The organism is Actinophytocola gossypii, from assembly GCF_025165815.1.
Lineage (GTDB): Bacteria > Actinomycetota > Actinomycetes > Mycobacteriales > Pseudonocardiaceae > Actinophytocola > Actinophytocola gossypii.
The window spans coordinates 576,717-634,387 of sequence record NZ_JAFFZE010000004.1; the positions used below are offsets into that span (position 1 = coordinate 576,717).

43 protein-coding genes and 4 pseudogenes (2 of these 47 cut by a window edge) are annotated in these 57,671 nt (G+C 69.2%); 22 read left to right on the plus strand and 25 right to left on the minus strand.

Annotation, left to right across the window (positions count from 1 at the left end; genetic code table 11):
- From JT362_RS03960 to JT362_RS03980, 5 genes and pseudogenes are all read left to right on the plus strand, one after another.
- Nucleotides 1-825, plus strand: partial view of a beta-ketoacyl synthase N-terminal-like domain-containing protein gene (locus tag JT362_RS03960; RefSeq protein WP_260189621.1) — the end only. Its footprint begins 3,672 nt before the window's first position; only the last 825 of its 4,497 coding nucleotides appear in the window; its start codon lies off the left edge, out of view; its stop codon occupies nt 823-825.
- Nucleotides 822-1,880 carry an acyl carrier protein gene (locus JT362_RS03965; protein WP_260189622.1) on the plus strand — a complete coding sequence of 353 codons (1,059 nt, stop codon included), beginning with the start codon at nt 822-824 and terminating at the stop codon, nt 1,878-1,880. Before JT362_RS03960 ends, JT362_RS03965 begins: the two co-directional genes overlap by 4 nt.
- Nucleotides 1,877-6,400, plus strand: coding sequence for a beta-ketoacyl synthase N-terminal-like domain-containing protein (locus JT362_RS03970; protein WP_260189623.1), 4,524 nt, complete (start codon nt 1,877-1,879; stop codon nt 6,398-6,400). The genes JT362_RS03965 and JT362_RS03970 overlap by 4 nt, the downstream gene beginning before the upstream one ends.
- Complete coding sequence (locus tag JT362_RS03975; protein WP_260189624.1) at nt 6,397-8,046, plus strand: FAD-dependent monooxygenase; 1,650 nt, start codon at nt 6,397-6,399, stop codon at nt 8,044-8,046. Before JT362_RS03970 ends, JT362_RS03975 begins: the two co-directional genes overlap by 4 nt.
- Before the next feature lie 64 nt (nt 8,047-8,110).
- Nucleotides 8,111-8,848 (plus strand): annotated as a pseudogene (locus JT362_RS03980) (ACP S-malonyltransferase); the annotation flags it as partial.
- 28 nt (nt 8,849-8,876) lie between these two features.
- Here JT362_RS03980 and JT362_RS03985 read toward each other — a convergent pair.
- The 6 genes from JT362_RS03985 to JT362_RS04010 form a co-directional block, all read right to left on the minus strand.
- The gene (locus tag JT362_RS03985) at nt 8,877-9,854 is read right to left on the minus strand and encodes a LysR family transcriptional regulator (protein ID WP_260189625.1); all 978 of its coding nucleotides are present in this window, start codon (nt 9,852-9,854) and stop codon (nt 8,877-8,879) included.
- Nucleotides 9,855-10,779: 925 nt separating this feature from the next.
- Entirely contained in the window at nt 10,780-11,079 is a 300-nt protein-coding gene (locus tag JT362_RS03990; protein ID WP_260189626.1) for a hypothetical protein, read from the minus strand.
- A 1,157-nt stretch (nt 11,080-12,236) separates the two neighbouring features.
- Nucleotides 12,237-13,460 (minus strand): ABC transporter permease, encoded by a 1,224-nt coding sequence (locus tag JT362_RS03995; protein ID WP_260189627.1) that lies wholly within the window; start codon nt 13,458-13,460, stop codon nt 12,237-12,239.
- Nucleotides 13,460-14,155, minus strand: a complete 696-nt coding sequence (locus JT362_RS04000; RefSeq protein ID WP_260189628.1) for an ABC transporter ATP-binding protein — start codon at nt 14,153-14,155, stop codon at nt 13,460-13,462. Before JT362_RS04000 ends, JT362_RS03995 begins: the two co-directional genes overlap by 1 nt.
- On the minus strand, nt 14,152-15,246 hold the full coding sequence (locus JT362_RS04005) for an efflux RND transporter periplasmic adaptor subunit (RefSeq protein WP_260189629.1): 1,095 nt from the start codon (nt 15,244-15,246) through the stop codon (nt 14,152-14,154). Before JT362_RS04005 ends, JT362_RS04000 begins: the two co-directional genes overlap by 4 nt.
- Nucleotides 15,243-15,791: a hypothetical protein gene (locus tag JT362_RS04010; protein WP_260189630.1), complete on the minus strand. Its 549-nt coding sequence runs from the start codon at nt 15,789-15,791 to the stop codon at nt 15,243-15,245. Before JT362_RS04010 ends, JT362_RS04005 begins: the two co-directional genes overlap by 4 nt.
- Before the next feature lie 145 nt (nt 15,792-15,936).
- Between JT362_RS04010 and JT362_RS04015 the strand changes: the two genes are divergently transcribed.
- Complete coding sequence (locus JT362_RS04015; protein ID WP_260189631.1) at nt 15,937-16,590, plus strand: response regulator transcription factor; 654 nt, start codon at nt 15,937-15,939, stop codon at nt 16,588-16,590.
- 8 nt (nt 16,591-16,598) lie between these two features.
- Entirely contained in the window at nt 16,599-17,747 is a 1,149-nt protein-coding gene (locus JT362_RS04020) for a sensor histidine kinase (RefSeq protein WP_260189632.1), read from the plus strand.
- Nucleotides 17,748-18,476: 729 nt separating this feature from the next.
- Here JT362_RS04020 and JT362_RS04025 read toward each other — a convergent pair.
- Complete coding sequence (locus tag JT362_RS04025; protein ID WP_260189633.1) at nt 18,477-18,890, minus strand: VOC family protein; 414 nt, start codon at nt 18,888-18,890, stop codon at nt 18,477-18,479.
- 124 nt (nt 18,891-19,014) lie between these two features.
- On the opposite strand from JT362_RS04025, the gene JT362_RS04030 reads away from it, so the two are divergent.
- The 5 genes and pseudogenes from JT362_RS04030 (at nt 19,015) to JT362_RS04050 (ending at nt 23,896) form a co-directional block, all read left to right on the plus strand.
- The gene (locus JT362_RS04030; RefSeq protein WP_260189634.1) at nt 19,015-19,878 is read left to right on the plus strand and encodes a sigma-70 family RNA polymerase sigma factor; all 864 of its coding nucleotides are present in this window, start codon (nt 19,015-19,017) and stop codon (nt 19,876-19,878) included.
- The gene (locus JT362_RS04035) at nt 19,875-20,381 is read left to right on the plus strand and encodes a VOC family protein (RefSeq protein ID WP_260189635.1); all 507 of its coding nucleotides are present in this window, start codon (nt 19,875-19,877) and stop codon (nt 20,379-20,381) included. The genes JT362_RS04030 and JT362_RS04035 overlap by 4 nt, the downstream gene beginning before the upstream one ends.
- 112 nt (nt 20,382-20,493) lie before the next feature.
- Nucleotides 20,494-21,372 carry an alpha/beta fold hydrolase gene (locus tag JT362_RS04040; RefSeq protein WP_260189636.1) on the plus strand — a complete coding sequence of 293 codons (879 nt, stop codon included), beginning with the start codon at nt 20,494-20,496 and terminating at the stop codon, nt 21,370-21,372.
- A 373-nt stretch (nt 21,373-21,745) separates the two neighbouring features.
- Nucleotides 21,746-22,164: pseudogene (locus JT362_RS04045) on the plus strand (helix-turn-helix domain-containing protein); the annotation flags it as partial.
- Nucleotides 22,165-22,396: 232 nt separating this feature from the next.
- The gene (locus tag JT362_RS04050; protein ID WP_260189637.1) at nt 22,397-23,896 is read left to right on the plus strand and encodes an alkaline phosphatase family protein; all 1,500 of its coding nucleotides are present in this window, start codon (nt 22,397-22,399) and stop codon (nt 23,894-23,896) included.
- A 396-nt stretch (nt 23,897-24,292) separates the two neighbouring features.
- On the opposite strand, the gene JT362_RS04055 is transcribed toward JT362_RS04050, so the two are convergent.
- The 12 genes from JT362_RS04055 to JT362_RS04110 form a co-directional block, all read right to left on the minus strand.
- Entirely contained in the window at nt 24,293-25,240 is a 948-nt protein-coding gene (locus JT362_RS04055) for a phosphotriesterase family protein (RefSeq protein WP_260189638.1), read from the minus strand.
- Nucleotides 25,218-26,690, minus strand: a complete 1,473-nt coding sequence (locus JT362_RS04060; RefSeq protein ID WP_260189639.1) for a xylulokinase — start codon at nt 26,688-26,690, stop codon at nt 25,218-25,220. The genes JT362_RS04055 and JT362_RS04060 overlap by 23 nt, the downstream gene beginning before the upstream one ends.
- Nucleotides 26,687-27,493: a GntR family transcriptional regulator gene (locus JT362_RS04065; RefSeq protein ID WP_260189640.1), complete on the minus strand. Its 807-nt coding sequence runs from the start codon at nt 27,491-27,493 to the stop codon at nt 26,687-26,689. The genes JT362_RS04060 and JT362_RS04065 overlap by 4 nt, the downstream gene beginning before the upstream one ends.
- A complete protein-coding gene (locus JT362_RS04070) occupies nt 27,490-28,218 on the minus strand; it encodes a creatininase family protein (protein WP_260189641.1) in 729 nt (242 codons plus the stop codon). The genes JT362_RS04065 and JT362_RS04070 overlap by 4 nt, the downstream gene beginning before the upstream one ends.
- The gene (locus JT362_RS04075; protein WP_260189642.1) at nt 28,215-29,201 is read right to left on the minus strand and encodes an ABC transporter permease; all 987 of its coding nucleotides are present in this window, start codon (nt 29,199-29,201) and stop codon (nt 28,215-28,217) included. The genes JT362_RS04070 and JT362_RS04075 overlap by 4 nt, the downstream gene beginning before the upstream one ends.
- 2 nt (nt 29,202-29,203) lie before the next feature.
- Nucleotides 29,204-30,154, minus strand: coding sequence for an ABC transporter permease (locus JT362_RS04080; RefSeq protein WP_260189643.1), 951 nt, complete (start codon nt 30,152-30,154; stop codon nt 29,204-29,206).
- Nucleotides 30,151-31,671: a sugar ABC transporter ATP-binding protein gene (locus JT362_RS04085; RefSeq protein WP_260189644.1), complete on the minus strand. Its 1,521-nt coding sequence runs from the start codon at nt 31,669-31,671 to the stop codon at nt 30,151-30,153. The genes JT362_RS04080 and JT362_RS04085 overlap by 4 nt, the downstream gene beginning before the upstream one ends.
- Nucleotides 31,664-32,725 carry an ABC transporter substrate-binding protein gene (locus JT362_RS04090; RefSeq protein WP_260189645.1) on the minus strand — a complete coding sequence of 354 codons (1,062 nt, stop codon included), beginning with the start codon at nt 32,723-32,725 and terminating at the stop codon, nt 31,664-31,666. The genes JT362_RS04085 and JT362_RS04090 overlap by 8 nt, the downstream gene beginning before the upstream one ends.
- Nucleotides 32,726-33,295: 570 nt before the next feature.
- Entirely contained in the window at nt 33,296-34,780 is a 1,485-nt protein-coding gene (gene arfA, locus JT362_RS04095) for an arabinosylfuranosidase ArfA (protein WP_260189646.1), read from the minus strand.
- Nucleotides 34,781-34,787: 7 nt separating this feature from the next.
- Nucleotides 34,788-35,642 (minus strand): carbohydrate ABC transporter permease, encoded by an 855-nt coding sequence (locus JT362_RS04100; protein WP_260189647.1) that lies wholly within the window; start codon nt 35,640-35,642, stop codon nt 34,788-34,790.
- Nucleotides 35,639-36,505 (minus strand): carbohydrate ABC transporter permease, encoded by an 867-nt coding sequence (locus JT362_RS04105; RefSeq protein WP_260189648.1) that lies wholly within the window; start codon nt 36,503-36,505, stop codon nt 35,639-35,641. The genes JT362_RS04100 and JT362_RS04105 overlap by 4 nt, the downstream gene beginning before the upstream one ends.
- 24 nt (nt 36,506-36,529) lie before the next feature.
- A complete protein-coding gene (locus JT362_RS04110; RefSeq protein WP_260189649.1) occupies nt 36,530-37,807 on the minus strand; it encodes an ABC transporter substrate-binding protein in 1,278 nt (425 codons plus the stop codon).
- A gap of 331 nt (nt 37,808-38,138) precedes the next feature.
- Here JT362_RS04110 and JT362_RS04115 point away from each other — a divergent pair, with 331 nt between their 5' ends.
- The 3 genes from JT362_RS04115 (at nt 38,139) to JT362_RS04125 (ending at nt 42,029) form a co-directional block, all read left to right on the plus strand.
- Entirely contained in the window at nt 38,139-39,170 is a 1,032-nt protein-coding gene (locus JT362_RS04115; protein ID WP_260189650.1) for a LacI family DNA-binding transcriptional regulator, read from the plus strand.
- Between the two features lie 394 nt (nt 39,171-39,564).
- On the plus strand, nt 39,565-40,512 hold the full coding sequence (locus JT362_RS04120) for an arabinan endo-1,5-alpha-L-arabinosidase (RefSeq protein WP_260189651.1): 948 nt from the start codon (nt 39,565-39,567) through the stop codon (nt 40,510-40,512).
- Between the two features lie 20 nt (nt 40,513-40,532).
- Nucleotides 40,533-42,029, plus strand: a complete 1,497-nt coding sequence (locus JT362_RS04125) for a family 43 glycosylhydrolase (RefSeq protein ID WP_260189652.1) — start codon at nt 40,533-40,535, stop codon at nt 42,027-42,029.
- Nucleotides 42,030-42,231: 202 nt separating this feature from the next.
- Here the strand turns inward: JT362_RS04125 and JT362_RS04130 are convergent, their stop codons facing one another.
- The 5 genes from JT362_RS04130 to JT362_RS04150 all read right to left on the minus strand — a co-directional run bounded on the left by JT362_RS04130 (nt 42,232) and on the right by JT362_RS04150 (nt 48,936).
- Nucleotides 42,232-42,672 carry a DUF6653 family protein gene (locus tag JT362_RS04130; protein WP_260189653.1) on the minus strand — a complete coding sequence of 147 codons (441 nt, stop codon included), beginning with the start codon at nt 42,670-42,672 and terminating at the stop codon, nt 42,232-42,234.
- Between the two features lie 133 nt (nt 42,673-42,805).
- Nucleotides 42,806-43,792 carry a LacI family DNA-binding transcriptional regulator gene (locus JT362_RS04135; protein ID WP_375546439.1) on the minus strand — a complete coding sequence of 329 codons (987 nt, stop codon included), beginning with the start codon at nt 43,790-43,792 and terminating at the stop codon, nt 42,806-42,808.
- A 96-nt stretch (nt 43,793-43,888) separates the two neighbouring features.
- Complete coding sequence (locus JT362_RS04140) at nt 43,889-45,367, minus strand: family 43 glycosylhydrolase (RefSeq protein ID WP_260189655.1); 1,479 nt, start codon at nt 45,365-45,367, stop codon at nt 43,889-43,891.
- Nucleotides 45,364-47,853: an alpha-L-arabinofuranosidase family protein gene (locus tag JT362_RS04145; protein WP_260189656.1), complete on the minus strand. Its 2,490-nt coding sequence runs from the start codon at nt 47,851-47,853 to the stop codon at nt 45,364-45,366. The genes JT362_RS04140 and JT362_RS04145 overlap by 4 nt, the downstream gene beginning before the upstream one ends.
- Before the next feature lie 24 nt (nt 47,854-47,877).
- Nucleotides 47,878-48,936, minus strand: a complete 1,059-nt coding sequence (locus JT362_RS04150) for a glycoside hydrolase family 43 protein (RefSeq protein ID WP_260189657.1) — start codon at nt 48,934-48,936, stop codon at nt 47,878-47,880.
- A 175-nt stretch (nt 48,937-49,111) separates the two neighbouring features.
- Between JT362_RS04150 and JT362_RS04155 the strand changes: the two genes are divergently transcribed.
- Genes JT362_RS04155 through yjfF form a run of 4 tightly spaced genes read left to right on the plus strand, consistent with a single transcriptional unit; the run spans nt 49,112 to nt 53,637 of the window.
- A complete protein-coding gene (locus tag JT362_RS04155; protein WP_260189658.1) occupies nt 49,112-50,080 on the plus strand; it encodes an ABC transporter substrate-binding protein in 969 nt (322 codons plus the stop codon).
- Between the two features lie 4 nt (nt 50,081-50,084).
- Nucleotides 50,085-51,644, plus strand: coding sequence for a sugar ABC transporter ATP-binding protein (locus tag JT362_RS04160; protein ID WP_260189659.1), 1,560 nt, complete (start codon nt 50,085-50,087; stop codon nt 51,642-51,644).
- Nucleotides 51,641-52,648: an ABC transporter permease gene (locus JT362_RS04165; RefSeq protein ID WP_260189660.1), complete on the plus strand. Its 1,008-nt coding sequence runs from the start codon at nt 51,641-51,643 to the stop codon at nt 52,646-52,648. The genes JT362_RS04160 and JT362_RS04165 overlap by 4 nt, the downstream gene beginning before the upstream one ends.
- Complete coding sequence (gene yjfF, locus JT362_RS04170; RefSeq protein ID WP_260189661.1) at nt 52,645-53,637, plus strand: galactofuranose ABC transporter, permease protein YjfF; 993 nt, start codon at nt 52,645-52,647, stop codon at nt 53,635-53,637. Before JT362_RS04165 ends, yjfF begins: the two co-directional genes overlap by 4 nt.
- Before the next feature lie 31 nt (nt 53,638-53,668).
- Here the strand turns inward: yjfF and JT362_RS04175 are convergent.
- Nucleotides 53,669-53,980 (minus strand): annotated as a pseudogene (locus tag JT362_RS04175) (transposase family protein); the annotation flags it as partial.
- Between the two features lie 395 nt (nt 53,981-54,375).
- Between JT362_RS04175 and JT362_RS04180 the strand changes: the two are divergent.
- The 3 genes and pseudogenes from JT362_RS04180 to JT362_RS04190 form a co-directional block, all read left to right on the plus strand.
- Nucleotides 54,376-55,054 (plus strand): annotated as a pseudogene (locus JT362_RS04180) (transposase); the annotation flags it as partial.
- A 365-nt stretch (nt 55,055-55,419) separates the two neighbouring features.
- Nucleotides 55,420-55,986 (plus strand): AidA/PixA family protein, encoded by a 567-nt coding sequence (locus JT362_RS04185; protein ID WP_260189662.1) that lies wholly within the window; start codon nt 55,420-55,422, stop codon nt 55,984-55,986.
- A 698-nt stretch (nt 55,987-56,684) separates the two neighbouring features.
- On the plus strand, nt 56,685-57,671 hold the 5' portion of the coding sequence (locus JT362_RS04190; RefSeq protein WP_260189663.1) for a hypothetical protein. It continues 336 nt past the right edge of the window; only the first 987 of its 1,323 coding nucleotides appear in the window; the start codon lies at nt 56,685-56,687; the stop codon falls past the right edge of the window.

Consider the following 57,671-nt stretch of genomic DNA (forward strand, 5'->3'; position numbering starts at 1 on the left):
TACGATCTGCGTGGCCCCAGCCTCACCCTGGACACCGCGTGTTCGTCATCGCTGTCCGCCATTCACCTGGCCTGCGAGAGTCTGCGCCGAGGTGAGTCCGCGATGGCGCTCGCGGGCGGGGTGAACCTGTCGCTGCATCCGTCGAAGTACCAGATGATGGCGAGGTATCAGTTCCTGTCATCCGACGGGCGGTGCCGGGCCTTCGGTGACGGTGGCGACGGCTATGTGCCCGCCGAGACGGTCGGTAGCTTTCTGCTCAAACCCCTGGCCACCGCCGAACGCGACGGTGATCGAATCTATGGCGTCATCCGGGGCAGCGCACACACCCACGGCGGCCGGGCCAACGGGTTCACCGTCCCCAATCCGGCCGCCCAGGCTCTGACGATCGAGCGGGCGCTGCACCGGGCGGCCGTCGATCCGGTCACGATCAGCTACATCGAAGCGCACGGGACCGGGACCAAACTGGGCGATCCGACCGAGATCGCCGGCATCACAAAGGCACTCGGCACGACGCACAAGCAGTACTGCGCCGTCGGCTCGGTGAAGTCGAACATCGGCCACGGCGAGGCGGCGGCCGGTGTGGCGCAGGTTGCCAAGGTGATTCTGCAGATGCAGCACCGCACACTGGTTCCGTCGCTGCTGCACGCCGACCGGACGAATCCGTCGATCGACTTCGCGAACTCACCGGTGTACGTGCAACAAAGTCTCGAGGACTGGAACCCCGACCGCAGTGGGCTCGGCGACATCCCCTTGCGCGCCGGCATCACCTCGATCGGCGCGGGCGGCACCAACGTCCATCTCGTCATGGAGGAGTACGGCAGATGAGCACCGGTCATCCATCGAGTCCTGCCGCTCGCTTCGTCCTGACCATCTCGGCGGGCAGCGCTGAATCCCTCACTGCCTACGTGCGGGGGCTGTCCACCTTCCTCTCCGGCGATCCGCGGCCCGGGCGACACCCGTTCCCCCACACGGTGACCCTGCCAGGTGTGGCCGCGACGCTGTTGAACTTCCGGCGGTGCGCGCCGCACCGGCTGGCACTGAGCGCGGCCACCCTGGCTGAGGCGGCCGACAAGCTCATCTCCTTCACCGAGCACACGTCGAATCCGCACTCGACCGCACCACACGGCCTGTACGCGAACGTCATCCACCGGAGCACTTTCGACGAGGACGCCGTCGCGAGCCAGGACCGGGACTACCTGCTGGCGCTTGCCGCGAGCGGACGCCATGAGCAGCTCGCGAAGCTGTGGTCCGTCGGGTTCCCGGTCGACTGGCGGCACGTCTATCCCGAACTGGTCGCCGAACGTCCGGTCTATCTACCACCGGTGCCGTTGGACCGACGTCGATACTGGCCGCACGCACCCGAGGCCGCATCCGCGACAACCACGAGAGCGGCCGCGCCGCCAGATGCCGACGATCGACGTCGCCCAGGGAACAAGTCCTCGCAACTCGTGGCCGAGCTGACGAACCTGCCGACCGCTCTTCGCGAGCGCCGGCTCTGCGACTATCTGCAGGATCGCATCGCCGTGCTGCTCGACTATCCGGACGGAGAGCGTCCGCACACCGACCGCGGGTTCTTCGACCTCGGCATGTCGTCCATCCACCTGGGGCAGGTGCGGCAGTCCATCATCGCCGACACCGCGTTCGAACCAAGCGACACGTCGGCGTTCGAGCATCCGACCATCGCCGAGTTCGCCGCCTATCTGGCGCGCGAGCTGGCGGCCCACAGCGAATCCGAGATCGCACCATCGGATTCCGTGGTGCACGGGCCCGACGCGACGGAGCCTGCTCAGGCTCTCCTGCCGCACACCCTCGGCGAGGACGACATCGACCGGCTTTCCGCCCACGACCTGGAACGCGCACTCATCGAGGTGGTTTCGTGACGGGATACCTCGACACGGACCACGAGATTCGGACGCTCAAAGCGCTACTTCGCAAGTCGCTCAACACGATTCGCGAACTCAACCAGAGTGCCACGAATGCCGGACCTGCCGAGCCGATCGCGGTCATCGGCATGGCTTGCGAGCTTCCCGGCGGGGCCACCACGCCAGAAAAGTACTGGTCCCTGCTCCGGTCCGGTCGCGAATGTACGCGCAACGCGCCGGCCAGCGAATGGGTGGCGGATGTCTACGATCGCTACTTCAGCCAGAACCCACGAGCGGTCCGCAACACTCGCGCGAACTATCTCGACAGTGACGTCATGCTCTTCGACCCGCGCGCCTTCAACATCTCCCCGAAGGAAGCGCGGGACATGGACCCGACGCAGCGACTCGCGCTGAAGCTCACAGCTCAGGCACTGGAGCGCGCCGGGTATCAGCCGCGGCGCATCCACGGTCGCGTCGGAGTGTACTTCGGCCTCGTCGGCGGCGAATACGGTGCGCTCGCGCGACAGTCGGCCGAGCCGGGCACGTATGTCGCCACCGGCTCGCTCAACAGCGTGGTGGCCGGCCGGATCAGCCACACCTTCGATTTCGGTGGGCCCGCGGTGGCCGTCGACACGGCGTGCTCATCGTCGTTGGTCGCGCTGCACCTGGCCACCGAGAGCATCCGCGCAGGAGACTGCGACGTCGCCGTGGTCGGCGGGGTGAACCTGCTGCTGGACCCGTCGATCTTCACCGTGCTGTCGGGCTTCGGCGCGCTCTCCGCTGACGGTCGTTGTCGCCCGTTCGCCGCGGACGGTGCGGGGTACGGCCGTGGCGAGGGCGGCGGGGTGGTCGTGCTGAAGCGTTGGAGTGACGCGGTGCGTGACCGCGACAACGTGCTGGCCTTGGTGCACGCCACGTCGGTCAACCACGACGGAACCTGCAGCGGACTGACCGTGCCGAACGGACGGGCGCAGCGTGCCCTGATCGAGCGGACTCTACAGCGGTCAGGTCTGCGAGCCACCGACGTCGACTACCTCGAGGCACACGGTACCGGTACTCGGCTGGGGGATCCCATCGAGTTGTCGGCGGCGAGTGCGGTCTACTGCCAGAACCGTTCCTCGGATCGACCGCTCATCGTCGGCTCGGCGAAGGCGCAGATCGGGCACCTCGAGGCGGCGTCCGGCATCGCCTCGCTCATCAAGCTCGTTCTGGTGCTGCAGAACCGTTGCGTGCCGGCACAAGTCGTCGCGGGTGAACCCAACCGCGACATCGACTTCGAGCGCATGTGCCTGCGACCGACCGCGGCCGAGGCACCGCTGACCTCCTCCCGGCCGGTCGGTGCGGTCAGCTCCTTCGGCTTCAGCGGCACGAACGGGCACGCGATCCTGTCAGCGGCTCCGCCGGCCGAGACAGTGCGGGCCGGGCGCAGGCTGAAAGCTCAGCCGGTGCTGCTGTCGGCTCGCTCGGCCACCGCGCTGACGGACCAGTTGCGCCGTCTGGCCGATCATCTGACCGAGGTCGAATCCGACCTTGAGGACGTCGGATTCACGCTGGCGGTCGGCCGGGACCACGGACCGTTTCGCACCAGCCTGTTGGCCGAAACCCGCGAACAAGCAGTGCGAACCCTTGAGGCCAGGCTCGCCACACCACACCTCGTCACCTCATCGCGCCTGTTCCGCGCCGGTGCGGCCAAACTCGGGTTCGTTCTCGGGGCGGCGGATCGCGGATGGCAGGCCCGGCGGTGGTACGGGCTGTTCTCCGCATTCCGTGACGGGTTCGACCGAGTCGACGCGGCCTGGTCCGAACTGGGTGGATCGCCGTTGACCCGCTGGATCGAATCGGACACCCATCCGTCCAGCGCGGTGGAGTCCGCCGCCCTGCAACTCGGACTGCTGTGCGGCACGGTGCGGCTGTGGCGGGCGTTCGCCATCCAGCCGGCGATCTGGATGGCCGAAGGCATCGGATGCTTCGCGGTCGCCGTCGAGACCACCGCTCGCACCGCACATGACGCCCTCGCTGAGCTGAGCCAACTGGTCCAGGGTGAACAGGTACGTCCTGACGGCAGCATCGACCTCTCCGGACTACCGGCTCCCACGATCGGTCGCGCCTCCACCCACGGCCGTCACCTCGATGCCGCCGTGATCTGCCCACGTGACGGAGACTTCGTCGGTCCTCACCACCTGGCTGACCCCGCCTACTGGGCCGCGGCCGCCACCGTGCGCGCCGACATCGCGGCGGCCGGCCGTCTGTGCGTGGAACACGACGTGCGCATCGGCGTGTTGGTCGGTGAAGGCGGCACGACCGCTCGTGTCCGGCAGGTTCTCGAACCGGTTCTCACTCTTGTCGACACCGACGAGGATGTGGACGATCCGCGGCAGGCCCTCATCCAGTGCCTGTTGCGCCTGTACGAGTTGGGCTTCGACATCGACTGGCGCCCGCTCTACGAGAACACGGCGGCGCGACGGACCACCGTGCCCACGAGTTCCCTGGACGAAGCGGTATACGCCTTCGTGTCCGCTGCCGAGCGGCCGGTCGACGTTTCCACCGCCGACCGCTCCGACGCACTGCAACCGGCGCCGCACCTCTCGCCCGGCGACAAACTCGAGGTGGATTTCGAGCTGGACCCTGCCGAGCTGGCCCTCTCGGACACGCACCATGTCGTTCACATCGGTTACTTCGTCGAAATGCTGTTGCGCGGGGTGACCACAGTCGCACCGGGCCACGAGTTCGAGGTGGCCGACATGCGTTTCAGCGCGGCCCTGGTCCTGCGCGACGCACCCGGCATCGTCCGGTTGGTGTTCGACGGGTTGGGTAGCTCCGGCGCGAGCTTCGCCTTCCACTCCCTGGCCGATGCCGCGACCAACCAATGGCAGCAGCACGTGCACGGAACACTGCGCGAGCGGCCACCAGTCGCGGAGTCGGTCCGTGCTCGCCCGCCGGGCGCGGAACACCTGTGCTCCGGAGACGAGTTCTATGCGCGCTTGGGAGAGCGTGGAATGCACCTCGGACCAAGCGTACGTGCTGTCGGAGACGTGTTCCGGACCAGTTCCGGTGTCCGGGCCACCGTCGCCGCGGAACACCGCGCTGCCCCGGCGCGGGCCTCCGCTCGGGTCGCCCCCGGACTGCTGGACGCCTGCGCGCAGCTCTTCCACGCCGCGCTACCTCCTGGCGAGCCGTCGACGGCGGCGTTCATGGTGGAACGACTGCAGGGTCTGATCGTTCATTCCGGGGCGCCCGCAGCGGTCGCCGAGCTACAGGTCGAGAATGTGCGGGTCGAACCCGACGGTGCGCTCGCGCACGGTCGGGTCTCCGTCCACGACGTGGATGGCCGGACGGTGCTGCGGTGCGCCACCGCCACCGTTCGTGTCCTCGATCGAGGGATCGAACAGGTGCTGGCTGCCGCAGGCCCGGTCGGTGACGCTTTGCGCCTCACCTCCGACGACCTGGCCGCCGCCGGCGCGGGAGATCGGACCGCTGTCGAAGGCATCGTGCGCCGCATGGTGGCAAGGTTGACCGACGCGCCGGAGGACGGCATCGGGCCAGGTGATTCGACGGCCGCGCTCGGCATCGACTCCCTGCAGGCCACTGCTCTGCACCGGGCACTGCGACCGATCGACCCGGACGGACTGGTGCCGCTGGCCGACATCGTTGCCGGAAGCTCCATCTCCGATCTGGCCGCCCGGTTGCTCGGCAGGCGCAATGGTGTCGCGGTACGTGATGTTCCGGCGACGGCCACTTCCGTCGAACGCGCTGGCGGCTACCTGAAGCGGCGAGTGGCGGCCGCGCGGGTCCGTCTGTTGTGCGTTCCCTACGGTGGCGGCAGCACGCTGGTGTTCCAGCGTTGGCAGACGTTGCTCGGTCCGGACGTGGACGTGTGCCCGGTGGCGCTCCCAGGTCGCGGCGAGCGTCTCGGCGAACCGCTGGTACCCGACGTGTACGACGTCGTGGACTCCCTCGAACCGGAAGCCGCCGAGGCATGTGACGAACCCGTTGTCATCTACGGCCACAGCGCGGGCGCGCTGATCGGTTACCTGCTGGCGCTGCGTCTCCGGCGCCGCGGCATCACCACCATCCGGCATCTCGTCGTCGGGGCCTTCAGCAGCCCAGGAGTCACGGAGAACCCCTTCTACCGCAAGAGTTTGCGTGCTCTCGCTGCCGTCGGGTATCCGGGCCTGCCGAGCACCGCCCAGATCCGGGCGCTCGACACGGACGCGCTACGCGAGCTGGCACGGTTGTTGTCGCTCCCGGCCCCGCCGGATGTGGACGCCGAGTTCCTGCGCCTCACGCTGCCGATTCTGGTCAACGACCTTCGCCTGGTAGGCAGCTACCGGCCCGCCGAGGCGGATGTGCTCGACATACCCGTCACCGCGGTGCACGGCGCACAGGACGACCGAGTGGCCGGTGACGAGATGCGCGACTGGCGTCACCGCACCTCCGCGGGCTTCGACTTCCACACCGTGGCGGGCGACCACCTGTTCCTCCACGGGGACCAGCGGGAACATGAACTGCTCGACATCATTCGTGAGGTGCTGAAGTGACGACCACGGACACGGACGAAGTCGAAGTACTGGTGGTCGGCGCCGGCCCGGTCGGCCTCACCCTCGCTTGCGCGCTCGCCGACAACGACGTGCGGGTGCGGATCGTCGACAAACTCGAGCACTGGTCACCGCTGAGCAAGGCCATGACGCTCACGCCGCGCACGCTGGAGTGCTTCCACATGCTCGGAGTGGCCGCCGAATGTCTACGAACCGGCATCATGTCCCGGCGGATCAACCACTACACCCAGCGCGGACGTGTCATCGGCGTGGCGGACCTCGCCGAGCTGGATGGCGAATATCCGGGGCTGCTGCAGCTCAGCCAGGGCGATACCACCGGCATCCTCGACCGCGCGGCGGCTGACCGAGGCCTCACCGTTGAACGCGGCCGTGCCCTCACCGACATCGACGTCGAGGGTGACAGCCATCGCTGTCACCTGCGGGACACCGATGGCCGGGCCCGCACGGTCACCGCGCGTTTCGTGGTCGGCGCGGACGGGGGCCGCAGCCGGGTTCGGGAGATCGTCGGAGCGGCCTTCGACGGCGCGGAACAGGATGAGACCTTCATCATGGCCGACGTCGAGATGCGCGGATTTCCCTATCACGCGCACGAGCGACATCAGTTCTGGCTCGACGAAGGCACTTTTCTCGCGGTCCTGCCCATCAACGGCCGCATGTTCCGGCTCGTCTCCACCTGCCGGGTCGCCACCGCGGAGGTGGACGCGGAATTCGTGTTGCGCCGCTTCAGGGAAGTGCTGAGGGCAGTCGGTCTTGACGCGGTGACACTGGGCGATCCGTACTGGGTCAGTCGGTTCAACCCCCGGCAGTTCATCGCCGAGAGCTTCCGGAGTGGGGGAATCTTCCTGGTCGGCGACGCCGCACACGTTCAGAGCCCCATCGGCGCACAGGGACTGAACACCGGCATCCAGGACTCGATCGACCTGGCCTGGAAGCTGGCGGTCGTGCTGCGCGCCAAGGCTGGCGACGCCCTGCTCGACAGCTACCACGGCGAACGGTTTCCCGTGGCACAAGCCCTGTTCGACTACAACAACATGCTGAGTGAACGCGTGTTCGGGAGGAACCGGTGGAGGCGAAGTCGGCTGCGTAGTCAGAACAAGCGCCTGAACCGACGCGCATATCACGCCGCGGAGATAGCGAAGCTCAGTCAGTTCGCTGTCGCCTATCCCGCACCGACGGGATCTGTTCCACGTTCCCGGGTGGTCCCCGGCCGTCGCATGCCGACCTGTGCGCTGACGTCGGCTTCCGGCCCGTTCGACCTGCTGCGCGAACTGGGCGCGAGGCGGCACGTCATCCTGGCGTTCGCAGGTGCGCACGATACCGTCGAGTCGCTCGTCGGCCCGGCACTGGAAAGGTACAGGGAGCGTCTTGGCGACCACGCGTTCCGCGCCTACACCGTGCACGAAAGGGTTTCCGCGGGTCAACTCTTCGACATGCCCGCCGGCCCCCACGCTCTGATCGACATCGCCGGGCGCTGCCGGGCCAACCTCGATCTCCAGCTACGCGACGTCGTGGTGATCCGTCCCGACGGCTACGTCGGCGCCGTGGCGGACGCCGAATCGCTGTCCGCACTTGACGACTTCCTCGACCGCTTGTTCGTCGGACAGCCCAACTCGGTCTCGCGGCGGTGACCGGATCGAAGGGGACACCGTGCCAGTGATCATGTTCGCCGGTCAGGGCTCGCAGTACGCGGGAATGGGGCGCGACCTGTTGGACGAGTTCCCCGAGCACCTGGCGCAGGCGGACGAGGTGCTCGGCTACTCCGTCCGCGATCTGTGCCTCGACGACAAGGACGGCTGGTTGACGTCCACGAGGTTCGCCCAGCCCGCGTTGTACGTCGTGAACGTGTTGACGTACTTGCGTGTCCGGCGGCTGTGCGAGATCGAACCCACCGCACTGCTCGGGCACAGCCTCGGTGAGTACTGCGCCCTGCACATCGCGGACGTGTTCGACTTCCCCACCGGACTCGCACTGGTGGCACGCCGCGGCGAACTGATGACCGATGCCGGCGACGGCGCCATGGCCGCGGTCATCGGACTCGACGCCGGCGCGGTGCACGACGCTCTCGCGACCTGGAGCGGAGACGGGCTCTGGGTGGCCGGCTACAACACGCCGGATCAGACCGTCCTCTCAGGCTTTCCCGACCAGGTGCGTGCGGCCAAAAATCACTTCCTTGATGCCGGCGCACGAACCTATGTCCCACTGAACGTGAGCGGCGCGTTCCATTCCCCGTTGATGGCGCCGGCCCGGTCGGAGTTTCAGCGCGTACTGGCCAGAACCGACCTGCGCGCTCCGCGAATACCGGTGGTGAGCAACACCACCGGCGCGATTCACACCGTCAACCGGATCGAACACGATCTGGGCGAACAGATTTCGGGCCCGGTCCGGTGGGTGGACAGTGTTCAGTTGCTGGCGGGCCGCGGCGAAACCTCCTGGATCGAGATCGGTCCCAAGACGATGCTCACGCCGATGGTCGAATCGATCCTGGCGTCCCCTGAGCCTTCGTCCGGCGACCGAGCGGAGCGGTGGACGATGAGTCCAGCAGCGACTCGCCGTCCTGGCACATGGTCTGGGAGACCACGTCGATGAAGATCCGCGTCTCTCGGTTGAGTTTTCTGCCCTGCCGCCAAACGATCTGGGCGAAGACCTCGAAGGAGGGCTGCCAGTCGAGCACGCTCAGCCGCGCTTCCTTGACCGCACTCGCCACGGCGGTCGCGGGCAGAACACTGATGCCGATCCCGGTCGCGATCCCCTGCTTGACCGACTCGATGTTACCGAACTCGATGAGGGAGACCGGGGTGTCGGCGCCCTTGTTGAAGTCCGACTCCATGAGCGCCCGGTAGGAACAATTCGTCCCAGGCGCAAGTACGGGAAACATTCGCAGATCGGACGTCGACACCTGCGCGGTGCGGTCCAGCGGATGCCCGGGCGCGACCACGGCCACCAGCCGCTCGGCCCCGAGTACTTTGGTCTCCAGTCCATGATGCCGATTCTCGGGTTCGATCAGGAAGCCCACGTCCAGCATTCCCCTGCGCAAGGACTCGTGCGCCTCGCGGCACGTGGTCGACTGGAGAATCAACTGCATTTGGGGGTAGCGGTGATAAAAGAACTCGAGGACGGCGGGCATGCGGTATGAGATCAGACTCTCGACCGCCCCGATCGTCAGAGTTCCCGACGGTTCGGTCTCGTCAGCCAAGGAGCTTCGTGCCTCGTCGACAAGTGCGAGGATACGTTCCACGTAGGGGACGAGCCGTTCACCGACCGGCGTGAGCCGGATCTTCCCTCCGAATCGTTCGAAGAGCTCCATGCCCAAAGCAGCCTCAAGGCTTTTGATCTGCGCGGTCACGCTGGACTGCGCGTACCGGAGTTCGGTCGCGGCTTTGGTGAAACTCATGTGGGTCATGACACGGTGGAACGTGCTCAGTTGTTTCAGATCCATACCAATTCCCCCAATGCCCGCAGATGCTGGTGAGTCTCAGTGGCGTTGCGGAGCCGACACTGGCGGTCAGGCGAAACCCAATCCTGCCAGGTGGAATTTCGACCGCCCCGGGGTCGGCCCTGAGATTTGCCTACCACTCGCCCCGCGCGGCCACGGTCGCCAGCACCTCCGGGCTGTACACCTGTACTCGCGAATCAGCGATCACTGTGGTTCCTCCCACGATGCCCCTTCACCGATGCCAAGTGCTCCGACAAACACTCTGACATGTTCGGGTGCGTCCGCGCCGGTCGTCGTGTCAAGCTCAAGTGGGGCGAGATCAGGTCTTGAACCGTTGTACTGAGGACGACCGAGGAGTGATCCGGAGGTAGGGCCGGTCACGTCGTCGATGGGACCGGGCGTGCCCGATGGGATCGTGGCTGGCGCTCTGGTCGCGCGGTCGCATGAGTCCTTCGCGGGCTGGGGCCGGGTGATGCTGGCTGCGCGACGGCACGCATCGGCGGGTGCCATTGATCAAGGAGACTCGTCCGATCGCGGCCCAGCTGATCGAGAAGGCGAGAAGGACAACACGCACGCCCGGTCGTTCACCGTGCCACGCTGAGGACGGAATCGCCACGCCGTCCTGTGCGATGCCACGCACTGGGGACGAGGTGGGTGCGCAGCCCGGCTACGAGCACCTTTCACCGACGCGGGCGAGCGGGTCGACCTTCAGGTCGGTCTCCGGGTTGAACGGCGGGTCGAACAGCCCGGTCCGGAACCGGCTCAGGTACGGGTCGACCAGGAGGGTCCGGTCGCCGACGTCGATCCGCCAGCCGGCGGTGCCCAGCCAGCGGAACGTGGCGGTGGGGCCGCCGCGCCCCTGGCGGCGGGGGGCGGCGGCCGCGGCGGCGGTGCTCCGGTGGAGTGCATGCCACTCCCACCGGTGCTGTCACACGGGGCCTCGGTCGCACAGTAACCACCCGGGTCGAAACCAGTTGTACTCGTGGTCGAACGTTCCGTCGGGCAGGGTGCCCCGGTAGGAGCCCACCAGCGCCGGATGGTCGTACTGGGCGCCGCGGCCGAGCTCGGCCACCACCACGCCCTCGCCGCGTACCCCCATGTCCCACACGTCCGGGGTGTTGATCCGGTCGATGTTCCACTCGACCGTGCCCGCCGCCGCTTGCGACCGGGCGGCAGCCGGCTCCGGCTCCGGCAGCGCGATCTCCGTGTCGGCCTCGATCGCGGCCACCTCCGGCCGCGCCGCCAGCTCGTCGACCAGCGCCAGGTCCCGGTGACGATGAGGCTGTTGTCGATCCAGAACGAGCTGAACTCGGCGCCGCGCTCGGTCAGCAGCGCGCGCAGCCCGGCCTGTGTCCGCTCGGCGTGCATGGTCTTGGCCTCGTACACGAACTCGGCACGCGACCCGTCGTCCTGGCTCCGGTCCGCCGCGCCGGACAGGTCCACCTGCGCGGCCAGCATCACCCAGAACGTCGTGTTCGGTCCGTCGTCGGCGTCGTCGAGCACCGCCGCGTCAACCACCGTGAGCGGCGCCGTGGCGAGCGCGGGCGCCGAGCCGGTGGCCGCGGTCGCGGCGAGCAGGCCGCACGCGAGCAGGGCGGGTAACCAGCGCCGGTTGCGGTGCCGTCGGATCATCGGACCCTCCCATAGATCTGCCAGATGGCAACCGCAGTCTCCGGGATGGCACAGCGACGCCAGAACACCTTTCGAGTGCGGGTATGCGGCCGTGCACATTCCCGCCAATACCAGATCCGACGGGCCAACGCAGTTTCGAATCAACGGACACCGTCGTTGTCGGGACGCGCGCCGAGGGTGTCGCCCACCCGAGCGGGACGTGGGCGCGTTGGCACACCACGACGAGCACGACCCCACATCCTCGGCGAACGCCACAGCCGAAGGCGGACTGGCGAACGCCCGCGGCGACAACGCGGCGGCGGAAGGTGCTTGACAAAGATCCATGCGCTCGACGGCGTCAGCGGACAGTGGGACGCTCAGAGGCCGAGAGGGTGGGCGGAGAGCCAGTCGGTGTGGCGGCGTTTCAGGGCGTCGCGTTCGCTGGACGTGGGCAGCCCCGGGGCCCCGGAACCTCCCGGTCCCGCTGCTGGACCGGCGCGCCGTCGGAACGAACCGCGCACCTGCTCGGCCGCGGCGACCGCCGAGGTACCGCCCACCAAGAACAACGCTGACACGACAATCGAGGTAGCTGTTCTGCCACGTCGAGATCGCATGAGTCTCCAACACCTCCTCACAACGCACCAAAGCCGTGGCATACCGAGATGAAATCCGCAAGCCAACAGAATGGCCCCACGTTGATGTGGGCGCCAACCACGCACACGACTCCGCGCTACCACCCAAACAATCGACCGCATCCGGAATTTCATGAGAAGCTCAGGGAGCGGCGAGTGCTTCGGTGGGCGCGAGGCGTGACGCGCGGACGGCCGGGTAGAGACCGGCGATACCGCCGATCACCAGTGTGGCCGCGACCCCTCCGAACATGGCCCAGACCGGCACCACGATCGGCCACGACTGGGTTGCCGCATAGCCACCGGTGACGACGAGTCCGAGCACCAGCCCACCGACGCCGCCCAGTGCGGACAACAACAGTGACTCGGCGAGGAACTGGCTGCGGATCTGGCCCTTGGTTGCGCCGAGTGAACGGCGCAGGCCGATCTCCGCCCGGCGCTCCAGCACCGAGATCACCATCGTGTTCGCCACACCGACACCGCCGACCAGGAGCGCCACGGCGCCCAGCCCGAGCAGTAGCGCGGTGAACGTGGCGTTCGTGGCCTGCCGCGCCGCCAGCGCGTCGGAAGGACGTGACACCGATACTTCGTTGGGAGCCTCGGGATTCGCGGTCTGGGCGAGCACATCCCGGACCGATTCGACGGCGGTGTCGGCGGTTCGGGTGTGCACTGTGGTCGGATGCCCGTCGAATCCCAGCTCGGCCTCGGCCGCCGGCCAGCCGACGAGCGCCGCACTGTCCAGCTCGGGCACCAGTGTCACCGGCTCCAGGATGCCGATCACGGTGAACCAGACGCCGCCGACGACGATCTGGACGTCCGTACCGGCGGCACCGATGCCGAGCCGTTCAGCCGCGCTCGCGCCGAGCACGACAGCGGGGTAACGCTCCGTCGCGGCGTTGAGCCATGTGCCGTTGTCGAGCTTGGCACCCACCAGATCCAGCAGGCTGGTGGTCGCCGCGTTGACCCCGATGCCGCCGCTTTCCGCCTCGGGAATCCGGTCATTGCGATACACCTGGGCGTCGCCGACCGAGCCCACGGCCGCGGTTTGCGTGACGGGTCCGATCCGGCCGACCATCGCCACCGACTCCGGCGGCAGCTTCGCCTCCTCCCCGAAAATCGTGTCGCCGGGCGTCACGGTCAGCAGGTTGGTGCCCAGTGCGGCGAGTGTCCGATCCAGCCCGGCCCGGGAGGAGGACGAGATGCCGACCACGGAGACCATCGCCGCGATGCCGATCGCGATCCCGAGCGCGGACAGGACCGCGCGCAGTGGCCTGGTGCGCAGGCCGGCTCCGCCGACGCGGACGACGTCGCGGGGGCTCAGCCTCGCTGGCACCGGTCGCGGGCGCTCCGCTGCCGTGGTGTCCGTCATCACCGTACCTCCCGGGCAGCGGCGAAAGCGGAGTCGCCGACCTTCTGCCCGTCGCGCATCCGTACCTGCCGGGGCAGGCTCGCCGCGAGCTGCGCGTCGTGCGTGATCACGAGCACCGTGGTGCCCCCGGCATGCAGTTCCCGCAACAGCTCCAGCACGCCTGCCCCCGACACGGTATCCAGGTTTCCGGTCGGCTCGTCGGCGAGCAACAGTGCGGGCTCGCCGACCACCGCGCGAGCGATCGCCACCCGCTGACGTTCACCACCGGAGAGCTGATGCGGCCGGTGATCGAGCCGATGGCTCAGTCCCACCCGCTCCAGCGTCGCCGCGGCCCGGCGCCGCCGTTCTCGCAGCGGGACGCCGGCGTAGAGCAGCCCGTCCGCCACGTTGTCCACCACGGCGGTGCCCACCGCGAGGTGGAACTGCTGGAACACGAACCCGATGCGGGAGGCGCGTAGCGCCGACAGCTCCCGGTCCGGCAACTCGGCCACCGCACACCCATCGACCCGTACCGTCCCGGTGCCCGGCCGGTCCAGCGTGCCGATCATGTTCAGCATGGTGGACTTGCCCGAGCCGGACGGCCCGACGATGGCCACCAGCTCCCCGTACCCGATGGTGAGGTCGACCTCGCGCAGCGCGGCCACCCCGCCGGGGTAGGACTTCGACACCTCGTGAAGCTCGACGACGCCGGTCATGACGGGACACCCACCTTCGTACCGGCGGAGATAGTGTCCCCGGACACCTCGACCCGGCCGCCGGAGAACAGCCCGACCTCGACCGCCACGATGCGGGTTGAGGAACCACGGACCACCTCGACTCCGTAGCCGCCCTCGGCCAGTGCGAGCAGTGCAGACACGGGAACGGTCAGCACGTTCTCGCGCTCGGCGGCGGTGAAACCGACCGACACCGAAGCCTGGTCGAAACGGCTGACCGTTTTCTGGTCGGCCACCGAGACCGTGACCTCGATCGTCGTGCTGGACTCCTCGTCCTCGCTCTGCGCCGGCTCGAACACCGTGAGCACCTCGGACACCGTGCCCTCCACCTCCTTGCCGTCGGGCAGGGTCACGGGCACCTTCGTACCCTCCTTCGCGAGCCGCTGCTCGTCGACGTCGAGGGTGACCGTGATGAGGCGGGTGGTGCCGGTGTAGGTCAGCAAAGCTTGTCCCGGCTGGGCCGCGTCGCCGATGGTCGCGTTGAGTGCGGACACCCGGATCTCGCCCGTCGCGAACGCCACGCGGCCAAGTTCCACGGTTCCGGTCTCCGTCAGGCCGTTGTCCTCCTGCCAGCTCTCCACCGCCGTCGCCGTGGCGTCGGTGAACGTGTCATCCACGGTGAAGCCGGTGTAGCCCAGCGCCGCCAGATTCTCCTCCAGCTGGGCGACGTCCGACCCTTCGGCACCGCTCGACAGGTCGCGGTACGCGGGCACCTTTCCGTACATGAGCACTACCGGAAGCTCGTCCACCCGGTAGAGCACGTCGCCGCGCCGGACGACGGTGCCCACCCCTGGAAGCCAGGTGGTGGTGCCGCTCGGCTTGGGAGACAGGGAAAGCTCCGAGCCGTAGCCGAGCGTGCCGTCCTTCACCTCTTGGTCGACGAGGGTCTGCTTGGTCACCTCTGCGGTGGCGGGCGGCAGGTCACTCGCGGGCTGCGCGGCGTCCGAATCGCCGCCGAACCGGACCGCGGTCGCCGCACCGGCACCCACGACGAGCAGCACGCCGGTCATCAGCGCCACCCGCTTGGCGCGGCCGTGGCGGGGCCTGTCGTCCTGGTCGTCCGCAGGGCTCACCGGCCACCGCCGGGCCGGGTCTGGAACTGCACACACTTCTGCTCGGCTGCCTTGAACTCCTCGGAGGCGGGATCAATGCCGCTGTTGGTCTTCATCCCGATCTGACCATCCGCCCTGGGGTCCGGGAAGTCCGGCAGGCCGTTCTCGCGCATGCACTTGGCGAACTTGCGCAGCTGCTCGATCTCCTTTTCACTCGGGCCGGAACCACCCGACCCGGCCGGAGAGTACTCGCGGCATTTCTCCGTCGCCTTCTTCATCGCCTCGGCCTTCCCGGCGTCGTCCCTGCTTCGCTCGCCCTCGATCTTCATCCCCCCGCCGGGACCGGGATCCTCGAAGTCGGGCACGCCGTTGTTACGCATGCACTTCGCGAACGCGAGAGCCTTCTCCTCTTCGCTCATGTTCGCGGTGTGCTGCTCGCTCCGCGCAGTGGTCTCAGTGGACGTTCCGTCCGCGCTCGCCACGTCGTCGGCACCGTCTCCGGTACTGGCGCAGCCCCCCGTCGCCACGGCCGCCAGCAGGCACAGTCCGGCGAGAATGCGTTTCATCGATCTCACTCCTTCAACTCGGTACCGAACGGATCGGGACCAGGTCTACGCATTCGGTGGTTTCGGGATGGTTTCCTGGTCCCACGTACGAAACCCCGCCGAAACCCGGGGATGAGGCATGCTGGTGACCGGAGAGGAGTGATCGATGCGAGTGCTCCTGATCGAGGACGACAGGGAGATGGCGCACGCGGTCGCGACCGGGTTGCGGCGCGCGCGCATGGCGGTCGACGTGGTACTCAACGGCGCGGCCGGGCTCGAGCGCGCGCTGGGCAACGACTACGACGTGATCGTGCTCGACCGGGACCTGCCCGGCATGCATGGCGATGACGTGTGCGCCGAGCTGGTCGCCGCCCGGCCGCGTGCCCGGGTACTGATGCTCACCGCGGCCGCCACCAGCGCGGACCTCGTGGACGGACTTGGCCTCGGTGCCGACGACTACCTGCCGAAGCCGTTCGAGTTCCCCGTGCTCGTCGCCCGGATCTGCGCGCTCGCCCGGCGAGCCCAGCCGGCCATCCCACCGGTTCTGCGGCAAGGGGACCTCGAGGTCGATACCGCGCAACGCCGTGCCCGCAGGGGTGACAGGCAGCTCGACCTCGCGCCGAAGGAGTTCGGCGTTCTGGAGCTGCTGCTGGCCTCGCAGGGCCGCACCGTCTCGGCGGAGGAGATGCTCGAACGCGTCTGGGACGAGGCGACCGACCCGTTCACGAGCGCCGTCAAGATCACCATCAGCAGGCTCAGGGCCAAGCTCGGGGAACCGCCGGTGATCGAGACGGTGGCCAGGTCCGGCTACCGGATCTGAGGATGCGGATGCGTGTGTTCCCGTCGCCCCGACGCAGCGTCCGGCTGCGCCTTTCCCTGCTCTACGGCGTGTTGTTCCTGGTCTCGGGTACCGCGTTGCTCGCGGTGACCTACCTGCTGCTGTTCCACACCGGTGGTTCCGTCTACATGCCGGGGCCCGAAGGGGCCGACGCGCTGCCGGTCGCCCCGGCTTCTCCGCCGGCGGAGAAGGCCCACCTCGAAGATGCGCTCCGTGATCAGCGCGATGCCGACCAGCGCGACTTCCTGCTTCAGGGCGGGATCGCGCTGGCACTCATGACGGTGGTCTCCGTCGTGCTCGGCTGGCTGGTTGCCGGGCGGCTGTTGCGTCCGCTGCGGACGGTCACCAGCACCGCGCGGGACATCTCGGCCACCAACCTGCACCAGCGGCTCGCGCTGAGCGGTCCCGACGACGAGCTGAAACAGCTCGGTGACACGTTCGACGGACTGCTGGAACGCCTGGAGCGATCCTTCCGGTCACAGCGCCAGTTCGTCGCCAACGCCTCCCACGAGCTGCGCACGCCGCTGGCCCGGCAACGGACCCTGGGGCAGGTCGCCCTGTCCGATCCCGGCGCCACCGTGGAGTCGCTGCGAGAGGCGCACGAGCGGATCATCCTCGCGGGCAGGCAGCAGGAGCGGCTGATCGAGGCGATGCTCACCCTCGCCCGCGGCGAGGGTGGCCTGGACCGGCGTGAGCCGCTCGATCTCGCCACGGTGGCGGACGAGGTCCTGCTCGCGCAGCGTGCGGACGCCGCGCGGCGGGGTCTGCGGCTGAGCTCGGCACTCGGCCCCACGTCCGTCACCGGTGACCCGCGGCTGCTCGAACGCGTGATCGCCAACCTCGTCGACAACGCACTGCGGTACAACGTCTCCGGTGGCCACGTGGAGGTCGCGACGGGCACCTCGGAAGGGCACAGCGTGCTCACGGTGAGCAACACCGGGCCGGTCGTACGGGAGCAGGACGTCGAAAGAATCTTCCGTCCCTTTCAGCGGGCCGCCGCCGACCGCACGGGCAACGACGGCGGAATCGGCCTCGGACTGTCCATCGTGGACGCCGTCGTCACCGCGCACGGCGCCACGATCACCGCGCGCCCCAACCCGGGTGGCGGCCTTACGGTGACCATCACGTTCGCCCACTGAGCAGGTGAGGGGGTCCTGTACCGCAAGAGGGCCGCTGGGTATGGTCGTCGCCGATGACAGCGGGCCGGGTGGGCCGGAAGGTGTGGTCGCGGGCGATCGAGCCCGCGGACCAGCGCTGCCTCGTGGGGTTCGACCGGGCCGCGGCTCGCGGACATCGGCCAGGGTGTGTCGACCCGTGCGCGGATCGTTCCGTGGACCGAGTTGGGTCCTTGTTTCCACTCTGGATGTTACTGTCCTCGCGTAGTTTGCGGTAGGGCATGATCACATCCGGATTGGTCTGTCGTGCGGGCTTGGCCGCGGGGCATGTGGGCGGCGTCGGCGTTCCCTTGGCGCGGTTACGGTGACGTCCATCGGGTTCGACCGCTGGTAAGCGGATTGTCATTTCGTTGGATGTGGTGTTCGGGCCGCCGTCGGGGTGGGAGCCTGCACGAGACCTCGCGCCAGCCGGCGGGGCCAGTTGGCCGGCGCGAGGTCTCGGGCTTCTTCTCGCTCTACACGGGCTCGACGGCGACGCGCGGCTCGGTGTCGAGCTCCAGCTCCACGTCGGCCTCTTCGCCGATCGCGACACCTGCGGCCGCCGGTCGGCGTCGCTGAGGCCGAACAGGCGACGGCCGCGCGCCCCGCCGAACGCCTCCACCACCTCGGGCGGACTTCCAGCCCCGCATGGGCTCGGGCGGCTCGACGAGGGCGCGAAGCTTCACGGCCCTCCTTGCTGGCTGTCCTCGGTGGCTACTTCGCGGAGGGCTGATCGTTGCCCTGAGCGGTGTAGCCGACGCGCCAGATGTATCCGTCCAGGTCGGCGAAGGTGCCGCCGTAACCGCCCCACGGCAAGGCGTCGGCGGGCTTGAGGATGGTGGCGCCGGCCTTCTCGGCCTGCGCCATCATCTCGTCCACTCGCGCCTCACTACCGAGCTCGTAGGTGAGGACCAGTCCGCTGAAGCCGTTGCCGTCCGGGTTCGTGCCCACCAGGTCTGCCAGGCCTTCGCGGCCGTAGAGGCCGACAGGCGAGGCGCCGTCGGACTCGAAGAACACCGAGATGCCGTAGTCGTTCTTGATCTTCCAGCCGAGGCCGTCGGTGTAGAACCGCTTGGCGTCCTCCATGTTCCGGACGCCGAGCAGGGTCGGGATCACGTGCGCTGTCATGTTGCATCTCCTTCTGTTCGAGGTGTGTACGGTGCCTGAACCAGCAGGTGAACCGCCGGATGTCACATCGGCGCGGGTTCGCCGGTCAATCGGTATGACAGGCCGAGACAAAGGAATGTGACAGATGGTCGAGCAGGATTGGCTGAGCGAGCGGTTCGCCGAGCACCAGAGTCGCTTGCACGCGGTGGCCTACCGGATGCTCGGCTCACCCGGTGAGGCCGAGGACGCGGTGCAGGAGGCGTGGCTGCGGGTCAGCCGCGCCGGCACCGGCCAAGTGGAGAATCTGGCCGGGTGGCTGACCACGATCACGGCCCGGGTCTGCCTGAACATGCTCGAAGCACGGCGGGCCCGACGTGAGGAATCGGCCGGGGCGCTGCCGCCAGAGCCGGCCGCGCCACACTCCGACATCCGCTCGGCCGACCCCGAGGACGAGGCGCTGCTCGCCGATTCGGTCGGTGTCGCACTGATGGTGGTGCTGGACACCCTGACTCCCGCTGAACGGCTCGCGTTCGTCCTGCACGACATCTTCGCTGTGTCGTTCGGCGAGATCGGCGCCGTCATCGACCGCTCCCCGGCCGCGGCCCGGCAGTTGGCCAGCCGGGCCCGGCGCCGGGTGCAGGGCGCGGCGGAGGCGTCCGATGCAGCCCGATCGGCGAAGCGGGACATCATCGAGGCCTTCCTCGCCGCCTCCCGAAGCGGGGACTTCGCCGCCCTGCTCGAACTGCTCGACCCGAACGCCGCGGCCCTGGACGTCCGCGGCGCCCCTGCGGTGGCGTCATTCTTCGCCGGCCGAGCGCAGGCCGCCCGGCTCGCGTTGGTCGACGGCGTTCCGGCGGCCGTCTGGCTGCACCGCGGCCGGCCGAAGGCCGTCTTCACATTCACCATCGGCAGCGGGAAGATCACCAACATCACCATCGACACCGACCTGGGCCGCCTCGACAGCCTGGCGATTGTCCTGCTTCACACCGACGACAAGGAACGGCGATGACCCGGCCTTCCCGGCAGGTCCGTGCCACCGGCATGAACCTCAAGCTCTCGTCGTGGGCCCTGGCCGTCCACGACCTGAACGAGGCACTCGGCTTCTACCGTGACGTGCTCGGCTTCGAGGTACACGCCGACGCCGAATCCGAGGCGACACGGCGAGTGAGCGTCGGCCCGCGGTCGCAGCCGGACATGCAGATCTTCCTCCAATCACCGGGAACGGATCCACGTGTCTCGCCAGCCGACCGGCAGATGATCGAGGACCTGATGGCCAACGGCCTGCTCGGCCAGCGTCTCGTCTTCCTGACCGACAACTGCGACACCACCTTCGAGCACATCGAGGCCGCAGGCGCTGAAGTGATGCAAGAACCGATCAACCAGCCCGACGGTGCCCGCGACTGCGCCTTCCTCGACCCTTCCGGCAACATGCTGCGTTTCACCCAGACGCGTCAGATGAACCGTGCACTCGCATACCGACGGACAAGCCGCGAAGGCCCCCAGGCACCCTGAACGCGGCCGCCAGGGAAACACTGGTGGACCACCGCGCCGATCGCGAAAGCCATCGCCCGTCGCTCGGCTTGTCGCGTTGGTTTGACGAAACGGTAGGGCAAGATCTGTTGTCATGACCAACGGCGAACCAACCTTCGTGCTAGTTACTGGTTCTGGGGCCACCTCGTTTCTGTGGAACCCAGTGGTCAGAGAGCTCGTGCTGCGTGGGCATCGTGCCTTGCCCGTCGAGTTGCCCGGCCACGGGTTCGACACGGTGTTCCCCGCGGGCTACGGGAGCCCGCAGGACCTCGAGCTTTTCACCGGCGCACGCTCACCGGTGGCCGGGCTTACGCTCGACGACTACGCCGAGCACACCCTCGGTCTCGTGCGCCGGGCCGCTCAGCACGGCCCCGTTGTTCTGGTGGGCCACAGCCTGGGCGGCAGCACCGTCACTCGGGTAGCCAACACCGCCTCCGACCTGCTGGCCCACGTGGTCTACCTCAGCGCCTACTGCTGTGTGGACTCACCCACTGTGGTCGGCTACGCGCCCACCGCTCCGACACCGGACAGCCCGCTCGCGCGGGCGCGGCAAATGGCGTTCCTCGGTGATCCCCGCCGTACCGGCGTGACACGGACCAACCCCATGACTGCCGACCCCGACGTGCTGGCCGTCCAGCACGCCCTACTCGTGGCCGACCTCGACCCCGCACACGTGCCCGCAGTACTCGCCTACGCCACCCAGCCCGACGAGCCGCTGCAGGTCGTCCTCGCCGACGCCCAGGTCGACCCCGGGACATGGGGGCGACTGCCGCGCACCTACGTCCGGACCAGCCAGGACGAGGTTGTCCCCATCGAGGTGCAGGACCGCATGATCGCCGAAGCCGACCATCTCACCCCCACGAACCCCTTTACCGTGCACACCATCGCCGGAAGCCACTTCGTACCGATCACCCGCGCCACCGAGGTGGCCGACATCCTCATCACCACATCGGATAGCAGGTTGGTTACGTAGAGGGCGCAGCCTCACCTTGGCTTGAGCTTCAACCTGTTCGGCGGGGTCGTGGGGTGCTGGACTTGGTTGCCTTGCCGCTGCGTGGTTTTCGTTGGTTTACGCTGGTGACGACGTGGACGTCGTGGCGTGGGGCTGGTCGTGGGCTGGGGTGGCCGGTGGGGCGTCCGGGGCCAGGCCGGGTGGGTTTGGCGCATCGGCCGGAGAGCCGATCGGCGGCGCAGATCGGTGGTTTGGTCTCTGGCGAGGCGGAGTTGCGCGTAGGCGGCGAGGACGAGCCAGGTCCAGCGGTCGCCCTGTTCGGGTGTGCGCAGCTTCGGGCATGTCCAGCCCAACGTCTGAGTATCGATCTCGACCCCCCGATGGTCGACCTGCTCTGGCGGCCCAGCGGGGTGGCGAGGAGATCGCGGACGGGCGTGCGGGTCGGCAGTGGGCGTTGCCGCTGGCTGATCGGTACTGCTGGTCGCGGTGTACTGGCGGACGAACCTGACGATGCGCCAGATCGGGCCGCTGTTCGGGGTGTCCCACTCCGCAGCGCGCCGGGTGATCGACAAGGTCGGCCCCTGTTGGCGCTGGCGCCAGTGCGCAAACGGCGGATCGACTCGGTCGCGATCGTGGACGGCACACTAGCGCCGAGCCGCGACCACCGGCTCGCGGCGCCGTCAAAGAACTACCGCTACTCCACGAACGTGCAGATCGCGATCGACGCCGATACTCGCTTGGTGATCGCCACCGGCGACCCCGCAACCAGGTGACCGCAACGACACCACCGTCTACCGCGACTCCGCGTTACGCCACCTCCGACGGCCGTCGGCTCGGAGCCGGTGACTCCGGGTCCCCGCTGGTGGCCTCCGACGACGAGACCGTGGTCGGGGTGCCGCCCGGCACACCGAAGGGGGCCGGCGCCCCGAACGTTGTGTCCCATGAGGTCGTCGCGTAACGCCGTGTTCAGAAGTGCGGCATACGCTGCTCGCCGAGAGATCGCTGACAGCCGCGTTCTCGGAACGGGCAGGGAGAACCGATACCGATGACGGATGATTCGCAGCAGGACTCGACGTTCACTCGGCGCCGGCTCCTTGGTACCGCGACCGCGGGAGGCGCCGCGGCGGCGGCCTCGTTGTTGCCATCCAGTGTCCAGAAGGCACTGGCCACTCCATCGACGAGCAAGCGACCGTCCCTACGCGACGTCGAGCACGTCGTGCTCCTGATGCAGGAGAACCGGAGCTTCGACCATTACTTCGGCACGATGTCGGGTGTCGCCGGATTCTCCGACCCGGACGCGATCCGGCTCCCGACCGGCCGCAACGTCTTCTACCAGCCAACGGACCAGAATGCCGACGGCTACGTGCTTCCGTTCCACCTGGACAGTCGGACCACGTCGGCGCAGGGGATGCCGACGGCGGGCGACTACGCCTGGGACCCCGCGCACATGGCGTGGAACGAGGGCAAGATGGACATGTGGCTGCCGGCCAGCTACCGGTACTTCCAGGGGAACAAGGAGCACATCCCGCGGCTCATGGGGTACTTCGAGGAACAGGACATCCCGTTCCACCGCGCCCTCGCTGACGCGTTCACGATCTGCGACCACTACCACTGCTCGATCCTCGGCTCCACCACACCGAACCGAGTCATGTGGGAGACCGGCGGGGTGGACCCCGACGGCAAGGCCGGCGGTCCCATTCTCATCAACGCGATGAACGAGAACCGCTGGCGGACGTACGCGGAGAACCTCACCGACGCCGGGGTGAGCTGGCGCTTCTACCAGGAAGAAGGGGGCATGCGGAGCCAGACGGGCTGGTTCAAGGCCTTCCGGGAGGCGCCCAGCACGTCCCCGCTGTACACGAACAGCCGAACCGTCTCCACCGGCCAGTTCGAGTACGACGCGATCAACGACCGGTTGCCGTCGGTGAGCTGGCTGTTCCCGCCCACCGACCAGAACGAGCACCCCAACCAGTCCATGCCGGCGGCCGGTGCGCAGTACATCGCGTCGAAGATCGACGCGATCGCGGCCAACCCCGACGTGTGGGCCAAGACCGTGCTGATCCTGGTCTGGGACGAAAACGGCGGCATGTTCGACCACGTCCCGCCGCCCACGCCGCCGCCGGGCACGCCCGAGGAGTTCGTGACACTGACCTCCCCAGGTGGCGTCAACGGCGGCGGACGTCCCCTCGGCGCCGGGTTCCGCGTTCCCTGCATCATCATCTCCCCGTGGACGGCCGGCGGCTGGGTGTGCAGTGAGCCGTTCGACCACACCTCCAACCTGCGGTTCCTGGAGAGGGTGACCGGGGTGGCGGCCTCGAACATCAGTGGCTGGCGGCGGGACACGTTCGGCGATCTCACCTCGGCGTTCCGCTTCCGGGGCAGGGCGGCCGAGCCGCCCACCGTGCCGAGCACGTCGGGGCACCTGGCGCTGGCCAAGTACGAGGTGGCGAACCTGCCGGAGCCCGCCTTCCCCGAGGATCACCAGACTCCCCCGGTCCAGGAGCGCGGCCGTCGCCCCAGCACTCGGCCTCCCGGCCCACGCTGACCCGAGTGCACGAGCGACAGGTCGGGGCCGTTCGCTGGGTGACGAACGGCCCTGCCTCCGGTCGGTCAGGCGGCCTGGGCAGCGCGGGTTTGTGCTCACCGGAGCCCGGAATGCAGGAACGCGTCGGTGCTCCGGCGCGCGGCAACCAGGTACACGGCCACGACGGGCAGCGTCGCGACCTACCGCCCTGCCGTCCATCGGCGAGCCGATGCGTGTTCTGGGCCGCCCGGCCCGCCGAGGGACACGGGATGCCGTCGTCGAGGTCAGCCGTGGCGACGCGGCCCCATGACCTCGCGGACCGCCACCGGACCATCCCACCGACCATCGCCGACAGCGATTCCAGCCCTGCGCTGATCGGTTCCTCCTCGGCCGCCCTCGGAGACCGGATGGGCTCGGTCAGTACGGCTCGACCATGTCGAAGTAGGCAGCCGGGTTGGTCACGAACAACTGCCGTACCAACTCCTCGATCCGGTCGCCGGAATAGCCGCGGTCTGCCAGGTCCTCCCGCAGTCGCGGTAGCCATCTGCCCGCGATGTAGCGCAGCCCAGGACCTCCCGTATAGGACTCCAGGTCGGTGCGCCGGGCCAGGTCGCCGCCGATCAGCAGGCGGTCGGCGTGCCCTGCCTCCACCACCGCGAGCAGGCAGTCGATCCGGGTGCTCTCCGGGAGGTACTTGATTTTCGAGAACCCGTCGTAGCACAGGTACGCGCCCTGGGCGGCGATCTGGCGGTGCAGGAACGGATCGGGGTTGCGGGTCAGGTGCACGAACCCGACGCGACGCAGGTCGACGCCTTCCTCGCGGAGGATGTCGATCTGCTCGAGGGCCATCGTGCCGGTCTCGGTGTGGCCGTGCAGGGTTGCGCCGGTCGAGCGGTGCGCCCGTGCCGCCGCCCGGATGACCCGTTCCTCGACCGGCGAGATGTGGTTGTAGCCGGTGCCGAACTTGATCACGCCGCCGCGTACGTCGGTGCCGTTCATTCCCTCGGTGACGTCGGCGACGATCTGCTCGGTCAGCCGCTCGACCGGCCAGTCGGCGATCAGATCGTCGAACCACTCGCCCTTGTTGAACCCGGCGCAGGCGATGATCCGCACCCCGGTCCGCTCACTGATCCGGCGCAACGCCGCCGGATCGCGTCCGTAGTCCCAGGCGGACGCCTCGTACATCGACCGGACGCCCACTTCACGCGCGATCAGTGTCTCGGCGAGTGCCTTGTCCTCGTCCAGGATCTCCAGGTCCGGATCCTGCTCGACCTTCCACCGCGGTGGGGAGCCGATGAGATGCTCGTGCGAGTAGGTGAAACCGAGCTCCCCTGCCGAGATGTCACCGGTGACCGTGCGAATCAAGTGACCCTTCCTTCTGCTCGTCGGCCGATTCCTTCAGATAGTGGGCGAAGGCGGCCTCGCGCGCCCGCGCGTACCTCGCACTCCTGGCCCGCCACGCGGCGCGGAACTCCGGCCGCGGCCGCAGCTCGCGGTATCCGGTGGGCGCCGGGCACCGCACCCCGAGGGCCCGCCAGGCCAGCCGGGCCGCCCCGGTGGCCGAGACCTCGGGCTCGTCGACCACCCGGGCGGGCAGGTCGAGCACGTCGGTGATCACCCGAACCCAGACCGGCAGGTGCGTGCCCCCGCCGCTGAGCAGGACGCGCCGCCCACCGGCCAGCCGGACGGCCATCGCCAGTTCGAAGGCGGTGCCCTCGAACAGCGCCCGGGCAAGCTCGGGCCCACTGGTGCCCGGTTCGATCCCGAACACACTGCCGCGAGCCGCCGGCAGGAACTCGGGGGTGCCCGCACCGGCCAGGTGCGGCAGGAAGACCAGGGGGCTGTCCGGGTCTGGCTCGTCCGGCGCCTCGCGCAGCACCTGCTCCCCCGCGAGCGAGCGCAGCCAGTTGATCGCCAGTCCGCCGGTGATCAGCGAAGCCAGGGCGAACGCGCCGCCGGGCAGGGGGTGGTAGGTGAGCCGGCCGCGCCAGGCCGGGTCGAACTCCTGGTCGGGCAGGCGCACCAGGGCCGTGATCGACGTACCGAGTGAGACCAGGACACTGCCGTCCTGCTCGGTGTCCCCGGCACCGAGCATGGCGGCGGCCATGTCCCCTAGCCCGGCCTGCACCGGGACGCCCTCGGGCAGCCCCGTGTCGGCGGCCGCGCTCACCGACACGCCGCCGACCAGGGCGTCCGACTCGGACAATGCCGGGAACGGCGCCGAATCGAGCCCGCATTCCCGGATCAGCTCGGTGTGCCAGGTCATCCCGCCGCGGTCCAGCAACAGCGTGTTGTACGCATCGGTCGGCTCGCTGCCGAGCACGCCGGTCAGCCTCGCCCGGACGAAGTCCTTCGCCGCGCCGAATGTCGCGGCCGCCGTCAGCGTCGCCGGTTCGTTGCGCGCCAGCCACAGCAGCTTGGCCAGCGTGAACACGGTGCCCGGCACGTTGTGGCCGCTGTCCTCGATGCGCGCGCGTACCGCCGGGGGCAGCGCCGCGATCTCAGCCTCGCCCCTCGTGTCGGCCAGCAGGATCGCGGGCCGCACCGCACGGCCGTCCTCGTCCATGACCACCAGCGAGCTCATGTTGCCGGACACGCCCACCACGGCCGTCCGTGACCGCTGATCGGGATCCAGTTTCCCGATCGCCGTTCTGGTGGACCGCCACCACTGCTCGGGATCGGCCTCGACCACGCCCGGCCCCTTCCGCAGGCCGTGGCGGGCGGACGCGGACGCGACGACCACGCCGTCGCGATCCACCAGGACCGCCTTGGTACTGGTGGTGCCGACGTCGACACCGAGCGCGAGCTCGCTCACGCCGACCCCACCTGCAGCACCGGCGCCACCCCGTCCACCCACGACGAGGGTGAGATCCGCACCGCGATGGCAAAGCGCCCGCCGGCCAGCGCCGAGACCGAGTGCTCGGCCGGCCGCCCGTCGGCGAGCACCGCCGTGCGGCGGCAGGACATGACGGGTGCCGGCACCGGCAACCCGAGCAACCGCGCGACGTGCTCGTCCGCGGCGACCGCGGTCCACTCCTCCTCCGCGCTGTGCGGGCGTCCCGCGCCCGGTCCGCTCTCCAGGTGCTCGTACAGGGAGCTCTTGCTGATGGCGACCGGATCGAGCGAGGGGTACAGCTCTACCGGCAACCAGGACAGCACGTGCACGACCGGAGCGTCGTCGCAGCGGATCACCCGCTCCACCCGCCACGCGATCGTGTCCAGGTCCACCCCCAGTCGCGCGGCGGGCTCGGCGGGCAGCGGAGCCCGCTCGAACCCCACCATCTCCTCGGCGGTGGTGTGGCCGCCCCGGCGCAGGTCCTCGCTGAACGACGGCAGGCGGCCGGGGGCCAGCGACCGCACGGCGCGATGCCGCTCCGCGGTGAACGTACCGCGGCCCTGGCGCCGCACCGCCAGGCCCCGGCGCTGCAACTCGTGCAGGGCCTGGATCGCGGTGTTGCGGCTGACCCCCAGGTGCCGGCTGATCGCCGGCTCGGACGGCAACCGGACGCCGGGGGGCAGATCCTCGATCAGCCGGGTCAGCTGGTCGGCGATCTGGCGGTACTTGGGAACTCCGGAGCCTTCGTCCACTCCGGACAGCATCGTCACCGGAAGGGTCATGCCAACCGCCCCCGCCACGCTTCGATGACCCGGGTGGCCTCGCCCACCACGTGCTCGAGGACGGCTTCACCCGTCTCGGCGGACGCACGGGTGGGGTCGCCGAACACTCCGGTCGTGCTTACCTCATCCCACCGGACCGGGGCCGCATCGAAATCCGCTGGATAGTACGGGTATTCCGGCCTCGCCCGGTCCAGGTGCACCCGCTCCGGCCGCAACGCCAGCAGGATCGAGGTCTCGATCTCGTCCGCGTGCATGATGCCGGGCCGTGACTCCGGGGTGGTACGCACCCGTGCGGAGATCTCGGCCAGCCCGGGATAGGTCAGGTGCAGCGCGGGCAGGCCGGCCTTCTCGGCAAGCACCCTGGTCGCCCTGCGCAGAGCGGCGGCGTTACCCAGGTGCGCCGACATCAGCACCAGGCCCCGCACCCCGTTGCGGGCCAGCCCGTCCGCGAGATCGGTGACCAGGTTGACCAGGGTCTCGTCGCGCACCGAGAGGCTGCCGGGAAACCGCTCCAGGGACCACACCTGGCCGTAGGGCACCGTCGGCAGCAGCAACAGGTTCGCGGCTTCGGCCAGCCGCTCGGCGATCCCGTCCGCCGCGTCGTTGTCCGCGCCCAGGGTGAGATGCGGCCCGTGCTCCTCGACCGCACCGAACGGCAGCAACGCCACCGGCCGTGCCGCCACCGCGTCCCCGATCTCCTCCCAGGTCAGCTCGGCCCACTTCATCGATCGCTCCGTCCCCTGCGCACGAACCTGAGGGTCACCAGCATCATCACGATCAGCACCGCTCCCTGCGTCGCCTGTTGCACCGGGGCGGGCACGTCCCAGGTGGTCAGGATGGTCTGCAGGAACACCAGTACCAGCACCCCGGCGAACGTGCCGGTCGGGCTGCCGATCCCGCCGGTGAGCGCGACCCCGCCGATCACCGCGGCGGCGACCGAAGCCAGCGTATAGCTCGCGCCCGCGGTCAGCGACGCCGAGCCGGCGAACGCGGTCAGGTAGACCCCGCCGATCGCGGCGGTCAGCCCGGAGGCCACATAGGCCGCGACGGTGTGCCGGCGCACCCCGACCCCGGCCAGGAAGGCCAGCCGCGGATTGGCCCCGACCACTATGAACCGGCGGCCCGGAACGGTCCGGTAGAGCAGCACCGCGGCGAGCAGCCAGACCGCCAGCCACACCAGGAACCCCCACCGCAGCGTGCCACCGAACGCTCCCCCGTCGGCGAATTCGCGGAACCCCGGTGCGATCGCGCCCTTCGGCTGGCCCTTGGTCAGCACGTAGTACCCGCCCTGCACCGCCGTGCCCACGGCCAACGTGGCCAGCAGGGGCGGCAGGCGCAGCCACACCACGATCAATCCGTTGACCAGGCCGACCAGCGCACCCGCGGCGAGGGCGAGGCCCAGCGCGGCCGGCGTGTTCGCGTCCTGCCCGGCCATCGTCGCCGAGAGCACCACGGCGGCCAGGTTCATGGTGAAGCCGACCGACATGTCCAGTCCTCGGCACAGCAGTACCAGCGTCTGTCCTATCGCGACGATGCCGAGCGCCGCGTTCGAACCGAGGATGCCGAGCAGCCGGTCGGGGGCGAAGCCATCCGGTGTGCTCACCCCCAACACGAGGAAACAGACCACGGCTAGCGCGTAACCGAACAGCAGGCTCCTGTCCAGCTTCGGTCGCGCCAACGGCGGGCCCACGGTGGAGAGCTCGGTCATCCTCATCCTCCCCTGGCCAGGAAAGCCGGCCGCTTCCCGCTCGCCTCGTAGAGGGCCACCGCGATGACCAGCACGACGGCCTCCACGATGTACTGGTAGTAACTGTCCAGACCGGACAGAACGATGAGGTTCTGCAACAGTCCGAGCACGGCCGCCGCGGGCAGCACGGTGAGCACCGAGCCCTGCCCTCCGGTCAGCGCGATCCCGGCGATGAGCACCACCGTGATCGAGTCCAGGATCAACGAGCCGCCGGACAGCGAGTCGCCGGAGTAGGTGCGAGCTACCACCGCGAGCCCGGCCATCCCGGAGAACAGCCCGGACAGCGCGTAGGCACGCAGTGTCGCCGACCGCCACGGCAGCCCGGTGCGCCGGGCGGCCACCGGGTCGTGGCCGGTGGCCAGCACCACGCGTCCCCAGCGGGTCCACGACACCGCCGTCCAGGCCACCGCCAGCGCGGCCACCGCGACGACGAAGGCCAGCGGCACCGGATACGCCTGCAAGGTCAGCACCGCCAACAGCCCGCGGCTCACCTGGCCGCCCGGCTCGGCGAGCACGAGAAGCCCGATCCCACCGAGCACCCCGGACATGCCCAGCGTCATCACCAGCGCGGGTACACCTGCGAGCACGCCGAGGCCGTTGACCAGTCCCGCCGCGACGCCCACCGCCAGCGCCAGCACCGCCGCGACCCAGCCGGGCACCGCGGGCGTCGCGACGAGCACGGTGCCCAGCCCGACGATTCCGCCCACGGACAGGTCGATGCCGCCGAGCAGCACCACCACCGCCTGCCCCGCGGACACCAGCAGCAACGGCGCCAGCGACGCCATCAGGGAGTTCGCGTTGTTGGCGGACCGGAACGGCTCGGAGAGGACAGGCAACACGATCAGCGCGATGAACACGAGCAGCCACAACGGAATGCCGGCGCGCAGGGCGGTGCGGGTGGTCGTGCCGATCACGCGGGGACCTCCTGTCCCATCGCCAGGGCCAGGACCCGCTCCTCCGTGGCGTCGCCCCCGGGTACCGTGCCGGTGATCCGCCCCTCGTAGATCACCACGATGTCGTCGGCCATCCCGAGCAACTCCTGGATGTCGGTTGACACCAGCACGACGGCGACGCCACGCGCGGTGAGCTCGCGCAGCAGTCCGAAGATCTCCTCACGGGCGCCGACGTCCACGCCCCTCGTCGGGTCGTCGAGTACCAGCACCCGCAGGTCGGCACGCAACAACCACCGACCGAAGAGGACCTTCTGCTGGTTGCCGCCGGACAGTTCGCCCACCGCCTGGCCTGTGGACGAGCTACGCAACGCCAGCCGGGCCGCGACCTCGCGGACCGCTGCGGCCTGCCGCCGCGGGCGGAACCAGAACCGGCCGCGTATCCCGGCGCCGCCGACCAGCGCCATGTTCTCCGCCACCGACAGCGCCAGGGCCAGGCCCGCCGTGCGCCGGTCCGACGGCACGTATCCCACCCCGGCCGCGATGGCCTTGGCAGGGCTGTTCAACCGGGTCGGCGCGCCGGCCACGAGGACCTGACCCGACGTCGGTGCCCGCACACCGGCCAGTACCTCGGCGATGGCGGACTGGCCGTGTCCCTCCAGCCCGGCGATCCCGGTGACCCGCCCCGGAACCACGTCGAGGGTGATGTCGTGCAGCCCGTGCCCGCTGACCTCGCGCAGGGCGAGCACCGGATCGGTCCGGCCGGCCGCGTCCGTCCGTGCCGGGTACAGGTCGGAGACATCACGGCCGACCATCGCCGAGATCAACCGGTCGTGGGAGTAGTCCGCCAGGTCCCCTTCCTCGGCCAGTTCGCCGCCGCGCAGCACCGCAACCTTGGTGCAGAAGCGGAACAGCTCGTTCATCCGGTGTGACACGAAGACGATGCCGGTGCCGCGCCGGGCCAGCCGGACGACCAGCGCGTGCAGCACGTCGACCTGAGTGCTCTCCAGTGAGGAGGTGGGCTCGTCCAGGATCAGCACCTTCGGCTGCGTGGCGACCGCCTTGGCGATCTCCACCAGCTGGCGCTGCCCCGGCGAGAGCCGGGCGACGCCGGCGTCGGGGTCGAGATGGATGCCGAGGTCGTCCAGGATCTTCGCGGCCGTCTCGCGCAGCGCCCGCTCTCCGATCAGTGGTCCGGTCACCGGCTCCGCCCCCAGCAGGACGTTCTCGGCCACGGTGAGGTTGCCGAACAGGCTCAGCTCCTGGTGCACCATGGCGATACCGGCGCCGCGGGCGGCCTGCGGTCCGTGTGACAGGCGCGTGCCGTCGACCAGGACCTGCCCGGAGTCCGGGCGCACCGCGCCGGCGATGACGTTCATCAGGGTGGACTTGCCTGCCCCGTTCTCCCCGACCAGCGCGAGGACCTCGCCCGCGGCCAGCGACAGCGACACGTCCCGCACCGCGACCGTGCCGCCGAACGTCTTGCTGATCGATTCGCAGACCAACCGGCACGGTCCGGGCACCGCAGTGCGATCAGCCATTGAACATGCTCCTGATCTGCGCGGGGTCGAGCCGGGTGTCCACCCAGAAGTCGTCCGGAAGGTCGGGCTGGACCAGGGACGGCAGGTTGTCCGCGGTGACGGCCGGCGGCTCCTTGCGGTCGTTCTTCTGGTATGGCTGACCGGTCAGCACGCGCAGCGTCACCTTCAGGGCATCGTCGGCCAGCCACGTCGGCTTGGACACGCCGATGGCGTCGAACCCGCTCTCCGGACCAAGCTGCTGCCACACCTTGAGCAACCCGTTGTTGCCCTCGCCGGTCATGGGTACCAGCGGATGGCCATCGGCCCGGAACGCTTCGATCGCACCGAGCGTCATGGCCCCGCCCTGGGACCACACGCCATCGACCTGCGGGTGGGCGGCGAGCATGCTCGTCACCGCGCGCTTGGCCTCGGCCTGGTCCCAGTTCGCGGCGGCGGAGGCGACGACCCGGATCCCGGGGTAGCGGGCGAACACCTCCCGCGCCCCGGCCCGGCGCTGCTCGTTCACCGGGTTGCCGGCGACCCCGTCCAGCACGTAGATGCGGCCCTTGCCACCGAGCCGGTCGACCAGCCACTGTGCGCCGACCCGGCCGATGGCGGTGTCGTCCACTGTGACCAGTGAGGTGTAGGTGTCGGTGTTGGCGTCGGCCCCCAGCAGGATCACCGGGATGCGCGCCGCGTTGGCCTTCTTGATGATGGGCACCGCGGCCTGCGGGGAGACCGGGGTCATGATGATCGCGTCGACCTTGCGGGAGATCATCGAGTCGACGTTGGAGATCTGCTTCTGCGCATCGTTGTCGGACTGGGTGTAGACGACCCGTTCGATCTGTGCCCCGTGTCGGCTGACCGAGGCGCGGAACTCGGCCGCGAGCTGGACCGACCAGCTGTTGCCCAGCCAGTAGGTGTCGTAACCGATGACGAAGGTGCTCTTGGTTTCGCCCGCCGGTGGTCCGGCCACACCCGTTTCTTCGGACTGACTCGTGCACGCCGCCAGCAGCAACACCGCGGCGAGTGCCAGCAGTTCGAGCACGAGCCTGCGCCGCCTGCCACCGACCATGACCGCTGACCCTCCACCGTTGGACCGTCCGTCGAGGCAAGGATGGTCTTGATGGGTCAACCTGTCAACCCGTCGTCCTGCCCCCGATTGTCCGTCATCCGAACAGATGCCCAAGGGCCAGCCAGCGCGTCGCCGCGAAACACCTCGGTACGACGAGCTGAACACGCCCGGACCCCGCGCACGAGCCGAGGCCGGTCTCGACGCGGTCACCACAAGCTCATCCAGATGTGGAAGCTTCGCGTGTACGCCCGACAGGGGGCGCTCCCGTGAGCGCGCGAGCGACCCATCACAGGACGGTCCGGCACAGGTCTGCTCGGCGCGGATCAGGTTCTGGCGGCCGGTGAAAGGGAAGTCGGCGCACCACGCCCAGGTTGCCCACCATGGTGTCCGCAGAGGGGGCGGCGAGCCCACGTACAGGCCGGTCGCGTCACCGACGCGCGCCTTGTCGAGCGCTCGGCGAACGCCGCCCAGCGAGATCCGCGGAGGACCTGCGGACCGGGCGGCCGGGGGACGATCCCGTCGTGGGTGACCACGTGCCCCCGGCTGGGGCGGCTGTTGCGGGAGCCCTGGTCAGCCGAGCCGGATCGCGGTCCACGACACCGGTGCCAGAACGGTGCGGAGGGTGTCGTCGGACAACTCGGCGGACTGGTGACGCGGCACGACGCGGTCGGGGTTCGCGCGGGTGTTGGTCGCCGACGTGTCGGGGTCGTGCACTGTCCAGGCCTCGCTGACCGATGTGGCGCCGGGCACGGTGGCGCGGAGTTCCACCGGCTCGATCCGGTGCCGGTTCACGGCGAACACGACCACCTCGCCGGTCGCCGGTTCGTGGGTGGCGACCGCGTCGACCACCGGGACGTTGCCGTAGCGTGCCGTCGGATACACCGGGGACGTGACCTCTGTGCGCAGCACCTGTCCACGCGCGAGCCGGGACGTCAGCGCGAAGGGGTGGAACGTCGTCTGCCGCCACGCCGGGCCACCAGGCTCAGTACGGATGGGCGCGATCACGTTGACCAGCTGCGCCTGGCACGCGGCCGCCACCCGGTCGCTGTGCCGCAGCAGCGAGATCAGCAGGTTCCCGACGACGACGGCGTCCAGGACGTCGTAGACGTCCTCGATCAGCCGCGGCGCGGTACGCCATTCGGTGGGCGGATCGGCCTGGAACCTGCTCTGATACCAGACGTTCCACTCGTCGAATGACAGGCCGATCCGCTTGTCGCTGCGCAGCCGGGCACCGACGGCGTCGGCCGTGGCGACGACGCTGTCGATGAAGTGGTCCATGTCGACCGCCGAGGCGAGGAAACTGTCCACATCGCCGTCGAGCGGCTCGTAGTAGGCGTGGCAGGAGATGTGGTCCACCAGGTCGTAGGTCAGCTCGAGGACCGTTGCCTCCCACGCGCCGAACGTCGGCATGCCCGAGTGCGAGCTGCCACACGCGACCAGTTCGAGCCCCGGCTCCGCCTGCCGCAGCGCCCTGGCCGTCTCGGCGGCCAGCCTGCCGTACTCGTGCGCGGTCTTGTGCCCGGTCTGCCACGGGCCGTCCAGCTCGTTGCCGAGGCACCACAGCCGGACGCCGTGGGGGTCGGCTGTCCCGTTCGCCCGCCGCAGGTCCGACAGCAGGGTACCGCCGGGGTGGTTCATGTACTCGTGCACGTCGAGTGCCTCGGCGACGCCGCGGGTGCCGAGGTTCACCGCGTACATCACCTCCGCGTCTGCCTTGCGGGCCCAGCGGGCGAACTCGTCGATGCCGACCGCGTTGGTCTCGATGCCGCGCCACGCGAGGTCGCGCCGCACCGGGCGGTCCGGTCCGACGCCGTCCTCCCATCGGTAGCCGGACACGAAGTTGCCGCCCGGGTAACGGACCAGCGAGACGCCGAGCTCGCGGGTCAGCGCGAGCACGTCACCGCGGAAGCCGTCCTCGTCGGCGGTCGGGTGCCCGGGCTCGTGGATGCCGGAGTACACACACCGACCCATGTGTTCGACGAACGAACCGAAGAGCCTGCGCCGCACCGGTGCGACGACGAAGTCCGGGCTGAGGACGATGTCGGCCTTGAGCACAGGTCTCCTATCGCAGTGCGCCGGCGGCGGCGCCACTGCGCCAGAACCGTTGCAGGAGGACGAAAGCGATGACGAGCGGGACGATCGCCAGCAGTGCGCCGGTGACGACCAGGTCGAACAGCACCCGCGTGCCGGCCTCCTGCTGGGCGGTGTTGAACCACGTGGTCAACCCCACGGTCAGCGGGAACAGGTCGGCGTCGCTCAGCATCACCAGCGGCAGGAAGTAGTTGTTCCACGTCGCCACGAGCGTGAACAGGAACACCGTGACGAACACGGGCCGGATGTTCGGCACCACTACCTGCCAGAAGATCCGCAGCTCGCTCGCCTGGTCGAGACGGGCGGCGTCGAGCAGTTCCACCGGGATGCTCTCGGCCACGTACACCCGGACGAGGTAGGTGCCGAACGGGCTGAGCAGCGACGGCAGGATCACCGCCCACATCGTGTTGACGATGCCGACGTTGGACAGGATCAGGTAGGTCGGCAGCACCAGCGCGGTCGCGGGCACCATGATCATGCCGAGCAGCGCGGTCTCGAAGAACCGCTTGCCCCAGAAGGAGAAGCGCGCGAGACCGTACCCCGCGAGCGAGGCGAGCACCGTCGCTCCGACCGCGCTGCCCCCCGAGTACACGGCGGTGTTGAGCAGCCAGTCGCCGTACACGCCGCCGTCCTCGCGGAACAGCCGCACCAGGTTGTCGAACAGGCTGAACTCGTCGCCGAACCACATCGCGGGGCTGGACAACAGGTCGGCCTGGTTCTTGGTGGCCGCGATGACGATCCACAGCAGTGGGACGAGGAAGTACAGCATGCCCGCCGCCATGAGCAGGTGCGGCACCCGCGTCCGCACCGTCGCGGGCCGGGTCATGACGACCTCCGCTTCCTGGTCGACAACACGAACGCGTACGCGGCGACGAAGACCACGAACCCGAGCGCGAAGGAGATCGCCGCGGAGTAGTGGAAGTCCGAGTAGGCGAACGCCTGGTTGTACGCGTAGAGGTTCGGGGTGTACCCGGCGGAGATCTGGGGTGCGAACCGGGACATGACGTAGGGCTCGACGAAGAACTGCATCGTCCCGATGACGGAGAAGATCGCGGCGAGCGCGATCGCCTGCCGGATCGCGGGCACCTTGACCCGTACCGCGATCTGCACCTGCGACGCGCCGTCGATCAGCGCCGCCTCGTACATCTCCCTCGGCACCCCCTGCAGCGCCGAGTACAGCACGATCATGTTGTAGCCGGTCCACGCCCACGTCACGATGTTGCCCAGCGACACGAGCAGCAGGTCGGCGCTGAAGAAGTCGGCCGGCGCGCCGCCGAATGCCGTCGGCAGGTCGGCGAACGGGCCGAACGTCCTGCTGTACAGGAAACCCCACATGAGCGCGCCGAGGACGGCCGGGACGGCGTAGGGCATGAACGCGATGAGCCGGAACGCGATCGCGAACCTCGTCGTGACCGCGTCGAGCGTGAGCGCGCCGACGAGCGCGATCCCCAGCATGAGCGGGACCTGCACCGCGCCGAACACGAGCACGCGCAGGAAACCGTCCAGCAGCACGGGATCGGTGAACGCCCGCGTGTAGTTGCCGAACCCGGTGAACTGTTCGCCCAGCGCGAGGCTCTTGCTGGACAGGCTGAGCCAGAACGCGTACCCGAGCGGCACGACGAGGAACGCCACGACCACGAGGAAGAACGGAAGTACGAACAACGCTCCGGCGACCGGGTGATCGGTCATGCGTCTGCGCCGCAACGGGATCTCCTATTCCACCGTGAAGCCCTGTTTCCTCGCGTAGTCCACGACGTTCTTCTGCGTCGCGTCGAGCACCGTGTCCCATTCCCGCTGCCCGGAGGTGGCTTCCGCGCACCGGTCGAGCAGGTCGCCGAACACGAAGTCCTGGAACGGGGTGTAGTCGAAGTCGCCCAGCTTCTCCGACACCGGCACGAAGATCTCGTTCACCTTCTGGCCGTTGAAGAACTCGTACGCCTTGCCGGTGAACGCCGGGTCGGCCGCGACGTCCTTGACGAGCGGGTACAGGAACGCCTTGTTCAGGCCGATGTCCCAGGCCTCCTCGGATTTCCCGAACAGCTCGCGGGCCACCACGGTGGCCGCCTCCGGGTTGTCGGCCTGCTTGGTGACGGTGAACGTCGAGCCACCCCAGTCGCCGTGCTCGTCGGCGCCCTTCTCCCACTGCGGCATCGGAGCGACGGCCCACTTGCCCGCGGTGTTCTTCAGGGAACCCGCGACGTATCCGGGTGTCCAGCCCGCCGCGGCCCACGTCCAGTACTTGCCGGAGTCCAGCGCGGCGGCGGCGTCGGCGGTGAAGAACGGGTCGGTGGCCATGAGGTCCCGTTCGACGAGGTCACCGTAGAACTCGATGACCTTCTCGCAGTCCGGGTGGGTCAGGTCGATCTTCACCTTGTCCCTGGCCTCGGTGATCGAGTAGCCGTACGGCCGGCAGCCCGCCTGCCACATCAGGCCGTTGAGCCAGCCGCCGTCGCTGCCGAAGCTCGCGATGTAGGCGTCCGGGTCGACCGCCTTCATCTTCTCCGCGGCGGTCGCGTACTCGTCCCAGGTCGTCGGCACCGGGATCCGGTGCTGGTCGAAGAGGTCCTTGCGGTACATCAGTGCCATCGGACCGCCGTCGACGGGGATGGCGAAGACCTTGTCGCCGTCGGTGGCCTGCTGCCAGGCCCATTCCGCGTACAGGTCCTCGTCCGCGCCGGCGCCGTACTGTCCCATGTCCACGAGCGCGTCGAGGATGAGGAACGTGGGGATCTGCTGGAACTCCACCATCGCGACGTCCGGGGCCCCGGTGCCCGCGGTGAACGCGGTCTTCAGCTTGGCGTACTGGTCCGGGCCGGTGCCGACGTTGGTCCAGTCGACCTGGATGTCGTCGTGGGAGGCGTTGAACGCATCCACCACGCCCTTGAACTCGGGATACCACGCCCACACGGACACGCGGACGGGGCCGCCGTCCGAGCCGCCACTGTCGCCGCCGCACGCGGTGGCGGCCAGGAGCCCTGCCACGGTGAGCACGGAGACGAGTGTTCGCGACCGGTTGATGCCGAGCATGAGACAGCGCCTTTCCGCGGGCGGCGACCACCGGCGGGGAACGGGCACATCCGGGGGCACGCCGAGCAGGAGCGAGGGCAGGGACCGGGGGGTGCTGCGCGCCACGACCGGACAGGTCCGCAGGGCCTGACCATGGCTATCGCCGTGACACCTGGTTTTGCTGCGCTGCAAAACAGTATGAACGCCGGTTTGCCGCGCTGCAAGCCTTTGTTTTCGCGGCGGCATCGGGTTGTCGTGGTAGGAGAGGCCATGCACACTTCTCCCAGCGGCCCTGCCTGCACCGAAGGAGAACGTCATGCGCGATGCCACCTTGCGTGACGTCGCACAGCTGGCCGGGGTGTCCGCCCGGACGGTGTCCAACGTCGTGAACGGCTACGCGCCGGTCACCGCACGCACGCGTGAGAAGGTCGAGCGGGCGCTGCGCGAGCTCAACTACCGGCCGAACGTGCTGGCCCGCAACCTCGCACGCGGCCGGTCCGGACAGATCGCGGTCGTCGTGCCCTACCTCGACACGCCCTACTTCGCCGAGCTGCTGCAGGCGATCATCCCGCGGGCGCGGGAACACGGGTACAACGTCCTGATCGACCAGACCGACGGCGACGCGGCACACGAACGGGAGCTGATCAGCCGCGGCGCCCGCGCGTTCCTCTTCGACGGGATGATCTTCAGCCCGCTCGGGCTGGCCCAGGAGGACCTCGTCGAGATCGACCCGGACCTGCCGCTGGTCGTCCTCGGTGAACGCGTGTCCAACGGCGTTTTCGACCACGTCGGCATCGACGACGTGGCAGCCGCACGGGCCGCCACCGCCCACCTGATCGGCCTCGGCAGGCGGCGCATCGCGGCGATCGGCGACCAGCCCTACCCCACGGGTGAGGCCGCACAGCTGCGCACCCGCGGCTACCGCCAGGCACACGAGGACGCCGGCCTGCCCGTCGACGAGTCCCTCGTCATCCCGACGCCGCGGTTCAACCGCGCCGACGGTTCCGGCGCGATGCGTGCGCTGCTGGCGCGCGACGACCCCCCGGACGCCGTCTTCTGCTACAGCGACCTCGTCGCGCTCGGCGCGCTGCACACCGCGCTGGAACTGGGCTGCCGCGTGCCGGAGGACATCGCGCTGATCGGCTACGACGACATCGAGGAAGGCCGCTACTCGAACCCGGCCATCAGCACGATCTCTCCGGACAAGGCCGCCATCGCCGCGACCGCGGTCGAACGGCTGCTCATGCGCATCGGCAGCACGGGGCCGGTGCCCGGCATCGAAGTACGTGCCGGGCACCGGCTCATCGCCCGGGAAAGCACGATGGGGAAACGCCACCGAGACCCGTGAGTTCGTCGACGTGGCGGCGACGTTTCGCGAGACGACCTCCACTCCGGTGCGAGAGCGACCGTCCCCGGAGCGCGGGACACAACTCTTGTGAGCGTTAACATTTTTGCCTTGCTCCGTCGTGGCCGCAAACGGATTTGATCTCCGAACCGGGAGTTCAGACGGTTTTGGTCCGGTAATGCTGGCGTCGGCACTCCTGCACATTGGCTGTTAGCGATAACAGGAATGTGTTGTCGGCACTGTCCGGTGCCGTTATCGTGCTGTGTGTGCTCCCGTCGCGCTGACCCGGTGCACGCCGGTGGCAGGTGGTGTCCTGCTCACGAGGAGGCGGTGGCCGGGCGCGGTGGCACGTCCCCTGCTGTCATTCGTTGGAATCGAGGACATCGTGGTCTCGTCGATGAAACGCATCCTGATATTGGCGGCGGCCCTGACCGTCACCGTGGTGGCGGCACCGGAAGCGGCTGCCTACCCGGCACCGGGCCGGGTGACCGGTGACATCGGCGTGCACGACCCGAGCGTGGTCAAACGCCCTGACGGCAGCTACCTGGTCGCGCACACCGGCAACGACATCGCGCTGAAGACGTCCACCGATCGCACCGCGTTCCGCAACGCGGGTGCGGTGTTCCCCGGCGGTGCGCCGTGGACGAGCACCTACACCGGCGGCAGCCGGAACCTGTGGGCACCGGACATCTCCTACCACAACGGCCAGTACTGGCTGTACTACTCGGCTTCCACGTTCGGGTCGAACCGGTCGGCGATCTTCCTGGCGACGAGCACCAGCGGCAATTCGGGCACGTGGACCAACCGCGGCCTGGTGATCGAGTCGCGCACGTCGGACAACTTCAACGCCATCGACCCCGATCTGGTGGTGGACGACCAGGGCCGCTGGTGGCTGTCCTTCGGCTCGTTCTGGTCCGGCATCAAGATGATCGCGCTCAACCCGTCCACCGGCCTGCGATCGGACAGCACGATCCGCTCGATCGCCGGGCGGGGCGGCGGCGCGATCGAGGCGCCGAACATCGTCAAGCGCGGAAGCCATTACTACCTGTTCGTCTCGTTCGACCGGTGCTGCCAGGGTGCGTCGAGCACCTATCGGGTGATGGTGGGCCGCTCCACCAGCGTCACCGGCCCGTACGTCGACCGCAACGGTGTCGCGATGACCTCCGGCGGCGGCACCGAGATCCTCGCCGGGCATGGCGACGTTCACGGCCCCGGGCACCAGGACGTCCTGGCCGACAGCGACGGCGACGTCCTGATCTACCACTACTACGCGAACAACGGCGCGTCGCTGCTGGGCATCAACCTGCTCACCCGCGACTCGGCGGGCTGGCCCTACGTCTACTGACCTCACCCAGGGAGAAGACCGTGACAACGACCACTTGCGGTCCGCGGCGACGACGGTGGACCACCCTTGTCCTGGCGGTCACGACCGCCGTGCTCGGTGGGCTCACCACCGCCCTGCCACCGGCCGCGGCCGCGGCCGTGGTGGACACCAATGCCTCCTACGTCCTGGTCAACCGCAACAGCGGCAAGGCGCTCGACGTGTACGACCTCGCCACCGAGGACGGTGCCCGGATCGCCCAGTACACCCGTAACGACGGGGCCTGGCAGCAGTGGCAGTTCGTCGACTCCGGCGGCGGCTACTACCGGCTCAAGTCACGCCACAGCGGCAAGGTGCTCCAGATCTCCGGTGGCTCCACCGCCGACGCCGCCGACGTGGTGCAGTGGGCCGACAGCAACGCAACGAGCCAGCAGTTCCGGCTCGTGGACTCCGCGGACGGGTACGTGCGACTGCTCAACCGCAACAGCGGCAAGGCCGTGGAGGTCTACGAGTGGTCCACAGAGGACGGTGCGCGCGTCGTGCAGTGGCCGGACCTGGACGGGGCGAACCAGCAGTGGCAGCTGGTGCGGCTGGGGTCGGGCGCGGGTACCTTCACCAACCCGATCAAGCGCAACGGCCCCGACCCGTGGCTGCAGTACCACAACGGTTACTACCACCTGGCCACGACGACGTGGAATTCCACGATCACCACGCGCCGGTCCCGGACCCTGGCAGGGCTGTCGACCGCACCTGACCAGGTGATCTTCAACCTCGCGGGACGCCCCAACGGCTGCTGCAACATGTGGGCACCGGAGTTCCACCTGCTCAACGGGCGTTGGTACCTCTACTACGTCGCAGGGCAGAACGTGCAGGACTACAACCCAACGCAACGCCTCCACGTACTGGAGTCATCCGGCACCGACCCCATGGGCCCCTACACGTTCAAGGCGGACCTGGGCGACACCTGGGAACTCGACGCCAGCATCCTCCAGCACGGCGGCAGGTTGTACATGCTGGGCAGCGCCATGGACGGCACACAGAGCCTCACCATCACACCCATGAGCAACCCCTACACGCTCTCCGGTGCGCGCCGCACCATCTCGCAGCCCACGTTGGCCTGGGAACGCCAGACCGCGCCGGTCAACGAGGGTGCGGAACCGTTGTACCGCAACGGCCGCGTCATGATCGTCTACTCGGCCAGCGCGTGCTGGAGCCCGGACTACAAGCTCGGTCTGCTCACGCTGACCGGTAGTGATCCGCTCAACCGGGCGCACTGGACGAAGTCGCCCAACCCGGTGTTCCAGCGCAGCGACTCCAACGGCGTCTACGCCCCGGGCCACAACGGCTTCTTCAAGTCCCCGGACGGCACGGAGGACTGGATCGTCTACCACGCCAACGACAGTGCATCCGGCGGTTGCGACATGAACCGCTCGACCCGAGCGCAGAAGTTCACCTGGAACTCGGACGGCACGCCGAACTTCGGCATCCCTGTCCGGCTCGGCGTCCAACTCGCCGCACCCTCCGGCGAACCGGCGTCCTGACCCGACACCGTGGTGGGGGGGGGGCGGGCCGCCCCCCCCCCCCCCCCCCCCCCCGCCCCCCCCCCCCCCCGGCCCGGCGCCCCCCCCCCCCCCCGGGGGGGCCGGCGGCCGACCCGCCGCCCACCACCCAACCGCCCGAACCAAGGAGAAACCGGTGCGCGACGCGCCATGCCTGCACCTGGCCGCGTACCCAAGGTCATGATCACCGCGCACCCCGACCGGCGCCGTTGCCATGGCGGGTGTCGTGGTAGCGGGCCATCAGTTCCCAGTACGCCAGCAAGAGTCCCATCTGTGCCGCGGCGGCGACCGCGGCCGGGACGGCGCGACGTCGGCGGGCCGCGACCATCGCCCCGACCCCGGCCACGGTCGCGGCGGCGTTGACGGCCATCGCGGCGTCCATCGGTCGCTCCTCGATCCACCGTTCCTCGCCGAGCATCGCGCGGGTCGACCAGGCCCGCTCGTGCGCGGGTTTGCCGAACACCACCGGGTTGACCGCCATCCACGCACCGACGAACGCGGCGTCGCGCCAGCTGCGCCGCCAGACGGGGACCAGCATCAGTGGGATGCTGGCCCACCGGGTCCAGGCACTCCACGGGTTGCAGTGCCGCGCGAACACCGCACGTTTGACCTGCCGCCAGTTCACCTTTCCCGCTCCGTTCTGCTCTGCCGCGACCCTTCGCGACCGTCGGGCTGACAGGATTCGAACCCGCGACCCCTTGACGCACTCCACTCGGTCGCCTCGGGCGGAAGCCGCTCCTTCCCGACCGGCACGTCTGTCAGGCCCGCGGCGGGGCCACACTGTCCCGCTGGATCAGGCTCGGGGGGACCGTGCGCTTCGGCTCCTCGACCTCGTCCGCCGAGACCTGTGCCAGCAGCAGGCCAAGCGTCTCCCGCGCCACGGCGTCGAAGTCGGGACGGATGGTCGTCAGCGGGGGGATGAAGTACGCCGCCTCCGGGACGTCGTCGAAGCCCACCACGCTCACCTCCCTCGGCACGGACCTGCCCCGTTCGCTCATGGCTCGGAGCAGGCCGAGCGCCAGGTGGTCGTTCGCGGCGAAGACGGCCGTGACCTCGGGCATCCTCGCCAGCATCTGTCCGGCACGGTAACCGGCGGCCGCGCTCCAGTCCGCCGCCACCAGCGGCGGGACCTCGGCCCCGGCGGCCTCCAGCGCGTCCTGCCACCCGCGCACCCTGCCCATCGCGTCGAACCAGTCCGGGGGCCCGGACACGTGCCACACCGTCCGGTGGCCGGCCGCCAGCAGGTGCTTCGTCGCGTCGTAGGCACCGGCGTACTGGTCCACGGTCACCACGGGCATCGCCCGCTCGGGATCACCGTCCACTGTTACCACCGGGACGCCCGCTGGCACGTCGGCGAGCGCCTCGTTGGCCGACGCCGTCGGGGCGATCGCCACGATGCCGGCAACCCGCTGGTCGCGGTGGTGCTCCACGGCCTCGGCGATCGACGTGCGGTCGAGCACCTGCACGCGCTTGAGGCTCACCGCGAAACCCGCCTCGCCCGCCGCCAGCTCGAAGGCCGCCAGCAGCGACGCCGGACCGTACAGCGTCGAGTTCGCCGCCACCACGCCGATGAGCTGGGTACGCCCCGTGACCAGGGCCCGCGCCGCCTTGTTCGGTCGGTACCCCAACTCGGCGATGGCCGCGCGCACCCTGAGCCTCGTCTGCTCGCGCACGTTCGGGTGCCCGTTCAGCACCCTCGACACGGTCTGGTGGGACACTCCGGCCAACCGCGCGACATCGGTCATCGCCGGGTCGCGCGCGACCTTGCTCCCCACCACCGCGTCGTCCACCGCCGAACCTCGCTCCGGGTCATGATCGTCCTGTCCACCAGTGTCGCACCATCAGCGGATTCTGAACGTCGCACGCTCCCGTTCGGCGCGTCCCCGACCCGGTCGGCGGGCCACCACCAACCGGCCGCTCTCATGCGTCAGGTACATGTCACGGTCGGTCACGAGCCGCAGGGACACGGCGTCGCGGTCGGCCAGGCCCGGCTCGCGGACGAAGCTCGTCGACCGGCCGTAGGCGTCGGTGTCCTCGTACGGGTCGACGCGGAGGACGTCGGCGACCCGGACGTACCGGTCGGGGAAGTTCACCGACGCCAGCGACACCGTGCCGGCCCCGAAGTGCCCCGGGCCGAACCGGAACTGCGAGTCGGCCAGCTCCCGGACGTTGCCATCGACCCGCAGCCGGTACTCGAAGTGCCGCACGACGAGGTGCGGCGCGTCCAACGGGGACAGCCGGCTGATGGGACCGCCCTTGCCGACCGGCACGCCGAAGCTGGGCGTGCCGTCCTCGTTCCACCCCAGCTCCTGCACACGGGTGTGCCGGTTCGGGTCGAACAGCGGGTCGCCGTCGATGTCGCGGTAGTCGCGGGCGTGGTAGACGAGCACGTCGGTCCGGCCGTCCTCGGCGACGGTGAACGAGTTGTGCCCCGGGCCGAACTGCCGGGTCTGGTCGTTGGTGACGAAGACCGGGCCGGTCTTGGTCCACGACCGCGCGTCGAGCAGGTTCGCGTTCTCGTCCGCGGTGAGCAGGCCCATGCAGTACCGCGCGTCGGTGGCGCTCGCGGAGAAGGTGACGAACACCCGGCCGTTCCGGATCAGCACGGCCGGACCCTCGTTGACCCGGAAGCCCTGGATCTCCCAGCTCGCGGTCGGCACCGCGATCCGCACCGGCTCGGTCGCGAGCTCGAGCGGGGACGCCATCTCGGCGATGTAGAGGTTGCTGTTGGTGGCGATGCCCGGCTCGCTCTGCGCCCACAGGAAGTACCGCTTCCCCCGGTGGGTGAAGGTGGTCGCGTCCAGGGTGAAGGTGTCCCACGCGGTCACCATCCGGCGCGGCGGCAGCCAGCCGTCCGCGCGCGGGTCGGCGTTCGGGGACTCCAGGACATAGGTGCGGATGCGGAACGGCTCGTCGGCGTCGCCCGCGGCGAAGTAGACGTACCACCGGCCGTCGATCCGGTGCAGCTCCGGTGCCCAGATGTAGCCGCCCATCCGCCCGCTGCTCGGACGGCGCCAGATGGTGCGCTCGCGAGCGGACGCGAGACCGTCCAGCGTGGACGCGCCGCGCACGACGAGCCGGTCGTACTCCGGCACCGAGCCCGTCAGGTAGTACATCCCGTCGACCGGGCGGGTGATGAACGGGTCGGCGCGCTGTTCCACCAACGGGTTGCGGGTGGTCAGGCCCGACCGGTCACGGCGACCCGGCGAGGCGGTGCCGGTGGCGGCGGCGGCCGTGCTCGCGGTGGCCACCGGGACCGTGGTCGCGGCGGCGGCCGCGCCCCCCGCCCGGAACAGGGTTCTTCTGTCGAAACCGGTCATCGCGTGCTCCTGGTCTTGATCCGGATGAACGTCACCGAGTTCGCCGGGAACGTGTGGATGAACTCCGCCGCGACGTCCATAGTGGACTCTAGGGGTGCGATCGGGCTGGTGTACTGGGTGTTCGCGTCGTCGGGGTGGCCCTGCAGCGTGGTCACCCGCGCCCGCCGCTCGACGTCCGCGCCGTCGAGCCGGACGGTCGTGCGGGCGGCGTCGTCCTGCGCGTTGACCACCTTGACCACCAGCTCGCCGGTGCGCTCGTCGCGGGTGACGACCTGGCGGAACGGCTCCACCACGGCGTCGTCGGTGAACTCGCCCCACAACTCGCCGTCCAGGTACAGCGCGACGTGCCGGCCGCGCACCTGCACCCGCACGTCGTAGGTGCGGCCGGTCTCCACGGTCGTCCCGTCGGAGACCAGGGTCGACTTGCCGCCGCCCTCGGCCTTCTCCACCGCGGTCTGGGTGTTGTTCCAGCCGCCGAGGTTCCACCAGTAGTAGTTGCCGGTGTCCTGGACGCCGAAGGCGACCAGGAACCCCTCGCGGCCGGAGAGCTTGGTGGCCTTGACGCTCAGGTCGTAGTCGCGCCACGCCGGGTCGCCCGCGGCCACCATGGTGTTCTCCGCCGCCGCGTCGGACTGGACGTACCGACCGTCCACGACCGACCAGCTGCCCTGCCCGGCGATCGGGGTCCAGGCGTCGTCGGTGCCGGAGAAGTCGTCGGCGAACAGCGCGGTGCCGTCGGCCGCCGTCACGCGCACGTCGTCGTAGGCCGCCGACGTGCCCCAGGTGGACAGCCCGACCGCTCCAGTGATCGGTTCCAGTGTGGACGGTGTGCCGGTGGCCTCGCTCGGCACCACCCGGTCGCCGACGTTGTTCATGAACAGCTTCTGCACCTCGTAGCTGGCCGAGCCCCACGACGCGCGGTTGTTGAACCAGATCATGTCCGGTCGCCACTGCACGTAGTCCTCGTTGGCCAGCAGCGGCGCGTACGAGGCGAGCCGCACCACGTCGGCGTTGCGCTCGAGCCCGGTCATGTACGCGGCCTCGGCGAGCGCGTTGCGGAACCGGTTGTCCTGCGAGGCGTACTCACCCAGGAACACCTTGGGGCCGGCGCGGTCGTAGCCGTCGTAGCGCTCGTTGTTCTGCAGGAACCAGGCCGGGCTGTTGTAGTAGTGCTCGTCGACCATGTCCACACCAGCCTCGCGGTTGAGCTGCCAGAGCCGGTCGAACGTGCCGCCGGTGTCGTCCGGCCCGGAGTTGCTGATCACCGTGACGTCCGGGTACCGCTCCTCGATCGCGGCGCGGAACTGGACGAAGCGGGCGAAGAACTCGTCGGGCAGGTTCTCCTCGTTGCCGATGCCGATGTGCGTGAGCCCGAACGGCTCCGGGTGGCCCATCTCGGCCCGTTTGGCGCCCCACGTCGAGGAGACCGGGCCGTTGGCGAACTCGATCAGGTCGAGCGTGTCCTGGATGTGGCGGGCCAGCAGCGCGGGGTCGTCGGTCGCCTGGTTCTGGCCGCAGCCGGTGACCAGCGCCGGCACCACCGGCAGCGGCATGGCGCCGACGTCCTCGGTGAACTGGAAGTACTCGTAGTAGCCGAGGCCGTAGGACTGGTTGTAGCCCCAGAAGTTCGCGTTGGTGGCGCGAGTCTCGACCGGACCGATGGTGTCCTTCCACTGGTAGGACCGGCGGCGCTCGAAGTCCGGAGCCTCGTAGCCGTGGTGGCTGCCGGTGTTGACCAGGCAGCCACCCGGGAACCGGACGAACCCGGGGTCCAGCGCGGCGATCTTCTCGGCGAGGTCGCGGCGCATGCCGTTGGGCCGGTTCTTGAAGGTGTCGCGCGGGAACAGCGACACCATGTCCAACGACAGCGTGCCGCCGCCCTCGCCGCGCACCAGCAGCCGGCCGTTGATGCTGGCGGCGCGCGCGGTGAACGTGCCGGTGTACTTCGCCCAGCCGTCACCGCGGACCGCGATCCGCAGCGGGTCGGCCAGCGCGCGCCCGGCCGGATCGGTCAGCGCGGCGGACAGCGGCGTGCTCCCCGCGGTGGTGCGGGCCCAGACGGAGAAGTCGTAGCGTTCGCCGCGCTCGACCCGGATGCCCGAGTTGTACCCGGCGTTGATCACCCCGGCGGGCAGGTCGAGCCGCAGGTAGCGCCGGTTGCGTTCGTTGAGCCTGCCGTCGTCGTCGACCACGCGCGGGTCGCCGCTGTGCGGGGCCCAACCGGTGAGGCCGGTGTAGGCGGCGTTGTCGGCGGGATCGTACTCGAACGACCGGTTCTGCACGAGCTCGGCGTACAGCCCGCCGTCGGCGGCCCGGTTGATGTCCTCGAAGAAGACGCCGTACATGTGCTCGGAGATCTCCGGGCCGGTGCCGGCCGCGTCGACGGACACCGTGTACTCGGTCTCGGCGGCGCCGCTCGTGCCGGGCAGGGTGACGAGCATGGTCATGGCGAGTACGGCCGCGCACAGCGGCCCGCGTCTGGACATGGAGGTGCTGCTCCTCGCGTGGGATCAGGGGAACGCGGCGCGCGCCCGTTCCAGCTCGGCACGGGTGACGGGCAGGACCGTCCCGTGCCGCGGCCGCGCGGGCAGCTCGTGGCCGGTGGCCAGGTCCCACCGGCCGGAGGCGAGGTCGGTCGTGGTGAACGGCACGTAGCCGCGGCCGCCGAACTCGTCGATGAACAGGTACCAGCGGTCCTCGGTGTTGGACTTGAACACCGTCGGCCCCTCGCCCCGGGCGATGTCGCCGGAGCCGATGCACTCGGCCAGGAAGTCGTAGCTGGTGTCGCGGAACTCCCTGGCCCGCTCGGCGACGATGAACTTCCCGCACGGCGCTCCGGGGCCGGCGCCGCGCTCGTCCTTGGTGAACCGGTAGTACCAGCCGTCGTGCTCGACGACCGTGGAGTCGATCACCGAGTAGCCGGGGTCGACCCAGACCCGCGGCTCGGAGAACGTGCGGAAGTCCTCCGTGGTGGCGTAGAGCATCCGGTTGTAGGACTCGCCGGTGTGGTCCGGGTCGTCTGCCGCGTACAGCTTCGACGCCCAGAACACGACGTAGCGGTTGATCGTGCGGTCCCAGAACGCCTCCGGCGCCCAGGTGTTGCCCGCGGTGTCCGGCGAGACCCGCACGTGCCGCTGCGCCGACCAGTGCACCAGGTCGGTCGACTCCCACACCTCGATGTGCTTGCTGCCGTGGCGTTGCGCGGCGTCCCAGTCGCCGTCGCCGTGGATCCGCAGATCGGTGGCGAGCAGGTAGAACCGGTCGCCGCGGGGCGAGCGGACGATGAACGGGTCGCGGACGCCCTTGTCCCCCAGGGAGGACGTGAGCACCGGCGCGCCGCCGTTGAGCTCGTCCCAGTGCAGCGGGTCGTCGCCGCGGCTGGCGGCGAGGTACACCTGCTCGCCGGACTCGGTGCCCTCGCCGGTGAAGTAGAAGAACAGGTAGCCCGCGTACCGCGCGCCGGCCGGGTCGGCCAGCGCGGCCGTCGGTACGGGGAGCACCGCCAGGAGGGCGAGCACGAGGGCGGTGACGAGCAACCGGGGCCGGCGGCGAACGAGGAGTACCCGCATGAGGGGTCCTTCGAGTCGGCGATGACGGGAGAAGTGAGCGCTAACATAGAACGCGTTCAGCACCACGTCAAGCGAGATGAGTCCTCGATCCTGCAGGCTTGACGTGTGGACTGTGAGCGTTCACTCTAGTGGCCCAGTGACCTGGGTCACCCACTGTCCACACGGAGGAAGAGCAGTGTTGAAGAAGATCACGATCGCGCTCTCCGCGGTCGCGTTGGCCGCACTGGCCGCATGCGGCGAGGGCGGGTCGGGTGGCGCGGCCGCCGGGGACGACGGCACGATCACCATTGGGTTCGCGCAGGTCGGCGCGGAGAGCGGCTGGCGGACGGCGAACACGAAGTCGATCCAGGAGGCGGCCGAGGCCGCCGGCATCGAGCTCAAGTTCTCCGACGCGCAGCAGCGGCAGGAGAACCAGATCAGGGCGATCCGCTCCTACGTGCAGCAGAGGGTGGACGTGATCGCGTTCAGCCCGGTGGTGGAGACCGGCTGGGACACCGTGCTCCTGGAGGCCAAGCGCGCGAACATCCCGGTGATCCTCACCGACCGCGCGGTCGACTCCGACGACACCTCGCTCTACGAGACCTTCCTCGGCTCCGACTTCGTGGAGGAGGGCAGGAAGGCCGGCGAGTGGCTGGTGGAGAACGCGACCGGCCCGCAGAAGGTCGTCGAGCTGCAGGGCACCACCGGCGCCGCGCCGGCGATCGACCGCAAGGAGGGCTTCGAGGAGGTCATCGCCTCCCGGCCGGACATCGAGATCGTCGCGTCGCAGACCGGCGACTTCACCCGCTCGGGCGGCAAGCAGGTGATGGAGGCGTTCCTGCGGTCCACTCCGGACATCGACGTCGTCTACGCGCACAACGACGACATGGGTCTCGGCGCGATCGAGGCGATCAAGGCCGCGGGCAAGGTGCCCGGGAAGGACATCAAGATCATCACCGTCGACGCGGTGAAGGCGGGCATGGAGGCGCTGGCCGCCGGCGAGATCAACTTCATCGTCGAGTGCAACCCGCTGCTGGGCGAGCAGCTCATGGAGCTCGCGAAGAAGGTCGTCGCCGGCGAGGAGGTCCCCGAGCGCGTGGTGACGGAGGAGACCACCTTCACCCAGGAGGAGGCCAAGGCGGCGCTCCCGGACCGGCAGTACTGACCCGATGACCGACCCGACGAACCCGGCGAGGACGAGGCCGGGGAACGAGCCGCTGGTGGACCTGCGGGGCATCACCGTCGAGTTCCCCGGTGTGAAGGCCCTGCAGGACGTGGACTTCCGCCTGTTCCCCGGCGAGGTGCACGCGCTCATGGGCGAGAACGGTGCCGGGAAGTCGACGCTGATCAAGGCACTCACCGGCGTCCACGCGCTGGACACCGGTGAGATCCACCTCGCCGGCGAGCCGGTGTCCTTCGCCGGGCCGGCGCAGGCGCAGGCGGCCGGGATCAGCACGGTCTACCAGGAGGTCAACCTGTGCCCGAACCTCTCGGTCGCGGAGAACATCCTCCTCGGCCGGGAGCCGCGGCGCTTCGGCGCCATCAACGGCTGGGCCATGCGGGCGCGGGCGGCGAAGCTGCTGTCCCGCATGGGGTTGACCATCGACCCCGGCTCGGCGCTGGGCAACCACCCGATCGCCGTGCAGCAGCTGGTGGCCATCGCCCGCGCGGTCGCGGTCGACGCGCGGGTGCTCATCCTCGACGAGCCGACGTCCAGCCTGGACGCCGGTGAGGTGGCCGAGCTGTTCCGGATCATCCGGGTGCTGCGGGACGAGGGCGTGGCGATTCTGTTCGTCACGCACTTCCTGGAGCAGGTGTTCCAGATCTCCGACCGGGTCACCGTGCTGCGCAACGGGAAGGTGGTCGGCGAGCACGACACGCCGAAGCTGTCCCGGATCACGCTGGTGTCGGCGATGCTCGGCCGGGAGCTGGGCGTGCTGGCGGAGGTCGAGCGGCGCACCGAGCGGCGGGCCGCCGACCCCGCTCCCCTGCTGGTGGCCGAGGGGCTCGGCCGGTCCGGCGCGATCGAGCCGTTCGACCTGGAGATCCACGCCGGCGAGGTGGTCGGCCTCGCCGGGCTCCTCGGCTCCGGCCGCACCGAGCTCGCCCGGCTGCTGGCCGGGGCCGACCGCGCGGACACCGGCCGCGTGCTGCTGGACGGGCGGCCGCTGCGGCTGCGCTCCCCCCGCACGGCGCTCGCGAAGGGCATCGCGTACTCCTCCGAGGACCGCAAGGCGGAGGGGCTGGTCAGCGACCTGACGGTACGGGACAACATGATCCTCGCGATGCAGGCCGCCCGCGGCTGGGCCAGGCAGGTACCCCGCCGCACCGCCGACGAGCTGGTCGCCTCGTACCTGGCGCGGCTGGACATCCGGCCGGCGAACCCGGACGCGGTCGTCGGCACGCTCTCCGGCGGCAACCAGCAGAAGGTGCTGCTGGCCCGCTGGCTGATCACCCGGCCGCGGCTGCTGATCCTCGACGAGCCGACCCGCGGCATCGACGTCGGCGCGAAGGCGCAGATCCAGCAGGTGGTGGCCGACCTCGCCGCCGACGGCATGGCGGTGCTGTTCATCTCCGCCGAGCTGGAGGAGGTGGTGCGTATCTGCGACCGGATCGTCGTGCTGCGCGACCGACACAAGATCGCCGAGCTGTCCGGCGCCGACGCCGGCGTCGACGACGTGATGGAGCTGATCGCCAGCGGCTCGACCAGGGTGGAGGTCCGCTCATGAGCAACCGGCGCCTGCTGTGGCCGGCCCTCGCACTGGTCGCCCTACTGCTGCTCAACCTCGTGTTCACGCCATCGTTCTTCGCGCTGCGGCTGCAGGACGGGCACCTGTTCGGCAGCCTGGTCGACATCCTGCGCAACGGAGCCCCGACGCTGCTGATCGCGCTGGGCATGACGCTGGTGATCGCCACCCGCGGCATCGACCTGTCCGTCGGCGCCGTCGCGGCCATCGCGGGCGCGGTGGCGTGCACCCACATCGCCGACGGCGGCGGCCCGGTCACCGCGATGGCGCTCGCGCTGGTGCTGTGCGCGGTCCTGGGGCTGTGGAACGGTTTTCTCGTCTCGGTCGTCGGCATCCAGCCGATCATCGCCACGCTCGTGCTGATGACCGCCGGGCGCGGGATCGCCATGCTCCTCACCGAGGGGCAGATCGTCACCATCGACGACGACGTCTACCGCCAGGTCGGCGCGGGCTTCCTGGTGCTGCCGATCGCGATCCTGATCAGCCTGGCGGTGCTCGGGGGCGTCGCGCTGGCCACCCGGCGCACCGCGCTCGGCATGCTGGTCGAGTCGGTCGGCGTGAACCCGGAGGCGTCCCGGCTCGCCGGGGTCCGCGCGCGCACGATCATCTGGACGGTCTACGTCTTCGTCGCGCTGTGCGCGGGCGTGGCCGGGCTGATGATCAGCTCGAACGTCAGCGCCGCGGACGCCAACAACGCCGGGCTGTGGATCGAGCTCGACGCGATCCTGGCCGTCGTCATCGGCGGCACCTCGCTCGCCGGCGGCCGCTACTCGCTGACCGGGACGCTGCTCGGCGCCGTGATCATCCAGACGCTCACCACCACGGTCTACACGATCGGGGTGCCACCCGAGGTGACGCTCGTGTTCAAGGCCGTGGTCGTGATCATCGTGTGCCTGCTCCAGGCCCCGCGCGTGGCGCCGGCGCTGCGGCGGGCACCGGCCCCGCCGAAGGCCGAGCAGGAGGTCGAGGAGGTGGCCGTCCGATGACCGTGATCGCTCCGCCGCGGGTGCCGTCGCGGTTCCTGCCGGTGATCGCGACCTTCGTGGTGTTCGTGCTGACGTTCGGCGCTGGCTCGGTGCGGTACGAGGGGTTCGCGTCGGGCCAGATCGTGGCGAACCTGTTCATCGACAACGCGTTCCTGATCGTGCTCGCGGTCGGTATGACGTTCGTGATCCTCACCGGCGGCATCGACCTGTCCGTCGGCGCGGTCGTGGCGCTGTCGACGATGATCGCGGCCGCCGCGCTGCGCGCGGGCTGGCCGGCGTGGCTGACCATGCTCGCCGTGCTCGCCACCGGGTCCGTGCTCGGGCTCGGCATGGGGCTGATGATTCACAAGCTTCGGGTGCAGCCGTTCATCGCCACGCTCGCCGGCATGTTCCTGGCCCGCGGGCTGTGCTTCGTGATCAGCGTGGAGTCGGTGTCCATCAAGGACCCGGCGTTCCGCGCCATCGCGACCGAGAGCATCCCGCTCGGCGACGTGTCCATCACCTACAGCGTGGTGGTCGCGCTCCTCGTCGTGGCGTTCGCGGCGTACGTGCTGCACCTGACCCGCTTCGGCCGGACCGTGTACGCGGTCGGCGGCAACGAGTCGTCGGCGACGCTCATGGGGCTGGCGGCCGGGCGGGTGAAGGTCGGCGTCTACGTGATCAGCGGGTTCTGCTCGGCGCTGGCGGGGCTGTTGTTCAGCTTCTACATGCTCTCGGGCTACGGCCTGCACGCGGTCGGCATGGAGCTCGACGTGATCGCGGCCGTCGTCGTGGGCGGCACGCTGCTCTCCGGCGGCGTCGGCTACGTCGTCGGCTCGGTCGTCGGCGTCCTGGTCCTCGGCACGGTGCAGACGATCATCTCGTTCGAGGGCACGCTCAGCTCGTGGTGGACCAAGATCGTGATCGGGGTGCTCCTCCTCGCGTTCATCGCCCTGCAGCGGCTGATCGTGCACCGCCAGCGCGACCTCCAAGGGCTGTCTCGTGATTGATCGTGTTGTTGGGTGTCGCGTGGTGATGGGTGAGGTCGCGGAGGAACGCGATCCCGGATGCGGTGGTGGCGAGGGTGTGTGCGGCTCGCCGGTAGTCGCGGAGGATTTTCCGGTTCTTCATGTCGGCAAGGGCGTGGTCGACCGCGGGCGTGGACCTTGCGGTGGGTGGCGTTGAGCTGTTCCTGCCACTCGGGAGTTCGCTGCCGTCGCGAGGCTTGCGGTAGGGCATGACCACGTCCGGGTTGCCCTGGGAGCCGCCGTCGGCCATGACCGGCCGACCGGCCAGTTGATCGATGCCGGATGGGTCGCCGGAGGCGACGACCAGGCGGGTGTCGGCGTCGACCTGCGGCCAGCACCCATCCCCAAGGAGCCGCGGCAGGCAGCCATGGGACCACGGCGAGTACGCACAGGGCCGGCAGCACGATGCCGGCGCCGGCTGCGACAGCCTCGATGCGGTCCCACTCCCACAGGCGCGGACGCATCAGGATCCCCAGCAGCCTGGCGGACAGGATCGAGCACATCTCGACCACCGGCAGTTTCGTGGGCGGGAACTGAGCGGACAGGTCGATCTCCAGCGAGCGTCGCCCGGTCACGGCTGCCACAGCCCACATGGCCAGCGTCGTGACCGTGACCCAGCGGGCCGCACGGCTGTGGAGGATCACGCGCGCGTTGGCGATCATGACTGGGGCAGCTCCTCCGAGGTGAGTGTGCAGGTTTGCAGCTGCTGCTGGTGTCGAGCGGATCAGCCATCCGGCAGTGCTGGAGATCCTCTCCCGCTGCGGCGACCCCACCAGCATCGCCAAGGCCGGACGGCGCAAGGTCGCCGCCATCGCCACCAAACACGCGCCCCGCATGGGCGAAAGCTGGTCGAGGCAATCCTGGCCGTGCTGGACGAGCGGACCGTCACCGTCCCCGGCACCGCCGCGGCCGACACCGTGCTTCCCCGACTCAACCGTTCTGACACAACGCAAACAAGTGGCCACCGAAGTGGAGGAGATCCGCGATGCGCACCCTCTCTCCGAGGTCCTGGTCTCGATGCCCGGCATCGGCATCAGGACCGCGGCCCGCATCCTGCTCGAGATCGGCGACGCCTCCCACTTCGCCTCCTCCGCGCACCTGGCCGCCTACGCAGGCATCGCCCCCGTCACCCGCAGCTCCGGGCTCCTCTATCAAAGGCGAACACCCAGCCCGAACCGGCAACCGCAAGCTCAAACGAGCGTTCTCCCTCGCCGCGTTCGCCGCCCTGGCCGACCCCACCAGCCGCACCTACTACGACCGCAAGAGAGCAGAGGGCAAGAAGCACAACGCCGCCCTCATCTGCCTGGCCCGCCGCCACTGCGACGTCATCTTCGCCACGCTCCGCAACAAGACCCACCACCGAAACCCCAAGACAACTTCCGCCCCGGCTACGGCTTGACAACCACATAGGGACACCCGAAAGACCGCCATGCGCGCCAGCATCGCGTGAATCGGCTGCGGTGCATCGGCTGGGCCCGGAAGTGCAATCAATGTCTTGATTGACTGCCTGGTCACGTCACTCAATAGGGTAGCTGTATTCCCCCTTTTAAGCGACTTGACCCGTCCCTGCGGTGCGTGCTGCAATAAGTTGCGATATTTACCGGCCTCATTTGCGGCTCATTTGTTTACCAGCAATCCAATGTCGATCTACGCGCCGGCCGGTAGTACGCATTCGTGATACCGGAAAGATCCACGCCTGCCATATCGCCGATCGCGGATCCCGACCCCGTCGGGGGGAAACCCCGATTACCCTGAGGAGTGCCAATGACCGCCGTAGCCGCCGAATACCCCGAGGTCGCGCTGTACCAGCCCACCGGTACGGACCTGCCCAACATCAATGTGCTCATCTCAATCGATGTCGAGACCCTCCTGGATGACCACAGACCGAGCCAGAAGTCGGACGACCCGACGTGGATCGGGGATTCGGACAAGTACATCTCCATGCACACGCGGCAGGGGAACGTCGGTGGCGACCAGGGAGGCAGCGAACTGACCGTTGACATGAGCCTGAGCGACCACATCAGGTGGCGTGAGACGACCTATTCGTGCAACCACGACTACAGCGTCCTCCTGTACCAGTACGCGCCGTATGACCAGGATCAGGGGGTCATCAGCCAACCCAAGTGCTACGTGGTCCAGGGCCTCCAAATCCCCCTGCCGAGCATGAACGATCCGCTGCACCCCACCATGCAGACGGTCAACGACTACTTCTGGGAAGCCACCGCGCTGAAGAAGGGCGAGCAGACCTACCGCTTCTACTTCATGGTCGTCGACAGGACGGGCAAGCAACTGGGGTACTACAAGTGGGACCCACACATCGTGGTCCAGTAGCCGTCAGTCTGTTGGCCGGGCGGAAGCATGGGCTGGACTCCCCGCACCGATCGGCTCATCCCTGATCAGGCGCGACCACGAGGAATGCCTTCCCCTCGATTTGTCGGTTAGGGGCCGAAGCCTGCCTGGCCTCCGGATCGCGCTCGAAGACTGCCCGACCAAACGAGGACGAGCAGTAGGTTTTGCCAGGCAACACCGTGGTTCAGTCCATGATTCTGGCCCCGAGGTCACTAATTTGGGCCGGCCTGTGCCGTGCAGCGTACTTGCCTGGCAACGATGTCTAGGATGCCGTCGCCCACGATCAGAAGGTGGAGCGAACCGTTTGCTCGGAGCGGTTCAGTGACGAGCTGACGGCACGGTAACGGGGACGAGTAGCTCGCGCTCACGATCCCGCGTCCGAGTGTCGGCGAACGGGGACCCGGATTCAGGGCCCCTTCCCAGAGTAGGCGCCCCGGGCGGGGTCTTCCACCTCCAGGTGACAGGCGCCGCCGAAGTGCTGGCTCCTTCGTATGGTCAATTCGGCAATTCGACCCACAGGTCGCAGTGCGAACCTCGTGTTGTGCTTCCGTCACCGCCGTGGGCGACCATGATCAAAAGAGAGACGGCGTGAGTCGGTGCTCGAACACGCCGGGAAGAGGTGGATCATGCACGTGTCACCGATACTGCACAGAGCCCTCGCCGTCGGCTTGGTTGTCCTCATGCCTGCCGTCATGGCCGCGAGCGCGGAGGTGGGCCCGAAGGCGGCCGTGCACGCCTACGTTTACCCCAACAACAGGGTCCCACTGCAGCCGACTGTCTACGGTGTGAACAACGAGTGGCGACAGATCACCCACGCCGAGTTTCCGGCGTTCGCCGAGAAGATGCGCACCTTCAACTACAAGATGCTGCGGTTCCCGGGCGGCTGGGAGTCCGAGCACTACGACTGGGCGACCAACCGAACTCCCGGCTGGACCCACGTCCCCGACGTGCCCGGCGCGAACGCCACCCAGGCGAAGAACGCCGCCCCGAACCTCGCGTTCGTCACACGCACCGCCCCCTACCTCGACAATCCGACCTCCGCCAACCTCAACGCCCTCGCCAACCAAGCTCGAGACCTGGTGCTGGCCCATGGAGACAAGGTGAAGTACTGGCTGGTGGGCAACGAGTGGTGGCTGCAGTGGGGCGGCGGCACCGACCGGGCGGTCAAACTCCGCCGGTACGCGACAGTCGCGCGGGCCATCACCAACCGCATCAAAGCCACCGATCCCACCGCCAAGGTGTACGTGACCGGCGACTGGACCCGACCGACCGAGTTCAGCGCCATCAAGGCGGTCTTCGACGCCAACTCCAGCTGGCCCAACGTCGACGGGATCGACCTGCACGTCTACTCCGGCGACGACCAAGCACAGCCCACGCACTACTCGAACATCGCCCCCAACCTCGCCGCCATCAAATCAAGGACCGGGAAGAACGCGATCTTCGTCTCCGAATGGGCCGCGACCAAGGGCCACTCCACCGACAACAAACGCGCCCTGCGGTCGGTGAACAACATGGTCCTCGTCATGCACACACTGATCCGGGCGGGCGCGACCGCCATGACCTACTGGCCCGCCCCGGACATCGCCCAGGGCATCGGACTGGTCAACGAAGAATCCGGCGGCTACACCGACCTACCCCACGGCCAAGCGTTCCGCTGGATGGCCACC

What these genes read in the sequence shown, in the direction of transcription:
- JT362_RS03965 (WP_260189622.1), top strand. Translation starts at nt 822, where the DNA reads ATGAGCACCGGTCATCCATCGAGTCCTGCCGCTCGCTTCGTCCTGACC.
- JT362_RS03985 (WP_260189625.1), bottom strand. Translation starts at nt 9,854, where the DNA reads ATGGATCTGAAACAACTGAGCACGTTCCACCGTGTCATGACCCACATG.
- JT362_RS03995 (WP_260189627.1), bottom strand. Translation starts at nt 13,460, where the DNA reads ATGACGGACACCACGGCAGCGGAGCGCCCGCGACCGGTGCCAGCGAGG.
- JT362_RS04000 (WP_260189628.1), bottom strand. Translation starts at nt 14,155, where the DNA reads ATGACCGGCGTCGTCGAGCTTCACGAGGTGTCGAAGTCCTACCCCGGC.
- JT362_RS04010 (WP_260189630.1), bottom strand. Translation starts at nt 15,791, where the DNA reads ATGAAACGCATTCTCGCCGGACTGTGCCTGCTGGCGGCCGTGGCGACG.
- JT362_RS04015 (WP_260189631.1), top strand. Translation starts at nt 15,937, where the DNA reads ATGCGAGTGCTCCTGATCGAGGACGACAGGGAGATGGCGCACGCGGTC.
- JT362_RS04020 (WP_260189632.1), top strand. Translation starts at nt 16,599, where the DNA reads ATGCGTGTGTTCCCGTCGCCCCGACGCAGCGTCCGGCTGCGCCTTTCC.
- JT362_RS04025 (WP_260189633.1), bottom strand. Translation starts at nt 18,890, where the DNA reads ATGACAGCGCACGTGATCCCGACCCTGCTCGGCGTCCGGAACATGGAG.
- JT362_RS04030 (WP_260189634.1), top strand. Translation starts at nt 19,015, where the DNA reads ATGGTCGAGCAGGATTGGCTGAGCGAGCGGTTCGCCGAGCACCAGAGT.
- JT362_RS04035 (WP_260189635.1), top strand. Translation starts at nt 19,875, where the DNA reads ATGACCCGGCCTTCCCGGCAGGTCCGTGCCACCGGCATGAACCTCAAG.
- JT362_RS04040 (WP_260189636.1), top strand. Translation starts at nt 20,494, where the DNA reads ATGACCAACGGCGAACCAACCTTCGTGCTAGTTACTGGTTCTGGGGCC.
- JT362_RS04050 (WP_260189637.1), top strand. Translation starts at nt 22,397, where the DNA reads ATGACGGATGATTCGCAGCAGGACTCGACGTTCACTCGGCGCCGGCTC.
- JT362_RS04065 (WP_260189640.1), bottom strand. Translation starts at nt 27,493, where the DNA reads ATGACCCTTCCGGTGACGATGCTGTCCGGAGTGGACGAAGGCTCCGGA.
- JT362_RS04070 (WP_260189641.1), bottom strand. Translation starts at nt 28,218, where the DNA reads ATGAAGTGGGCCGAGCTGACCTGGGAGGAGATCGGGGACGCGGTGGCG.
- JT362_RS04075 (WP_260189642.1), bottom strand. Translation starts at nt 29,201, where the DNA reads ATGACCGAGCTCTCCACCGTGGGCCCGCCGTTGGCGCGACCGAAGCTG.
- JT362_RS04085 (WP_260189644.1), bottom strand. Translation starts at nt 31,671, where the DNA reads ATGGCTGATCGCACTGCGGTGCCCGGACCGTGCCGGTTGGTCTGCGAA.
- JT362_RS04090 (WP_260189645.1), bottom strand. Translation starts at nt 32,725, where the DNA reads ATGGTCGGTGGCAGGCGGCGCAGGCTCGTGCTCGAACTGCTGGCACTC.
- JT362_RS04100 (WP_260189647.1), bottom strand. Translation starts at nt 35,642, where the DNA reads ATGACCCGGCCCGCGACGGTGCGGACGCGGGTGCCGCACCTGCTCATG.
- JT362_RS04105 (WP_260189648.1), bottom strand. Translation starts at nt 36,505, where the DNA reads ATGACCGATCACCCGGTCGCCGGAGCGTTGTTCGTACTTCCGTTCTTC.
- JT362_RS04115 (WP_260189650.1), top strand. Translation starts at nt 38,139, where the DNA reads ATGCGCGATGCCACCTTGCGTGACGTCGCACAGCTGGCCGGGGTGTCC.
- JT362_RS04120 (WP_260189651.1), top strand. Translation starts at nt 39,565, where the DNA reads ATGAAACGCATCCTGATATTGGCGGCGGCCCTGACCGTCACCGTGGTG.
- JT362_RS04135 (WP_375546439.1), bottom strand. Translation starts at nt 43,792, where the DNA reads ATGACCGATGTCGCGCGGTTGGCCGGAGTGTCCCACCAGACCGTGTCG.
- JT362_RS04140 (WP_260189655.1), bottom strand. Translation starts at nt 45,367, where the DNA reads ATGACCGGTTTCGACAGAAGAACCCTGTTCCGGGCGGGGGGCGCGGCC.
- JT362_RS04145 (WP_260189656.1), bottom strand. Translation starts at nt 47,853, where the DNA reads ATGTCCAGACGCGGGCCGCTGTGCGCGGCCGTACTCGCCATGACCATG.
- JT362_RS04150 (WP_260189657.1), bottom strand. Translation starts at nt 48,936, where the DNA reads ATGCGGGTACTCCTCGTTCGCCGCCGGCCCCGGTTGCTCGTCACCGCC.
- JT362_RS04160 (WP_260189659.1), top strand. Translation starts at nt 50,085, where the DNA reads ATGACCGACCCGACGAACCCGGCGAGGACGAGGCCGGGGAACGAGCCG.
- JT362_RS04165 (WP_260189660.1), top strand. Translation starts at nt 51,641, where the DNA reads ATGAGCAACCGGCGCCTGCTGTGGCCGGCCCTCGCACTGGTCGCCCTA.
- yjfF (WP_260189661.1), top strand. Translation starts at nt 52,645, where the DNA reads ATGACCGTGATCGCTCCGCCGCGGGTGCCGTCGCGGTTCCTGCCGGTG.
- JT362_RS04185 (WP_260189662.1), top strand. Translation starts at nt 55,420, where the DNA reads ATGACCGCCGTAGCCGCCGAATACCCCGAGGTCGCGCTGTACCAGCCC.